The following is a 57,671-nucleotide window of genomic DNA, read 5'->3' as shown; positions in this document are numbered from 1 at the left end:
GTTGCTGAAATTTTTTCTTAGAGAAGTGTTGACCAATAGTGGCTAGAAAATAGCGCCCACAGCGTCTACCAACATGATAATCATGATTTAATGCACTTAAACGGCTTCCTAATGCACTAGATTGTAGTGTTGTTGGTGGATATATTTCAATGATAACGGCATCTTCAGGTGGAGATTGGATAAATCTTAGTGTGTCAGTATAAGTTTCAATATGGACTTGAGCCATATTGAGAAAGCGTTGAAAACGGCCATTCTCAAACCATTTTCCCATTTTATCCACCCACTCGGTGGTATATTGATATTCAGACGGTACGGTTCGTATAACGACAATTGTACGACAACCACGACGATAAGCCTCTTTTACCGGGATCGCATCACTAATACCGCCATCATGGTAAACAACATCTTGAAATAAAACACCATTGCGATAAAACGCGGGGATCGCACTGGAGGCTTTCACAATATCAAGCCATGTGCTTTTTTCTGGTTGAAAATAATTTGCCTTAAAATTGTCGGAGCGACTTGCCACCATATAAAACTCGCGACCACTATCGAAACGACGTAATGCTTTAGGCATATTTAAAGGCATTTCTTTCGAAGTGGTTTCTATATACCAATCAAGATCGAGTAAATTTCCCCCACGAACAAAACGAATCGGATTAAAGAATTGGTTATTGGTGGTATAACGGTTAATGACTCTGCGGGCGTACCCCCTTTGTCCACAAGCAAAAGCAGATAAGTTTTGCGCCCCCGCGGATACCCCTAGGAGTAGATCAAAAGGATCAAATTGAGAGCGCATAAATTCATCAAGAACACCGGCAGTAAAGATGCCTCGCTGTCCACCGCCTTCGCAAACTAATGCAACTTTGCCTTGTGGTAAGGATGATTGAAATTCAAGTGCAGTAATATTATTTAATGTAACCGGTATATACTTCCCCATAGAGTCTCCTTAATACAACCTTATAAGGATACTCGCACCTGTTTTCAAGGTCATTCTTTTTAATCACTAATTAAAATAAATTAAGTCGCTATTAAGTTAGCCTTGAATATTCACTGATGATTCAACGCTTTTTACACCATCAATTTTTTCAATGATCTGAATGATTTGTTTTTCCTGCTCTGCATTTTTAACAAAGCCGGCAACTGTAACATGACCAAATTCAGTACGAATTGAAAGTGATCCACTGTCAATGGAGGGGTTAGGTAATAGTGTTTCTTCGATTTTTTTCGATATTGCCGTATCACTTAATTCATTGTTAACATTACTGGTAGTTTTATCAATTTCGTTATACCACGATGTCTCCGCAATAGTTGCTGTACTTATCATTGTCACTGTCATACCCGTGACTAGCGCTAATACTAATTTTATTTTTTGTTGATTCATTGCTTCCCCCTGCTCATAAATTAATCATGACAGGAAATGTGTGTATTTTTTATCAAATTATTAACAAGTACTTCAGTTACACTACTAAGTTATGAGTAGCAAATAAAGTAATAAATAGTAAATAAAGATAACTTTTTGTAATTTTAATCTGAAAAATAGCCTTTTATATGTAAAAAGTTTTTATTTTATTTATACAATGAGTATAAAAATATCATTATTAGGATAGCAGAGAATAGAAAGAGTAATAGCTGATTAAAGGGTAGTTTTTATTAGAATATCGACGGAATATAAATAGTATAGATAAGATTATTGAGTAAACCTAAACAGATACTGGAGTTGATTTTACAATACATCATTGTGAAAAAAGCCATAAAAAATATGGCTTTTTATATGATTTATAACAGAAAATTAGTGTTCACGCGTTTGATGGAACTCAATATCAGGATAGCGTTCACGGGTTAAATTTAAGTTAACCATCGTTGGTGCAATATAAGTTAAGTTATCACCACCATCTAATGCCAGATGTTGCTCATTTTTACGCTTAAATTCTTCGAGTTTCTTTTCGTTACTACATTCAACCCAACGAGCCGTCGATACATTCACTGATTCATAAATGGCTTCAACGTTATACTCACCTTTTAAGCGTGCAACCACGACATCAAACTGTAGCACCCCAACTGCGCCAACAATTAAATCATTATTAGCTAGGGGTCTAAACACCTGTACCGCACCTTCTTCAGATAATTGCACCAGACCTTTTAACAATTGTTTTTGTTTTAGCGGATCACGCAGACGAATACGGCGGAATAATTCCGGAGCGAAGTTAGGAATACCGGTGAATTTTAACATTTCACCTTGAGTAAAAGTATCACCAATTTGAATGGTACCGTGATTATGCAGGCCAATAATATCACCAGGATAAGCATGCTCAACATGAGAACGATCCCCTGCCATAAAGGTCAATGCATCTGAAATCACCACATCTTTTTTCGTGCGTACTTGGTGCAGTTTCATCCCTTTATCATACATGCCTGACACCACCCGTAAAAAAGCAACACGGTCGCGGTGTTTGGGATCCATATTAGCTTGAATTTTAAAGACAAAACCCGTGAATGTCTCTTCAGCCGCTGTCACTTCTCGCATATCAGTTTGACGAGGCATTGGCGCTGGCGCCCACTTCACCAAACCATCAAGCATGTGATTAACACCAAAGTTACCTAATGCGGTACCAAAGAAAACCGGAGTCAATTCACCCGCTAAGAAAGCTTCATGATCAAACTCATGTGATGCACCTAACACCAACTCTAGCTCATCACGTAATTGAACGGCTAAATCATCACCAATCGCTTCATCTAACTCAGGATTATCCAACCCTTTGATTACTCGTGAGTTTTGGATAGTATGACCTTGGCCTGTTTGATAAAGATAGGTTTCATCTCTTAAGATATGGTAAACCCCTTTAAACAGTTTTCCACAGCCAATCGGCCAAGTAACAGGACTACAGGCAATTTTTAGCTCAGTTTCAACTTCGTCCATTAATTCCATCGGATCACGAATATCACGATCCAATTTATTCATAAAGGTCAAAATTGGCGTATCACGTAATCGAGTCACTTCCATTAATTTACGGGTACGATCTTCGACCCCTTTTGAAGAGTCAATGACCATTAAACAACAGTCAACGGCAGTTAAAGTACGATAAGTATCTTCAGAGAAGTCTTCGTGCCCTGGGGTATCAAGTAAGTTAACTAGACAATCAGCGTAAGGAAACTGCATAACAGAAGTGGTAATGGAGATACCACGTTGTTTTTCCATTTCCATCCAGTCTGATTTAGCATGCTGATTTGAGCCACGCCCTTTTACTGTTCCTGCACGTTGGATAGCTTGTCCGAATAACAACACTTTTTCAGTGATGGTTGTTTTACCCGCATCGGGGTGGGAAATAATGGCAAAAGTTCTACGGCGAGCAACTTCTTGCTGAAAAATAGGATTAGACATCAATAGTGATCTTCTAGTTGATAAACAAGTGAATGCACTGCACTGAGATATTTCTATAACGACTTATTAAAGTGACTATAAAGCACATTCACCCGTAAGTTAATCTTAGTTGGCGCTTATTTTCGCCTATCTTGGCTTTATAAACAATCAATGGTTATCTATTTATTCTCAGCATTGTGCCAATGCTCTGTTGTCGTTGTTTGCAATCGTTGTTTTTTTAGCTGATGAACATCCTTTTAATCCTCCCCATAAATAAAGTAAACAAATTTGACCCTTTTTAGTGTCATTTTTGTTTACTTGATTCACACTAAAATTAAGTATACAGTTATGACATGTTTAAGTGTTATTTTTGATAACTAAAGGTGTGTTGTGAAAAAGATTGAGGCAATTAAAAAGCTCTTAGAATATGACAAGCGCGGTCGCTGCGTTTTTACTAATTCAGATCTGGCCAACATCTTTCATCAAGATAATGAACGGGCATTGCGTGCAGGAATTAAACGTTTGCAAGACGATGGCTTACTCACTAGGATCATTAATGGTGTGTACTTATACAATTTAGCGCAGTCAAAAGGCAGCGATACGTTGGAGCAAATTGCTAAAACTATTCGACGTGGGGAATATAACTACATTAGCTTGGAGTCTGCCCTTTCTGATTTTGGTGTTATTTCGCAAATTCCAGTAGATCGCTTAACTGTTATGACAACGGGACGTTCCGGTGAATTCAAAACGCCTTTGGGTACAATTGAATTTACACATACAAAACGAGCTCCAATCGACATTATAGAGAATACCACTTTAGTCGGCAGACCACTTAGATTAGCAACAAAACAAACTGCATACAGAGACTTAAAACGAGTCGGCCGAAATACACATTTAGTAAGCAAGGAGGAACTATATGAAAATTGATCAAGAAAATTTCGCGCTATTGGTGAATAAAGCAATGCAGGTCGGAAATGTATCTCACATGCGTTCCGTGATAGAGAAAGAACTCTTACACTACGATATTTTATTTGCGCTAGAAAAAGGTGGACTTCTAAACAAACTGACTTTTCAAGGTGGCACTTCATTACGTCTTTGTTATGGTGGTAATCGTTTCAGCGAAGATCTGGATTTTGCTGGCGGGAAGGATTTTAGCTCAGCAATGTTGGCAGATATGAAACATTGTATAGAAAAATACATTGGCGAACGATACGGGCTAGAAGTAACAGTAAAAGAACCAAAAGATCTAAAGCAAGATCCTAAATATTCTGAATTGAGCATTAATAAGTGGCAAATAGCAGTAGTGACTTCTCCTGAGAGAAAAGATCTACCAAAACAAAAAATCAAAGTAGAAGTGGCAAACATTCCAGCCTATACAAGAGAGCCCCAACCTCTGCAAATAAACTATGATTTTTTGCCTGATGGATACAGTGATATGCTAATTTTGACAGAAAGTTTGGATGAAATCATGGCGGATAAAATCATTTCTTTGCCAGCCACTACAAGGTATGTCCGCCACCGAGATATATGGGATTTAGCTTGGTTACAGCAACAAGGCGCGACACTCAATATGGACTTAGTTAAAAATAAGGTATCAGATTATAAACTTGAGCACTTCAACAAAATGTTGGAAAACTTTCTCGAACGACTTCCTAGTATTGTATCTAGTGAAGCATTCATTGCAGAAATGAAACGTTTCTTACCAACAGATGTATTTGATAGAACCCTCGCTCAGGATAAGTTTCAAGTTTACCTGCAAAATACTTTGGCGAAACTATTTAAAACTGTGAGTAACGAATTACTAGGCAAGGTCACTAATAGTGAATTTAGAATGTAAATTAATAAATGGCTCAACTTGATGGGATTCACTTCAGTATTTTCCTATCTTAATAGGCTTTTTATAAACTAACGATAAATTTAAGAACTAAAGTAAACATGCGTTTTACTTATTTTAACGCCCTTCATATTGTCTTTATTATTCTCACAATATGTTTTACTAAATACCCCTTGTAACTAAAGTAAAATTATTCACCAAAATATCCATTAGGTAAAATTTAAATAAAAGAATAAAAGTCTACTCACTTCACATAAAATAAAAAAAGACGCCTAATAGAAGACGTCTTTAATTTAACTTAAATAAGTATTTAATTAGAATTTAATTGGATAAGCCATGATTATCGCATCTTCTTTTCCCGTTGCTGTTGGATAATAATTCTTACGTACAGATACTGAATTAAATCCTATAGATTCATAGAGATTAGATGCTTTTTGATTGGATTCTCTTACCTCAAGCCATAATGTAGCAATATCTTTTCTTTCAATATTATCAATAAGTTCTAATAACAATGCTTTTCCATAGCCTTTACCTTGATAATCAGGATGTATCGCGATATTAAAAAGCGTTGCTTCATCTAATATTAATTGCGTAATAGCAAAACCTACCATAATATTATCAATGCAAATTTTTAGATTAAAATAATGATCACCTTGGTTACTATAGAATGTTTCTTCGCTCCAAGGGAATGAATGACTTAGTTTTTCAATTTCCCATGCTAAAGGTAAATCAGCAGGGTTTAATGGGGAAATGGTCTTCATGTTGATAGATTTGTTTCCAAAGATCGCGTTTTGCATTGGCATCAAAATATAATTGATGTAATGAAGGGCTTCTCAGAGAAGTATATTGAGCAGGTAGAGTGATATCAGTACCTAATAGCCAACAGGCTGGTGTAAATGATCCTGTGAGCAGGCTCACATCCTCTGAGGTAATACAATAGATTTCACTTTTATCTATTCCCATAGTGCTAAAAATATCAGAGAAAAGCCCGTTATTTAGATCAACAACATCATCAGTAATGATAAGTAAACGAGTGGTATCCGGAAATTGCACAGAATGTTCGCCTTTTAATACAGCAGGCTTACGAAGTACCCATTGACGAATTCCAAGTTGGGCTAACATTCTGTCTTTACGGCTCATGATATTTACCTATCAAGTGTAGAACAACGGTACATAGTATCAGAGGGCATAAACTACGCCAATAAATAGCGTCAGTTTCTTTATATCTGATATCATGCGTTTTATGTTTTTTAAGGAGTAATAATCATAATGTCCTCATTGTCCCCTGCCAGCGAAGTTATTCTTCGTCATCTAGATCATTTCGCAGACAGGCACGTACTCATAGCAGGTGATCTTCAAGACACGCTAGCATCACAAATTCAGGCCAAAAGTGTTAGAGCCTATACAAATCAATATCACCAGTGGCTACCGCTACTCAAATCCATGGGTGATAATGCATTTTTTGGTTTAGCGGCAGATCAATCATTCGTAAAATATTGCGACACTTTGATTTATTTTTGGCCTAAGAATAAGAATGAAGCAACTTTTCAGTTACGTAGCTTATGCGCAAGTTTATCTGTCGGGACTGAAATCTTCATCGTCGGCGAAAACCGTAGTGGTGTAAAAAGTGCTACGGAATTAATGAATGGTATAGCAAAGCTAAAAAAAATAGATTCAGCACGTCGTTGTAGCCTCTTTTTTGGTTCACTAACCTATCAAACACTCTTTGATCGAAATAACTGGTGGCAAACTTATCGTTATGACGATTTAACGGTGATGGCATTACCCGGTGTTTTTAGTCAAACCGCATTAGATGAAGGCAGCCGATTATTACTCTCTACATTTGATGATACAATGGTAGGTGATTTACTGGATATGGCCTGTGGTTGTGGGGTGATTGCCACTGTATTAGGCAAGAAAAACCCGATGTTAAAACTCACACTCTGTGACGTCAATGCAGCCGCTATTTCATCCAGTATTGCCACGTTAAACGTTAATGAATTAGAAGGACGGGTTATTGCAAGCAATGTCTATTCTGCGGTAGAAGAAACTTATGATTGGATAGTCTCTAATCCTCCTTTCCATGATGGCTTAGGTACCAGCTATCAAGCTGCAGAAGACATTATTCGTCTCGCGCCTAACTTTTTGAAAAAAGGCGGTAAACTGCGTATTGTTGCCAATGCTTTCTTACCTTATCAAGATATTCTTGATCACGTGTTTGGCTCTCATGAAGTGCTTGCATCAACAGGTAAATTCAAAGTTTACCAAGCAACCAAGAAATAGTAATCACTAGCACTATTATAAAAACCGCCAGTAATTGATTTTTCAACTACTGGCGGTCTTCTGTATTTACTTCCTTCCTTTTTATTATCAGCAGGTTATCGTGCCTTTATTTACGGTTATCTACCCATGATAGGTTAAAAAAAAGGTCATTAAGCTATAGGTGATCACAACGCCGGCGGGGATCATCACCCACATTTGTAATTTCTTATGAAATAACATAATGGTAGATAGCAACATAGAAATGACAAGAACCAATGTAAATGCTGCTGTTCCTGCAATAGAGTGGGTGATCACAGTAAATAACGAAGCAACGGCCAACATTTCCCATAAACTAATACGAGATGTCCAAGAAGAGACAGAGGAGATACGTGTTGATTTAGCCATGAGAGTCACCATTCGTTAATGATAATGATTTTCATTATTATATAACACATTGGTTAACTCAATGTCTATCAAGAAAAAAAGTAGCCATACCCTTAATTTTAAAGAGGTTAAACAAAAAACGCTTTACCGCTGCCAACGATAAAGCGTTTTAGAGTCATCAAATGATGATGTAAAATAAGTGATTAATCTTCTTTATTAAAATTAAGCACTAAATGAATATCTTCAGGCTCTCTTTCATAAAGCTCAGTATCAGGCACATCAATTAAACGACAGCCCATATGCTGATAAAAATTAACACTATTTTCAGAAGGCGTTGAGGATATATATAATCCGCTAGCCCCTTTTTGCTTCGCATATTCCACACAATAATCAAACAATATACGGGCTAATCCTTGCCCACGCTGCTGGTGGCTAATATGTAAGAAAGAGAGCTGTAACAAGGTGTTATCTTGGCCTCGCCACTGTGGATCAACACTAGCAGCAGCGACTAACTTGTCATCTTCAAAGACTCCCCAAAAAGGGGCACCGCGCTCAGCACTTTCAAGTAAAACAGGGGTATAATGTTCTGCCTCACCTTCAGGCCAGCCTTTCATATCAAAACGCTGTTCAGATAACACCAATTGCCCTTGTTGTAAAACATATAGCCTTTCAATCAGTTCTGTTCTATCAATTTCCCAAACGCGAGGGATTTCATTATGTGTTAATAGACGAATATTTTTTTTCATTGTTGAAGATTAACCTGTTCTGAAGAAGATCCGCTCCGCTCTAATGCGTGGTAAGCCACTGCACAGAATAAGGAGTTCAACCGTTTCATATCACCCAACAAACTGGTATGCAGCGAACTGGTTTCAATACTTTGCATATTATGCAAATGAAGACGTTCTACATGAGCAAACGAGTAACGTTGGTTGAGTAAACGGAATCGATGTTTTGCTCGGCGTAATTTACGCGCATGCTCCATATTGCCGGAAACAAACACCGACATCGCCAGATTCAGATTACTTTGCAGACGCTCAAGGAGTGTCTGTAATTCACGACGTCCTTCCTCCGATAAATTTAAGTGATGATCTAAACTTTTATTCACCACCTCACCAGACATACGCGCTATGATAGCGGAAGATTGTTGCAAATTCATCGCGGTATCAATAATTTCTGCCCAGCGACGAGAGTCTTCAGTACCAAGATCATGCTGCTGAATTTGTGCCATATACAATTTAATACTGCTATGGAGCAATTCCACTTCCTCTTCTAGCTGGCTAATCTCCCTTTTTTGCAGACGATCCCCTTCCATTAAGGCTTGAAAACGTTGCAACATCTGTTCAACCACATCCCCTAACCGTAATGTCTCTCTGACTGCATTAGCAATAGCTAAAGAGGGAGTATCAACGGCGGATGGATCTAAATAACGAGGTGCAACTTCTGTCCCAGTAACCGGTAATTCCGGCACTAATTTTTGACATAATTTCGCCATTGGCCCCACAAACGGCAACATCAACACACAGCGCACTAAGTTATAAATCACATGAAAATAGATAATCACTTCCGCAGGGGAAAAATCATATTGTTGGATTTTTGTCGCAATTAGGGTGATCCACGGCAATACCAGCAAAGCGCCAATTAATTTAAAAAACAGACTCCCTATGACGACTTGACGTGAACTAATACTTTGACCACGACTACTGATTAATGCCAACAATCCACTACCAATATTAGAACCAATAACAATACATAAACTAATATATAAAGGCATAAAGCCTGTTGCACTTAATGTTGCGGTAAGTAATACCGCCGCTAAGCTTGAATAACTGACCATCGCAAAAATAGCGCCGACCAGTAGTGCTAAAATCGTATCCCCGCTCAAAGAGGTAAAAATAGCTTGTACTGCACTGGCATGGGTTATCGGCTCAGCAGAAGCCACAATCAGTTGTAATGCTAAGATAATTAAACCAAGGCCTATTCCCACTCTACCCAGTTGCCCGATACGCTCTTTTTTACGACTTAAAAAAGTCATGACACCCAGTAAAATCAGTAACGGTGATAACCACGAAAGATCGAATGTCAGCACTCGCGCCATTAGCGCTGTACCTACATCAGCCCCTAACATAATCACCAAAGCGGGTGTAATAGAAATAAGACCTTGAGTGACGAACGAAATCACTAGCAATGCCGTAGCATTACTACTTTGTACTAAGGCAGTAACACCGACACCTGCAAGAAAAGCATTCGATTTTTTATTAATACTTTTACCTAAAATTCGGCGTAAATCAGAGCCGAACACACGCATAATACCGGTGCGAACAATATGTGTTCCCCAGACTAAAAGTGCCACGGATGAAAGTAAATGAAGCAGTGTTAGCATAGAAATTAGTCACCTTATTTTTTATCGTTGTTTATTGGCTCATTTCTCCTTCAATGCCATAAAAAAGAGAGAGATCCTACGCAGATAACCATATCTGAAAAATGATTTTTATAGATAACGCCCTAATCAAAACGACGTTATTAGGCAAAAAGATATTGCGACTTAAGTGCAATAATCAATGGAGAAGTTAAGAATAGTATAAGAATATCATTGTAAATTCTGTTAATTATAGCAAACAAAAAGTAACTTTCAAAATCAGACTGTAAATAACGTCTTGATTTATTATCGTTTTCTTATTTTTTGTAAAGAAATCATAGAAAAAAACGCGACTTGAGGGTATCTCTCTAAGTCGCGTGAAAATACAACAATTTTAGTAAGACAATTCAACTACATTTCAGACAGACTACGATTCGGTGACCTTATTAGATTATTTCAATCCCATTGCATCACGCATAGTAAAGAAAAGATCTGTTTGGTCTGTTAACCCCACGACATTAGCAGCATGTGGACCATAAGCAGCAACGCGTAATTGCGCGCCAGTATGCTCTTGTGAATCCGTTTCTGAGTTACCATAATTCACCACCATGACAGCGCCATCTTTGGTAATCAATGCTTGTGTTAAGCCACTTGATTTCACATCAGCTTCAATAATTTGACTAGAGTGAGCGTGATCTGCGGTCACTATAATAAGCGTATCACCATTTTGTTTAGCGAAATCTAAACCAATTTGTACCGCTTCATCTAATGCCACCGTTTCACCAATTTGACCACAAGGATTAGCATTATGATCTTGTTTATCAATTGAGGCGCTTTCGACTTGTAAGAAGAAACCATTTTCATTCGTTTTCAGCAAATCAATCGCTTTTTTGGTCATTTGCGCTAATGTTGGTGCATTCGGGTCTAATTTTGAATTCGGTTTACACTCTAAAGGAGGATTCTTTAAATTACCTTGATAAGTGGCTTTTGGCCCTTCCCAAGCGACGGCCATATTACCGTCATGAAATAGACCTAACACAGGTTTGTCTTGATTTGCTAGCGTAATCGCCTCTAACGATTTAGCATCTTTCACAATTTGATAGCCACGCTCTATCGCTTGTTGCTCGAGCGTTTTCCCTTTATATTCACCGGCCGTTGCTGTTTGAGCAAAACTTTTCGCGCCTCCTCCCAGTGTAATATCGGCACGAGTCACTAACAATTGCTCAGAGATTGAACCTCTACCGCCATTTTCTAGCGCATTCGTTGAGCATTTTGCTAACGTTTCTACAGGCCCATAACACTTACGCCCAGTAACATGTGAAAATAGCGCAGCCGGTGTTGCATCTTGGATTTCAGAGGTAGTGACATTCCCCGTCGCTTTACCATTCGCTTTTGCTAATTCCAAAATCGTTTGGTGATCTTTACCAAATACATCAATCCCTAATGCCCCATTATAGGTTTTAACCCCTGAAGCCCATGCTGTTGCTGATGCGGCCGAATCTGTTACATAATTAGGTTTTTGTGTTTTTCTATCTAAAGAATAATGAGTATATTGGCCGGTCATCGGTAACGCATCAATTCCTTTAAAGAAGCCACCAGCCCCTTCGGCATAGTTACGTGCTACCGTTATCTCAGAATCCCCCATCCCATCACCGATAAATAGGATCACATTTTTAGCTTGATGATTATTAAGTGCTGCTTTTAATGCTTCAGTTTGATCTGAGGTTATACGACGAGCACCACCAAATTCCGTAATATTACCTTTTGCTGCGCGATCTTGCGCCAAAATAGTATCGGCAGTGACGGGGGCTGCAAAAGAAGAGAAACTCACGCTTGTAAAGAGTGTTACGACGACTACAGATAACGCAGAACGTTGATAACGTAGAGACATAGCTTTTTCCTTGCACGCAAAAAAATAAAGAATTTTGGGGTTTATGTTTTAAGTCACAAAGAGCTTACGAGAGTAAAATGACAAACAGATGAAAGAAAAAAGCGATTTAGATGACAGCTTTATGGCAAATAAATGACAAATTAGCCTAAAGAAAAAGGATGTGTAGTTCACCACCACTCACATCCCTTTAAGATAAAAAAGATGAATAATTAATCGTTAGTTAACGCTTTTGTGCCAATATAAAGCGCCTCACACCAAGAGATATAATCATGCCCGCTCGCCATCTCTAGCGATTGCACAGGATAGCCCCTTTGCTGTAAAACCTGCTTTAATTGGCGATTATTATTTAATATTCCTCCAGTGCCTTCACGAGACTCAAATAACCCAGCCTCTAAGAAAAACTGTAATGGTTTTTTATCCGCCTGTTGATATTGGCGAATTAACCATTCTGGGGCTTCGTTTTCTGGCGCCCACCAATAAGAGCCGGACATACTAAGCACTTTCCCAAAGCGATCAGGACGGTTAAATGCCACCCATGCAGAGGCTAACCCCCCATAGCTTGAGCCTGAGACTATAGTTTCCTTAGCGGCTACTTGCAGGCCTTTCTCTTGCTCTAACCAAACCAAAAGTTCATCCGCTAAAAAGCGGTGAAAATCAGGATTAGGTGGTAATTCAACACTACGACGATCACTATCGATACTATCGACAAATAAGATAGCAATAGGAGGTAATTTCCCCTCTTCAATCAACTTATCAAAAAACCGGTCTATGCCATATTGTTGGCGATAAATTTGTCCATCAAATAGCACCAATAGCCGCGGTGTCGTCATTTTCTGTGCGGGTAAATAAAGCGCAATCTCTCGATCATTATTTAAAATTTCACTATGAAAACGACTGATTGATGTATTGCCATTCATTGCCCTATCTAAGATATCTGGCAACTGGCATTCACGGGGATAATCAAGTGACAGCAATGAAAAGTAATTATAGCGATCGTCCGCTTTACTTGGTGAAGGGTGAAGATTAAAAGGATCGGCCTGTGCCGTCGTTAAAATAGCACGGCGCTGCTGTGCAGCTGTTGCATTTTCAATGACTGGCACATCTGGTGCTAATTTATATTGCATTAATGTATCGTTAGGCACGATATAACTACGATACCAAATATCACTATTGGCTAAACGCGTTAACGGATCATGATCACCTGCAGGCGATCCCAATAGATATACATTAGATTGCGCACCTTGCCATAAAAAAGTCACGCGCTTGTTATGATTATCGTAAGGTTCAACAAGGGGAGTTCCCTCTTGCTGTATCTGTTGCCAGAATAACTGTATATTGCTGGCGGTGAGATCTTGTGCCAGCATTTGCAATCTAGGGCTAGTTAATGCTATACCCGCATCTTTATCTAAAGGCTGATAAGGGTATGTTTTCAGTGTGATATGCCACTGTACCCCAACTTCTCTTTGGGCAATAAACTGATAATTTGCCGTTTCAGGTAATAGGAAGCGTATCTTTTGTTGTTGTCCATCAACGGGCACATCTTTTAATAAGCGACGAATATGAGTGCCATCTTGGTTTGCTAATTGCAGATTTTGTATACCTTTAACATCTAACTCAGCATAACGCTGGCTCTGTAAATGTGTAGAAAAACAGAGTGCCTTATCGTGATTAAACTGGCCTGTTATTTCTTTATTTTCTGTTATTGATAAGCAATTGGCGAAACTAGAAAAAGAGGCCATCAATGCGCAGATCATTAGAGGAGTTCTCACTGTATGTTCTCATTATAATTTAGGTAAGAACTTATAGTAATGATAATTGTTATCAATTCAATAAGGATTTATTGGTGTATGAATTTGATCACTTAGAATAATAAAAAAACTCCACAATCTTTTGGTTTTCTTGTGGAGTTTTAGTAGCAAAATAATATTCAAAGGGTCTATCAACGCTCTTCTAATGGATAACTACGGAAGCTCCATAATCCTAATGCTTTTAAGCCATCGCGATAAATACCTTGTAAATCAGATTTTGATGTTTTTTGTAATTCGGCTAATGGCTTATCGGGGGCTACTACCGTTAAATAGGTGATATCACTGGGGCCACTTTGCCAACTCGCAACCGTAAAAATAACATCAGCACGACGAACATGACTACCAGAGCTAATAATCACCGCTGTTTTAATTCGGTGTTTAGTTAATGCATAACGGCTAAATAACGCATTCTCCACCGTTGAGCGTGCATAATTGTCTTGGAAAATTCGCTCTGCGGGAATACCTTGTTTAACTAGCCAATCCGCCATTAATTTACCTTCGGTTTGATGTGCTTTCGGCACACCACCTGTCACAACAATCATTGCATCAGGTAACTGTTTTGCGACTTCAAGGGTTTTATTTAAACGATCAATCAAGATCTGATTCATCGTACCATCTGGATTAAGTGCATAACCCAATGTCACAATGGCATTATTTCCTTTGGTTTTATTTAGCGTTGCCAAATCTGCTGGCGTTAACTTATCACTTAATGGCATTTTGCTTACACGATCAATTTGAGCAAAAAAGCGGCTTAGCTCTTCAGCTTTTGCCGGATTAAGGGATTTTAACTTGTTAAAATAGGCTTCACTTTCTTTATCTTTACCTTCAAAACGCGTCCAAGAAGTCACATAAATTAATGCATCAATATCATCCGGTGCAGCTTCTAAAATTTGTTTATAAATCGTTACCGCACGCTCAATTTGATTGTTATAGACATAAGCACTGGCGGCACTAAATAGTAAATCTAAGCGATAAGGCTCTAATTTATAAGCTTGTTGTAGCTTTTGTGCTACGACTTCCATATTAGAAGGTAGTTTTCCCGTAAATCCAGCGTCAGAAACACGCGCTGGCGATTTAAATGCCTCTAATGCATCTTGGATCAACATATCCACCGTTTGGCGCTGAGAAATATATTGCTGATAGCTATTATCGGGTTGATGGACTTTTTGATAAGCCAATGCAGAAGAGGAAGCCGTAAAGCCTAAAGCAGCAATGGCTAATGAAATAACTGTTTTTTTGATCTGAAGTGAAATACGGGAAGGTTGCGCCATTATCTTGTCCTTTTGCGAAAATAAATCTGTTTCTTCAATTGGTTAAGCTTATGAAGACAAAGTGTGTGACTCCTCACACTTAAGAGAAAAAGAAATACACACCGATATATCTATACCTAACTTTTATCATAGAGATCTACCATTAATTTGCAGTAATCATTTTCACTAATTTGAAAAAAATAGCATTATTATGCTAATCGCTTAATGAACAGCCGTTTTTATCCATACTTTAGGTTTAAACAAAAATTTCATTCTTATTGTGATTATATAGCTAGCAATAAATAAAAAACGCCAATTAATGGCGTTTTTAAAAATACTTATTCGATATGCTTTGATTGCATCATCAGCAATTCCCTGACTAATTCGACACAACGAAGAAAACGCTCATCATAATCAGGAGGATCTACTTTGACATATTCAATATTGTTTTTATCTAACATCTCTATCAACAGTGTTTGAAAACGACGGCGCTCTTTATCACTCCCTAAACTGCGTAAACCATCGGCAACCCATGGCGTATTGTTCTCTAGCAGAATAACTAAATCAAAACGATATTCATCAATCAATGCCTGTACAAAAGGATGTTCTTTTCCTTCATAGCGTAAACAAAAAGCCTGTGTTGTTACAAAATCAGTATCGATAAATGCGACTTTATTAGCATATTTAACTGCAAAATCAATATATTGGGCATGACCTAAAGCTATTTTATCATAATCAGAATACTGCAATGCCATTTCGTCTCCTCCTAAATGAGAGAAGACATAATCACGGCCATATTCCCACGCACTGGTTGTATTAAAAATATTGGCAAGCTTATTTACTAAGGTCGATTTTCCACTCGATTCACCACCTAATATAGCCACTGTACGCACGAAAAAAGGTTTTACTTCGGTAGGAATATATTCCCAATATTTAAATGGCGCTTGACGGATTTGACTACCGCTAATATTCATAAACGAGCGCTCAGGATCGACCAGTACCGTTTCAATACCTAAAAATGCTTCATATTGACTGGCGTCCTCTCGTTCACTGGTATAGATAAAATCCGGCGCGATTTGTTTTTCTTGTAGAAAGGCTTTGATACCCTCACTCCACATTTCCCAACCATGAGGTTGAGGCTCTATACCATGTTCATTAAACTCATGAATACGAATATTTTTCTGATACTTAAAAGTTTGTAATAACCAGCGCAACCTATCACTTACCGTCGGCTGTTGTGACATCGCACTATTGATAAATAGCTCTTTATCACGAGGTTCGTCATGACATAAAATGACATGCAATTCATCCACTTGACTACAAGCTCGTTGAATTAAATAAATATGCCCAGTATGAAGAGGATAGAATTTACCAAAAATCACCCCAATGGTTTTCTGTTGTAATGGATATTCTAATCCCAAAAATTGGTGTAATGCGGACATTTTTTGTGCACTGGGGCTTTTGATTTTGTTATTAATAAGCTGGCTAAGATAGCCCTTTGTCATCTGACTTTCATCGGCAACTTGCTGTAAGGTATAGCCATTCTTTTTTATTGCCTGTTTGATATAATCAAAAGATCCCATGATTTACTCCTTTAGAAGTCGTCCAAATCATCAAGTACAGATAACGCATCTGATAGTTTCTTCACACCATACACTTTCATATCAGGTGGATTTTTCTTTGGCATATTCGCATTAGGCACAATAGCACGTTTAAAACCGTGTTTTGCTGCTTCTGCAATTCGCTCTTGTCCACTTGGTACAGGACGAATTTCTCCCGCGAGTCCTACCTCACCAAAAATAACTAAATCACGCGGTAAAGGACGATTACGAAAACTCGATACTAATGATAGTAATAAAGCTAAATCTGCACTGGTTTCGGTTACTTTGACACCGCCAACGACATTAACAAAGACATCTTGATCAGACATCTGTAAACCACCATGACGATGCAAAACCGCTAATAATATTGCTAAGCGATTTTGCTCTAATCCCACCGCAACACGGCGAGGATTTGATAACATAGAGTGGTCGACCAATGCTTGGATCTCCACCAGTAATGGCCGTGTTCCTTCCCACACCACCATAACAGAACTGCCTGAAGTCACCTCATCACCACGACTTAAAAAGATAGCCGATGGATTACTCACTTCGCGTAAACCTTGTTCGGTCATGGCAAAAACACCTAACTCATTCACCGCACCAAAGCGGTTTTTATGACTACGCAATGTTCTAAAACGTGAGTCCGTTTCACCATCAAGCATCACTGAGCAGTCAATACAGTGTTCTAATACTTTAGGTCCCGCTAATGTGCCATCTTTGGTGACATGACCCACCATAATAATGGCAATATCATTCGTTTTAGCAAAACGAGTCAGATAAGCGGCTGTCTCTCGTACCTGTGCCACACTGCCCGGGGAAGATTGAATATCGGCCATATGCATTACTTGGATCGAGTCAATGACCATTAATTTAGGTTGCTCTTGAGCGGCAATTAAACAAATTTGTTCAATACTGGTTTCTGACAACATATTCAATTCGGTTGTCGGTAAACCTAAGCGGTGCGCCCGCATGGCAACCTGCTGTAATGACTCTTCTCCCGTGACATACAAGGTTTTCATTTCAGTGGCTAAACGACACATGGTCTGCAGTAATAGTGTACTTTTACCCGCCCCCGGATTTCCGCCAATTAAAATGGCACTTCCCGGCACAACCCCTCCGCCTAACACACGATCAAATTCTTTAAATCCTGTCGAAAAGCGAGGTAATGCTTCAAGGCTAATTTCAGAGAGCTTTTGAACACGACTTATTCCTTTCGCATCTCCGGCAAAACCGCTAAAACGATCGTTACGGGCAGAAGGTGTCGCCGCAAGGCGCACTTCCGTAATGGTATTCCACGCATGACACGCAGAACATTGTCCTTGCCAACGCGGGTAATCGGCACCACATTCATTACATACAAAGGCTCTTTTGGCTGCTTTTGCCACACTGCTCTCCCCGTTATTTTCTTGACTGAAAGCTTATCGTTCTTCGTGCTTTAATCCTGCACTTAAAATACACATCACACCCATTAAATCAGCATGACGAATAGCTACTTTGGCTTGTGCATATACTTTAGGTTTGGCATGGTAGGCAATACCTAAACCCGCCTTTCTAAGCATTTTAAGATCGTTTGCGCCATCACCTATCGCAATGGTTTGTTCCAGCGGTATATCTAAATCTTTAGCTAAGCGTGTAAGCACTTGCGCTTTATATTTAGCATCAACAATAGGGCCTTTGACTTTGCCCGTTAATTTACCATCTTTAATTTCTAGCTGATTAGCAACCGCTGCAACTAAACGTAATCGCTGTTTTAGGTTATCAGCAAAATAAGTAAATCCCCCTGATGCAATCGCAATTTGCCAATCCATTGCCTGAAGCTTACGCACTAAACTTGTTAACCCGGGCATCAGAGGTAAATTATCCATTACTTTTTGTAAAATATTCGCATCAGCTCCCGCTAATTGTGCAACACGCAATTTTAGGCTTTCACTAAAATCCATTTCACCTTGCATCGCTTGCTCCGTTATCTCGGCCACTTTATCACCGACACCGGCCAGTTTAGCGATTTCATCAATACACTCAATTTGAATAGCCGTGGAATCCATATCCATCACTAAAAGTCCCGGAGAGCGTAAACGTGGGATCTGCCCAAAGGGTACAACATCTAAACCACATTCATCAGATAACCGACGAATACGACGGGTTAAACTTCCCGCAATACGTACCACTTGGTAATCATCAATACGCCATGAAGAAACCACCACAATAGCCACACCTAATTTATGCTGGAACTCACTTATTCTTTTTTTATCAAGTTCTCGTCCATAAAGTAACCATCCGCTATCGCCTGCACGATAATCCAGTGGCATCACTTCTTCACCACTGAGTGATAGCGGTAGACCTGGCCATTTACGGATCTCATCCGGTAAATAGCAATAGGTCAGACTATTTGACATACTTATTCTCCTGTTTTCCCCTGTCTGAACAAAATAATTGTTATTCAGCCTATTCTATCTGTGACTCATCTGGCAACATGCACATACTTGCTTACGCAAAAGGTTGAACATGCTTAAAGATAAACTAAAATTCAAACTACAAAAAACCGCGATTATACTGATTTGTATCGCATTATTGGCTTTTTTGATGCAAGGTGCCTCTTATTTTAGCCGTGCAAATCAGCACGCCCGTATCACCCAGTTTGAAGAGCTTGCCAAAACACTGGCAGAACAAGTTGCCTTCTCATTATCCAATTATATGGATGACAGTAGCAAAGATAACGTAAATCCACACATTATAGCTAATTTAAATCATCTAACTCACGATAGTCGGGTACTGGATGCAAGTCTTTATTGGCAAGATGGCACACAAATAGCGCATAGTGGTGAAAATGTGACGGTAAAAGAGCGATTGGCCTTAGAAGGACAAAAAAGTGGCGGTTCTTTTAATCATCAGCTGGTGGTGCCTATCCCTGGTCAAGATCAGCCAAAGGGTTTTCTAAGATTGACGTTAGATACACACCAACTTGTCACAGAATCTGGCCAAGTCGATAACACCACTAATTTATTGCGTGTGATGCTATTGGTTGCTCTGGCGATTGGTTTTTTACTGTCCCACAGCTTATTGCAATTAACACCAGTGCATTGGCAGCAATCGCCCTATTTATTAACCGCAAGTTTACCCACTCGTCATGAAAAAGAAGATGATGAACAAAAAAGTGATCAGCAAGAAGAAACAGAAAATAGATCTGAAGTTAAATAACACTGCCACAAATTAACATAATAAGGTGAGTCATTAGTACTCACCTTCATGTCTATGTTTCTATCTAAAATAGGTTAAATTATTTTAGATATATCTAATTTATACGTATTTTCGTGCTATTCCCTTAAACTTTGAATGGGCTTTGTTTAAAATCACAGTAAATCTCAGTCAATTTATTAACCTAATGCGATAAATAAATCTTACATCTTTCTTTTGCTCTTGAGTTGCTGAGGTGGTTATGACTGAACAATCTGTTATCCAACGTTGTCAACAAATCGTAGAAAATCCAACCCTTTCCCCCGAACAAAAACGTCATTTTCTAGCATTAGAAGCGGAAAATATGTTGCCATACCCGACATTATCTAACGAGGCGAGCCTTGCGCTAAATGAACGGGTTATCTGCGATATGTATGAAGGTCATGCCCCTTATAAACCACGTTATGTATTACCTGATTACGCGAAATTCTTAGCACAAGGCTCGCGCTATTTAGAGCTTGAACCTGCCCAAGATTTTGATGATGCGCTAAATATGCTGACTATCCTTTATCATCATGTTCCTTCAGTCACTTCAATGCCGGTTTATTTAGGTCGTATTGATAAAATCTTACTACCTTATGTGGGGAATTTGACGCAAGAGCAACTCTATCCAAAATTAAAGCGTTTCTGGCGCTATCTTGATAGAACCCTTCCTGATGCCTTTATGCACGCTAATATTGGCCCTGAAGACTCTATCATTACACGTTTAATTCTTAAGGTAGATGTTGAACTTCAACAAGTAGCCCCGAATCTCACCTTTATTTATGACGCGGCGCTAACACCTTCTGATTTATTGCACCAAGCAATCACCAATATTTGTCATAGTAGTAAACCCCATATTGCTAACGGTACATTGCAAGATGCTGTATTTGGTAAAGATGAATACGGTATTGTTAGTTGTTATAACTCTCTACCGCAAAGTGGTGGCGGTAGCACTTTAGTTCGTATCAATCTCAAAGAAGTAGCAAAGCGCAGCCAAAATAGTGCCGACTTTCTAGAGAATGTATTGCCGTTTTATATGCAAAAACAAATCGAGATCATCAATGCTCGTTGCGAATTCCTCTATGAAAAATCAAACTTTTTTCAACAAAGCTTTTTAGTAGAAGAAGGTTTGATCTCACCCGATCGTTTTGCCCCGATGTTTGGCATTTATGGTATGGCTGAAGCAGTTTCTCTATTACTTGAAAAAGAAGGTCATACAGCAAACTATGGTCATAGCGAAGCAGCCAATAAACTTAGCTATATTATTAGTGAAAAACTAGCCCAGTTTGTTGCTCAGACCCCTGTAAAATATGGTTGGAAACAGCGTGCCATGTTACATGCTCAATCAGGCATAAGTTCTGATATTGGTACTACACCGGCTACCCGTATTCCTTATGGAACAGAGCCTGATCCTGTTACTCATTTAATGACCGTTGCCCCCCACCATCAATTTTATACCTCAGGTATTAGTGATATTTTAACCGTGGATGAAACTATCAAACAAAATCCTGATGCTTTAATGCAACTGTGCTTAGGGGCGTTTTCTTGCGGATTACGCGAATTTACCGCTAATGTGGGTGGTAATGATTTAGTCCGTGTCACTGGGTATATGGTGCGGTTATCGGATTTAAAAAAATATAAAGAAGAAGGCTCTCGCCTAAATACAACTTGGTTAGGAGATGAAGCGACAACCAATTGCCATATTGCTGAACGAAAACCACGAGTGATTAGCCATGAACAGCAGATGCGCTTCGATAAATAAAATACTGCCTTTTTCTTGTGTTGATGGCCCAGGCAATCGCCTCGCCATCTTCCTACAAGGATGTAATTTACGCTGTAAGAACTGTCACAATCCCTACACTATGGGGATTTGTGATAACTGCGGGGATTGCATTGCCACTTGCCCTCAGCAAGCTCTCTCGTTGCAAAACGGAGTAGTAAGTTGGAACTCTCACCGTTGTGAGCAATGTGATACTTGTATTCAGCAATGTCCTCGCCAATCAAGCCCTATGACATTGACCTATACGGTTGATGAACTAATTGCAATTACGCGTAAATATGCAGCCTTTATCAATGGGGTAACCGTAAGTGGCGGGGAATCTACGTTACAACTTCCATTTTTAATTGATTATTTTAAAGCAATCAAAGAAGCCCCTGATCTTCGACATCTTACCTGTTTAATTGACAGTAATGGCACTCTTTCACTTAATGGTTGGCAAAAAATCGCCCCCTTTATGGATGGAGCGATGATTGATTTAAAAAGTTGGAGTGAAGAAACACATATTTATTTAACCGGACGTAGTAATCAACGTATTAAAAAATCAATCAAATGGTTAAGTGAGCATAATTTACTTGCAGAATTACGCCTTTTATATATTCCAGAAAAAACCGATTATTTAGAGAATATAGAACCGCTTTCTCATTTTATTAATTCACTTGGTGAATCAATTATAATTCGTATTAATGCGTTTCATCAGCATGGCGTATATGGTGAAGCGAAGAATTGGCGTTCCGCAAATAAAGAACAAATCATAAATCTACAAAATGAATTAACACTTAGAAAAGTAAATTTAATTAAAACACCAAATATATATACATAATAATAATTTCTTACTCATTATTATATATTAAATTCATTTCATTTTATCCAATTGACTTTAATTAATACAGAGGTTAACCTCCAGTTAAAATCTTATTTTTGGTAAATAAAATGAAAATGAAAAATAAATCAATATTATATATATTGTGTCCTCTCTATATATGGCCTATTAATTGCTACAGCAATTATAATATAAATGATATGGGAGACTCAATTTATAACCCTTTTAGTATTGCAAATAATGCAAGTCAATTTTATGAATTTACTCATAATAGATATGAATACATTAAACATCTCCACGGCCGTGTCTTAGATAAGCATAGTTACAACCAACAGTTAATGACGCCGTTTGGAAGCACTTACATATATGCAACAATAAATGATGATACACTTTCATTATATAATCGTATAGCTGATGAAGGTGAACGTAATATTCAAAAAAAGATACCTGATTATAATGTTAGAGAAACCGTTTATTTCTCAGAAAAACTCTTACCAAATGAATTATTTATTAGTATAGATGGCGGAAAAACCATAAAAAAAATAAATAAAGAAAATAATTCGCAATTAGATGTTCTTTACCTTTCCCATATTTCAAAAAATAGTAAAACTGTTGTTGGGTATGCCTTTGCAGGTGCTAGAGCCAGATTAGAGCAGATGGTTAAAAATAATAGTATTTTTGAAGATACTATCGGTTGTGGTACATACAATGGATGTTATGTATTTGCCTATAACGTATATAACAATACATTTTCTATTTTAGATAGAAACATGGAGATTAGATATTTAACGAAAGATGGTAATTTTATTTTATATGAATACAAAGGTGATGAGAGAAAGAAGCTATATATTTATGATATCTATAAAAAAGAAGACTTCGAATTAACATTCGATAACGTTAATAAGTATTTAGCTAATCATCCAGAAAAAGCAATTTTACTTTCACCAATTACTGAATATCCTTTCTTAAAGGGAATAAAAAGAAGAGGTGTTGATATTCAAAAAATCAGTGATAATGGTCAAGTCTTTATTGGCCAGCTAAACCGAGATTTACCTAAAAAGAAATTACTGGATAGAGAATATCCTAAAGTTGCCTTTATCACAACAGCATCAGGCCCTATACGAGAACTTAGTCTCTCTGAATTTGGATCGACAAAACTTGCAGATACCTCAGCAGATGGGAACTATAGTGTTGGCTGGGGAGATGTTTGGCATAATAATTATGCAATTAGGTTACCTACTAGAACAAAAACTTCTTCAGCAATTTTTAGTCAAGCACTACTCTATGACTTCTCTAATGATAAACTCATCAATATTGGTAATCTTTCTAAAAAAGAAGAAGAAGCAAGATTTAGAAATGCCAGAGCACTTGATATTACTGCTGATGGTAAATATGTTGTAGGATGGTCTGAAACTGATGAGTATAACTTAAATACCATTCCAAAAGATCTAACAGGCACTGGTCCTCATGCCTTTATCATGTTTCATCGTCATGGTTTTATTTATTTCAATAATCATATGTATGACTTAGGAACACTTGACGGGGGAAAAGATTCAGAAGCACATGCCATCTCAGATGATGGAAGAATCATTTATGGTGTAGCCACTAATGAACGTAATAACTGGCGTCAAGTTATTTGGAGAAATGATGAAATCGATGATAAATATTTCAATACTGAACAACAAGGAATTGCAGATGAAAAAGATAAGCAAGCTGAGCAGGAAAAAACGGAGCAAGAGCGCCTAGCCAAACTGCAAGCGGAGCAAGAAAAAGCGGAGCAAGAGCGCCTAGCCAGACTGCAAGCTGAGCAAGAAAAAGCGGAGCAAGAGCGCCTAGCCAGACTGCAAGCTGAGCAAAAAAAGGCGGAGCAAGAGCGCCTAGCCAAACTGCAAGCTGAGCAAAAAAAGGCGGAGCAAGAGCGCCTAGCCAGACTGCAAACTGAGCAAGAAAAGGCGGAGCAAGAGCGCCTATCCAGACTGCAAGCTGAGCAAGAAAAGGCGGAGCAAGAGCGCCTAGCCAGACTGCAAGCTGAGCAGGAAAAGGCGGAGCAAGAGCGCCTAGCCAAACTGCAAGCTGAGCAAAAAAAGGCGGAGCAAGAGCGCCTAGCCAAACTGCAAGCTGAGCAAGAAAAGGCGAAGCAAGAGCGCCTAGCCAGACTGCAAGCTGAGCAGGAAAAGGCGGAGCAAGAGCGCCTAGCCAGACTGCAAGCTGAGCAGGAAAAGGCGGAGCAAGAGCGCCTAGCCAGACTACAAGCTGATAAAGAACTTCCCCCTGTAGAAGATGAACAAGTACAACAGGCTAAAACAAAGGTAAAAGAGAAAGAAACAGCAAAATCATCGACAGCTATCAGTAAACCAATCGATGTAGAAAACAGCTATAAATCAATGCAATTAATGGCTGAAAACGGCTATAAACTTATCGATATGCAACAAGGGCAATTGCGCTATCTCTCTTCTGCCACCTGTTCTGTCGGTACTGAAAAAGCATGTCTTAGTGGCTTCACACACTATCAAAATATTGATAAAGCCAACGCTATACAAACGGGCATTAGTGGAGCTTATCGTTTTGATATCAATCAAACACCATTAGTGGTTGGTCTTGCTATTGATAGCGATAGCTACTCTTCTTTACCGACAGGCTATGAATATCAAGGATACCCTTTACCGTTAATTGGTTTTAGCGTTGATTTAATCCCGTCACTAAACCCAACCTCGAATGGCAATGCATTACATCTTTCATTAAAAGGGGCATATGTAAACCGCAAAGTCACGATTAAAAGACCAATATTAGATAATACCGAAGCGGGTAAAGGCCACGCAAAGATCTCCGGTTATTATATTGATTTACAAGGATATTATCCTTACACACTCAATAACCTTATCACTGTAACGCCTTTTGCAGGACTTACTTTTAATCAAACATCACGCTCTGCTTATAGCGAAACACAAGGGACTAAACTTGCAGTCCATTATCAAGAACTTAATGCACATTCATTGCTTGCAAAAATAGGATTAGGAATAGAGTATACAGTCAATGCCAAACTCAAACTGGACAGCAAAGCGGGTTTATTATGGCATTTATCACATCACCAAGGTGACTTCCAAAGTCATATTGATTATCTAGGTCAGCAAAAAATTAACTATAACGACAACAAAAAACAGTTAGCACAGCGTCCATTTGCTAGTGTAGGGCTAACTTACCAACTAGATAAACAGTCATCTGTTAATACGACAACAAATTGGCAAATGACCCCTTATCGTAATCAAGATATTCATATGGGTATTGGTTATACATATCGTTTTTAATTCCTTATTATTATTATAATTAGTAGTAATAGTTTGCTTCCTATATTTCAAAATACAGGAAGCTTTTTTTTATTAAAATCGCTCCAGTATCCTTTTTACTATCAACATGTTTTTTCCTTATCTACCCACCATATTCTGGTAGATACTTTTTCTAGTAAGGCTTTATTGTGACTAAAGATAATTAAACTTAAAGGACGTTTTTGACTTTCATCGATTAATACTTGCCAAATTTTGGCTTGGATCTGTGCATCTAATTGTGCAGTCACTTCATCTGCAATTAATAATTGTGTTCGAGGATCAAGTGCTCGTAGTAATGCAATACGTGCCAATTCTCCTCCTGATAACTCATTAGGCCTACGGGTTAACCACTCTGGCTCTATCATCAATTTTTCAAGCCACAGGCTATCAGGCACCCATGCATCACGTACACTCTCTCCGGTTGTTCTAAATGGATTAAAACATTTATCAGGATGTTGCGGAACCAGTTGAATGGGACAATAACCTTTCTTAGGCAGAGGTTGCTGATTAAAAAGAATTTGCCCACTAGTCGGCATTTGCCATTGTGCTAATACACGACCTAACGTTGTTTTTCCTCTACCACTTGGCGCAGAAATGCCTAAGCGCTCTCCCGCCTCTAATGAAAAAGAGAGATCATGCCATAACATCTTACCGGCTTGTTGCACAGAGAGTTGCTGTAGCGCTAAAAGTGGCATAAAAATAACCTCAAAAATAGGGTTCTCTAAGAGAAAAAGGTATATAAAGAAGATAATCTATCACTACTCAATATGGGTATGGGTTGCAAGCCCCCTCTTGTAGATCTAAAAACTGCTGTTCAGGTAGTGCATTCCACAATGTTTTTAGCCACTCACTCCCACCATGATGATAAAGCGCTTTAGCAGCGACTATCTCATTTAGCTCCCTTTGCCTCAACACAGCAATGGTATCGGCATAACGAGCAGCCAAAGCTAAATCATGGGTGACCCATAGGACTGATTTACCTTGGTGACATAACTCTTTTAAATGCTCTAGCAATAAACAAGCGTGTTCATCATCAAGCCATGATGTTATCTCATCAGCCAGTATATATTGTGCATTAGATAATGTTGCATTGCAGGCGAGTACTCGTTTAGCCATTCCCCCCGATAATTTTGCGGGGTAAGTTTTCACTAACGAGCTAGAGAGGTGATATAAACCAAATTGGTGTTTAATATCTTCATAGGTGATATCAGCACCACTTAACCGCGCTGAACGGCCCAGTTGTTCACCAATGCTAATTAACGGATTAAGCGCTGTTACACCTTGAGGAATATAGCAAAAAGTATTACCACGATAAGCAATAAGCTCTCGCTCGGTTAACGGATGCCCATTAAGTTTAATTGTGCCTCGGGTTCGCATATTAGCAGGTAGTAGTCCCAATGCACTTTGCAGGAGTAAACTTTTACCTTCACCGCTCCCCCCCACTAAAGCCAGCATTTTGCCAGGTTTAATATCAAGAGAAATAGATTTTAATAAAGGCTGCCAAGTGCGCTTTCCTAACCAACGAAACTGCGCAATATCAATGGAAAGCTGTTCAAAACTTAACATCCTGCCCCTCTTAACCATAGTTGCTGCATGGCTTTAGCAAATTGATCAAATATCAATACCAAGCACATTAAAATTAATCCGGGAAAAAACACCATCCACCAAGCACCGGTACTTAAATAACGTAAGGCATCCGCTAATAGCAATCCAAGAGAAGGCTCATGCGCTGCTTGCCCAAAACCTAAAAAGCTCAACGCAGCACTATGTAATACCGCATGCGGAAACATAAGCAACGTTCCTACAATCCATTGCGGTAATAACATTGGGATATAGTGTTTTTTCACACACTCAAAAGGTGTATTGCCAATACGGCGAGATAGCATCACATAATCTGCTTCACGAATACGTTGAATTTCACCACGTAAAATTAGGGCTAATTTGGGCCAATGGGTTAATGCAACAGCCCAGATAACACCTTGCTGTCCCCCACCTAAAGTAAAACAGATCAAGATCAATAACAGTAAATGAGGTAATGCTAACAAGGCATCAACCACCCCTCTGACCAATAAATCACAATGGCGATTAATGGAGGAGATCCCAGCGAATATCAAAGCAATAGCACCACTGACAACGGCACTAGTTACACCGATATTTAAGCTACTTAACATACCTTGAAAACAGCGTAACCACAGTGAACGGCCTAAATTATCCGTGCCAAACCAGTACTGAGTAGATGGCGCTTGGTTTCTAGCTAAAAAATCCATCACAATATCAGTATGAGAAACAGATAAGCCATAAATAACCAGCCCCACTAATACGATTGAGACAAATAGCAGTCTAAATAAAGGCTTATTGGGATCGTAAATCATAAGTCGCGCAAAATTCCTTTATTAATTCGTCGTAACAAGTAGTTAGAGATACTGTTTCCAAAGAAAATGAGAATTGTGCTAAATACAACAATCCCCATTAATAGGGGGATATCCCCACGCAATCCGGCATCTACTGTCGCTTGCCCTAATCCCGGATAAGCAAAAACCTTCTCCGCCAATAATGAACCACCTAACAATTCACCAATTGATGCAAACTGTAAGCAAAGTGCGGGAGTAATGGCATGACGTAGAACATGAAAAAGCATCATAGCCCAACCTTTATCACCTTGGGCTTTAGCAAAATGAATAAATTCACTGCCCATCACTTCAGCAACTTTTGCGCGAGTATGCAGTGCGATATTACCTGTACCTAATAATCCTAACGCTATCATAGGTAAAATAAGATGCGAAAAACGTTGGCTCAATGTGGCTGCTTCAGCACTACTGCCCATCGGCCATGCACAGCAAATAGGTGCCCAGTGTAACGTTACCGAAAACAGCGATAACAACAGCAATCCAACCCAAAAAGTCGGTAATGAGGCCAGCAAATAAGAGAGGGTTGAGATGATCCTATCAGGCCAACGATTAAGATATCGTCCTGCCACTAACCCCATTAACACCCCTATTACACCTGAAAATAGCCATGCAGAAAAAAGCAGGATAAACGAAGGCCCTGCCCGTTGGCGAATAACATCAATAACCGGCATGTTATAGAGCATGGAATAACCAAAATCACCTTGGATTATCTGGCTAAACCAGAGCCAAAAACGCATCCATAGTGGCTGATCCATCCCCCAGCGAGCCGCTATCAGCGGATACTGCTCAGGCGGAACGTTTAGCAAATCACTACCGATATAGGCCTTGATCGGATCAATCGGCGAAAAACTTAATAAAATAAAAACACCTGCTGTTGTTACCAGCAGCAGGCATAATAATCGCAGGAAAAATCCTACTGTTTGACGTATTACTGACAAGTCCACTTCCAAGTATCTACGCTATTTAATAATGACCATGAACCGTGAATTTCCGGAGCGCCAGTGCCTAAATCAACACAAGGATCGGTTAAGTAAGTATGCTGAATATTCATTAACCAAGCCCAAGCAGCATCACCTTTGATACCGACGCCATTTTTACCATCCCACTCTACCGCTTGCCAATGTGGGACCGCTTGTTGCCATGTCGGTGCATCTAATGCTGCTTGTAAATGTTTTTCAACGGCAGGATTTTTATAATACCCAGGATTATAGTAACCCACACCTGCGGCATTCATACTATAGTGATGATAGAGCTCCATCGGATCAAGACTTCCCCAACCAAACAAAGTCGGGTTTGAGTGCATATAACGCTCTACGGTATCCCAGCTTCCTGACTTAAGATCCATTTGAATGCCAAGAGGTTGCACTAACGCACGAATTGATTCGGCTAAATCACGACGAGTTGCATCACCACTGGTGTACCAGAGTGTCAATTTCGCTTCTAGACCGTCTTTTTCTCGAATGCCATTTTTATTGAGTTTCCAACCCGCATCATCAAGAATTTGTTTGGCTTTTTCAATATCACCATCTTTAAATGCGGCCTCGGTTTGATCCCAAGGTAATCCTTTTACGCCAGTATAAGCAGGAACTGCATATCCATCTAATACTTGCTCTGCCAGTAATTGGCGGTTAAGGGCATAGTTAATCGCTTTACGGATGGCGATATCTGCGGTGATATCATTACCGATATCATACCCTTGTGCATTTTTCTCACCTGATTTCACCATAGGAAAGACAATACCACGATTTTCAACACTGGCTCTTTCCCACAATTTTACATTAGGCAAATTTTTAGCAATGGCTGCGGTGGCAGGAGGAATACGAACAACCCCTAGTTGTCCACTTTGAGCGGCAGCAAAAGCGGCATCTTCATCAAGAAAAACAAAGATAAGCTTTTCGAAATCATTTTTCTTACCCGCATAATAAGGGTTTGCCTCAACGATGAGTTGCTGACCCGGTTGAAAACTGACCATACGATAAGGACCGGCACCAATCGGCTTTTGTGCATAGGTTTTTTCATCATATTTATCAGCCGAAACAATGCCTAGCGAGCCTAATACATTAACAAAAGTACTTTGAGGCGCTTTTAAAGCAATAGTGACATGTAAATCATCATCTGCCGTTGCAGAAAGAAAGTTTCCCATATCCACTTTACCGCCACTTGCCGCGGCATTGTTATAGGTAAAGGCAACATCTTTTGCGGTTAAAGGGGAACCATCAGAAAATTTCAAATCTGGTTTTAACGTCAGCTTCCATGTTGTGCCCTCTGCACTAGGCTGATAATCACTGAGCATATTGCTATACCAACTCAGATCCGCATTTTGCTTTAATAATGGGCTGTGTAGCAGTAAGTAGCTACCATGGCTCCACCCTAACATGGGATCAAAACCTTCTGTCGGCTCTTCACCAATGGCTAATTTTAAGGTTTGTGCTGAAGTAGTAACAGGAACACTAAGTGCGGCTAAGCAGGATAAAGCAATAAACGATTTTCGCCAACTAAACCGAATAGACATAAATATTCTCCGATTTTTTAGATACGACTTATCATCAGTCTCAATCTGTTTGAAAGAGGCAGAAAAGAAATAAGTTAACTGTTGTTATTATGATGTTCTGCACATTGATGCAGACAAAAGGATTAATTGCTTGGCATCATAAAAGCTTTTCTTGAATTACTCGAATAATATCCAACATTTTATTGATTTTACATAAACTTTCATCAAGCAATAGCGTTCAATATGACAAATTTTTAAATAGAGCACAGTTTTTTCTAATAAATCAGTTATATAGGTTATGCTCATTCTTAATAGTGAGCATATAACAAAATAAATTGCTATTTTTACGAAATAACCTAATTTTACGATAAGTATATTAATGAAAAAATAAAGGGTGCAAATTATTACACCCACTTATATTTATTCTGCTAATATTTTTTTCAGTCGAAAATAACGCCGCCCTAAACGCCATTTTAATCTAAAATCTTTCGCATTTTTCCAAATTAATGCCCAAATTCCCCGCTCAAAAAATACCTTAACTATCTGTTTTTTGGTTTCTGGTGAACTAATCGCATCAATAGAATGAATAATACCTAAACCTTCTTTGGCTATTTGCCAATAACAAGCATTGATCGTTTTTGCTATCTCAGCATGGCGCTGATTAATAGCATCCAGCATCTCAAGTATTTTCATATAGTTATAAATTGTTCTTACATGAATACGATCATCGGGTGTCGTATGCGACACGGAGCCAGAATGAATAAAATAGTCGTAATAACGCTCATCGATATATTTTACCCGTTTCGCCGTTAATAACACTTCTGTCGTCCAAGGAATATCTTGGTGATGCAAACCCGGCTCAAAGTAATAACCATGCTCCAGTAAAAACTGACGTCGATAAATATTTAACCATGTAACATGTAAGAATTTTTTCGACTCAAGAGCACGTTCAAGCCATTGAGGCCCGGTTAATACCTCTGTGGTTGTTAAACGCGTTGAAGGAAAGATAGGGCGTGTTGGTCGGTTTTTATCATCATAAACATAATTCCCATTACAGGTTGCCACATCCAAATTATCGGCTTGGGCAATTTCAAGTAATCGGGGATACATGCGTTTATCTATCACATCATCAATATCAGGAAAAGCAACGTATTCCCCCTTTGCAACAGCAAATCCTGTATTACGCGCAACGGAAACACCTTGGTTTTCTTGTGTTAAAATAGTGACATTGGGAAAGTGTTTTTCCCATTTATCTAAGATCTGACGAGAGTTATCAGTAGAGCCATCATCAACTAAAATAAGTTCCCAGTTTTCCAGTTGTTGTGCATGTAAACAATTAAAAAACTGTGGTAAAAATTTTTCACCATTAAAAACCGCCACCACAATACTTAATTGGGGAAAAGAAGAGGACATACCGAACCTTTTATTTTTTTAATAAGACAGAAATATTTTGTCGTGAACATTTTTGCTTAAGGGCATTAAGGGTAGCAAAGATAGTTAGCTTAATATGAAGCTAATCTTGCTATGTTACACTTAACATTAATCAAAAAGTGCGCTTTTTGAGCCAATTAGGCCTCTAAAATTCACTAGTTAGGCTAAGTATAAGTAATTTTGTCTTGATACTGATGAAGAAAGGGTTAAGGATGTGCGTTTTTTAAAAAAGATAGGCTCAAGATGACTGTTTACCAATGAGTGATATAAGTTACAAAACTGTCTTTTTTTAGCGGTTATGACACTTATATCACTCATTAATATAAAACATCCGCAGAACGGATGTTTTTTACTTATGGATACTTATTTATACTTTATGTTTTTTGTACTTTAATTTTTCTATTCTTCGATATCGTCTTCATCACAGACTTCAAGCTCAGGAAAGTAATCAACTCGCCAAGACTTAATGCCTTGATAAACTTTATCAACAGCGTTTCTTACCGCTTCGGTCATTGGGTAATAGAATCCCACCAGATCGGGCTGGATCCCCAAGAAAGTAATATCGGGGATATCGTCCTTTAATTGATCTATCAGAAAATTTAACGGCATGTTATGGGTGCTCATAATAAACATTTCTGCAATATAATCAGGATCTATTACCCTTATTTCACCAGGTTTTAAACCAATATCAGCCGCATCAACAATGACAACACATTGCGGTTGTAATGCTCTTATTTGATAAGAAACATTCTCTGGCGCACTTCCCCCATTGATAACCATCCAACCATCAATCGGGTTTGCTTCCATTAAATCCGCTAACAGAGGACCGGCTCCATCATCCCCCATCATGCTATTTCCTACCGTTAATACGACCTTAGGTGCTGTCATTGTTTCACTCATGGTTTTCTCTTTACTATCAAATAAATCGCTGGCTCTATAACAATTTCACCTAATAAATTAATCAGCGTTTGGCTCCACTCACTAAAAAGTGGATCATCACTTTTGGCAATAGGATCGAAAGCTAAAGCTAACATGTGAGTATGTTCAGAATTGATATTGATCTCACCGAAAGTCAGCAATCCTTGCATTTTTCGTTTTGCTTCCCCCTCAGGTAATAAATCAATCCATGCTTGATATTTTTCTAAAGGACAAACCAACTCCGTTTTTAAGCAGTCAATCATGCCGACGTGATGACCAATCGCCAACGAGTAGTACATCACTTGTTGCGCCTGCTCAGGTATATCATCATCGCTATCAACAAACTTTTGTCTTAATGACCAAAAGTAAACTTTAGCGTCATCAGACATGAACGCCTCCTTGGTTTAATGAATGCACCAGTCGTTTTACAATTTCCGCTAAACGAGGATCATTCGCTTGGCGTAACCATTCATCAACACGCCCACTGACTTCTTGTACTGTGGCACCATCAAGTAAAGTGAGGAAATGATCACTAATTTGTCGCCCTTGATAATAACCAGCAAGACGACGAGCTTCACGCTCTATCATTACCCGAGTATCAAGAGGGATCGACGGCAGTAACAGTGACGCTTGTTCATTATCTACTTCAGTGTGATTTTGACCTTTTAGTTTTTGATCTAATAAGCCTAATGCCACAGCAAAACCATAAATAGTTGCTGCAGGTGTCGGAGGACAACCAGGGATCCACACATCAATAGGAACGATGGTTTCACTCCCACCCCATACACAATAGAGATCGTGGAATATCCCACCACCACAACCACAAGCGCCATAAGAGATACAAATTTTGGGATCTGGTGCTGATTCATAAGCACGTAATGCCGGTACACGCATTTGGCGTGTTACGGCACCAGTAAATAACAAAATATCAGCATGGCGAGGTGAAGCAACCACCTTGATACCAAATCGCTCGGCATCAAAAACAGGTGTAATTGCAGAGAAAATTTCAATCTCACAACCATTACAACCACCACAGTCAACACGATAAACATACGCGGAACGTTGAATATCTTTCAATAACGTTTTTTTCAGCTTTTTCACCTGATCACTTAATGTGATAGGTTGGCTGACATGATGATTGATGGGAATTTCTGGTAGACTCATTTTTTCACACTCCCGACATTGCCCATACTAATATTTTCTTGACCATCAGAGAGTAGGTTATGTTTACGTTTACACTCTGGGCAAGTTTCAAATTGTGGACGCATTGCCTCAACAGTTTGTGCATCCCAACCCGATTGCACCAGCAGTGCCATAGCGTAATCAACAGATTTTCTAGGTGTAAAGGGTTGATGACACTCACGGCAGCTTAATAATTTAAATGTACCTTTAATATAAAGATCTGATTTTTGTGTGACTGCCGTTTCAAACATATCTGATAATACAATTGCCCGAGTTGGGCAGACTTCTTCACAGCGGCCGCAATAAATACAACGACCAATAAATAACTGCCAGTGACGTTCACCCGTTTCGAGGTTGGTTTCCATGGTCAGTGCATTCGCAGGACATGCAGAAGTACAAGCCCCACAAACAATACATTGCTCAGGTGAGTACTCAGGTTTTCCTCTAAAACCATCAGGGAGTTCTAATGGTTTAAAAGGATATTTTGTTGTTGCATCGCCTGTTTTGATAATGGTTTTAAACAATTTTAACATCGTTCAGTCCCTCACTTGAGCGGCGAATTTTTACGTTCGATGCTATAACGTTCAATTTCTTTATAAGAAACTGTTTTCGATTTACGTTTTTTCACATCGACAAGCGTTACCCTGTCAGTACAGGAGTAACAAGGATCGAGGCTACCGATAATTAATGGTGCATCAGAAACCGTATTTCCTTGTAACATATAACGTAGTACTGGCCAGTTAGCGTAAGTGGCCGCACGACAACGCCAACGGAATAATTTTTGATTATCACCCAACATACTCCAGTGAATATCTTCACCTCGTGGAGCTTCGGTAAAACCAAGTGCAAATTTATAAGGTTGGTAGGTAAAGCCTTCTGTTAATAACGGTCCTTCCGGCAGATTATCTAAGGCATATTCAATCATTGCCATAGAATCAAGCACTTCCTTAATACGCACCATCACACGTGAGAAAACATCCCCACCTTCATAACTAAATAGAGTTAATGGTAAGTTGCCATAATCTGCAAATGGGTGATCAAAGCGTACATCACGTTTAAAACCACTGGCTCTGATCATCGGGCCTACCGGGCTGAAATCACGCGCGACTTTCTTATCTAAAATCCCGACCCCAACAGTACGCTGTTCCATATTTGGCGCAGAAAGTAAGATGTCGACTAATTCAGTGACTTCTTTGCGCATTTCTCTGACTAATTGGATAGTTTTAATACGTTGATCTTTTAAAATATCGCGGCGAATACCACCAATTAAGTTTAAGCCGTAGGTTTTACGTGCTCCCGTCAGCATTTCAGCAATCTGCATGGATTTTTCACGAATACGGAAAAATTGCATGAAACCGGTATCAAATCCGGTAAAGTGACTTGCTAAACCGATATTTAATAAATGACTATGTAGACGTTCAACTTCTAATAAAATAGAACGGATAGTATGAGCGCGACGAGGCACTTCAATACCTAACGCATTTTCAACAGAAGTGGTATATGCCACGCTATGTGTAAAGCCACAAATCCCACAGACACGGTCTGATAGGAAAGTGACTTCATTATAGCCCATACGGGTTTCTGCCAATTTTTCCATACCACGGTGTACATAGAACATGCGATAGTCAGCATCAACAATATTTTCACCGTCAACAAATAAACGGAAATGTCCCGGTTCATCAGACGTAATATGCATAGGGCCGATAGGAACGACACGCGCATCTTGTTTGCCTTCGTTCACAAACGGATAAGTTTCTGTTTCTGTGGTTGGCGTTGGACGTTGGCGATAATCCATGGCATCTTTACGTAACGGATACATATCTTCAGGCCAATCATCTGGAAGCACTAAACGACGCTCATCCGGTAATCCCACAGGAATAAGACCATACATATCACGAATTTCACGCTCTCCCCATACTGCCGCAGGAACTCGCGGGGTAACAGAAGGAAATTCAAGTGTAATAGGACTAACGTGTGCTTTAACGACTATCCAGCACTTTTCACCCTCTTCCATCGATAAGGCGTAATAGACGGCATAATCACCATTTAAACTACGTTCATCGTTACCAAATAAAACAGGTAACCAGCCTCCTAAACCGTAATATAGATACTCCACCACTTCAGGCAGTGATCCCGTTTTAACTGTTATCGTCAATTGATCAGCGGTTTGTCGCTCTTCATCAAGAATAGCTGATGGGAATTTTTCTCGAACTTTAGCAACATAACCCGCACCGAGTTCGTTTCCCTCTTTTCTACTGACATAATTTTGATAGCTCACGTTACTTCTCCTGAACCGATATTGATGGATTGCTGATTAACGTTGTTGGCCATGTATAATTTGGTGATCCACTCTCATCGATATTCATCACGATATTGGCTGCGTTCTCTAATAACTCACTGACTGGCTTAGGAATATGTGTTCCCATTAACAACATAAGCGCAATCAAAATGATCATCGGTAGTGTGGTTAACAGACCTAATTCACCTTTGGCAACCACATCCGGTTTTGGACCAAATACCGTTTTAGCTACCATACGAACTAATCCACCTAATACTACGGTTAATAACAATAATAATAGAATTGTTAATCCCATATGCTTAGCTGCTAAGCCTGCAACAACAATCATAAATTCACTGATAAAGACATTAAATGGTGGCATGCCCCCTAATGCCAAAGCACCGCCAGCAAATAATGCAGCACTTAATGGCATTACTTTAAACATGCCTTTCACGACATTTAGATCCCGTGTACCGTATTTCAGTAACACGTTACCAGAGCCGCAGAACAGCAATGCTTTTGCTAAGCTGTGGTTTAACGTGTGGAATAAAGCCGCCAAAATCCCAATCGGGCCACCAATACCCAGAGCCACTGCAATTAACCCCATGTTTTCCACACTGGAGTACGCTAATAAGCGTTTCATATCGCGCTGGATCAGAATAAAGAACGCGGCGATAGCAACAGAGAGGAAGCCAAAGATTAACAATAGGTTACGAGTGAATTCAGTGCCTATTGCTGCATCAATAATAATGTAGTAACGAATAATGATTAACAGCGCACAGTTTAATAACACCGCAGATAACAGCGCACTAACAGGGCTTGGCGCTTCACTGTGAGCATCTGGTAACCATGCATGCATTGGGAATAACCCGGTTTTGGTACCGAAACCGATCAAAATAAATACAAAAGCTAAATGCATCAGTGTTGGATCTAACTGATGTGTATATTTCAACACTTCTGTCCAGAAGATGGCCTGATCAGGATCAGGCATAAAGCTTGCTGCATTGGCATAAACTAAAATTGTGCCAAAAAGACCAAATGCGACACCGACACTACAGATAATAATGTACTTCCATGCAGCTTCTAATGAAGAGCGTTGACCATAAATCCCTACTAAGAAAGCAGAGCTTAATGTTGTGGCTTCAATCGCGGCCCACATCAAGATCAAGTTATTACTGGTGATCGCTAATAACATGGTGAAAAGGAAGAGGTGGAAGAAACCATAGTAGTTACATAAAGTACGAACAGAAATTTCGCCCTCATCCACTTCATGATTCATATAACCAATAGAATACAGGCCGGTTAAAAAACCAATGATGCCTAAAATGGCTAGAAATAGTGCCCCTAAACTATCAACATGAACCCATTTCGCTGCTGCCAGTATTTCGCCATGGGACATCACATCAGCAACAGTGCCTAACGCGGCAATGACTAAGACAAAAATACCTATAGTATGAATGCCTGTAACGATAGGTCGTGCCGCTGCTTTCAATAATGGGCTTAAAAATGCCAATATCGAAAATACCAGCGGTGCAAACATTAAGATTGTTAACATGGTTGTTTGATTCATCTCCTCACCCCTTCAGCGCGGTCAGTTGATCCACGTTCAGTGTGTTGAGCGTGCGGTAAATCTTACGCGCCAATACTGCCATGACAATCACAGCAAAAATGGCATCCGTTGCTATACCAATTTCTACCAACTCTGGTGCCCTCCACGCTAATAAAGCGAGTGTTAAGTGAGAGCCGTTTTCCATTAAGCAGTAACCAAATGCTTGTTTTAGAATATTTCGTTGAGTCACAATACACAGTAGACCTAGCATAAAATGGCCTAAAGAGACCGCTAATGCAGGTTTCAATTCCGCCACCATAGGTATTTGAATTGGCTCAACCACAAACCAGCATAAAATCACAATCACGGCGGCTAATAACATCAATAATGCCGGTTTAATGACACTGATATTGGCGCTCGGATCGGATAATTTGCGGAAGGCAAATCCTAAGATAAGTGGAACGAGTAGAACTTTGGTAAAGAAGGCGGTTATCGCCCAAAGTGTCAGTTGATGTGCATCTAGCGTATTTGCTAAAGTGACAAAAATCATCACCAAAACAAAGGATTGCAGAGCATAAAACCAACAGGAAGCAATAGGCTTTCTTGCGCCTATCACCAGTAGCGAGGTGATCATCATTAACCCCGCTAAATTATTAACAATAAGTGCTCCAGTCATGATTTATCCCCTTATCCTAGCCAAGTCACAGCAATAACACTGGATGCGAAAGACATAATAATCAGGATTCCAATCACAATTTGCATTGCCATAGGAACCGGTTGTCCTTGCGCAACTTCTTTACTTGGTTCTCCTGGCACCACACGGCCAAACCAGTAGATAAACCAAGTGAAACTTGCAACAGATTCAATCAGTACCAGAACCATAATAGGTGTCATTACCCAGAACACACTCGATAATTCAAAGCCTGCTGCAAAGATAGGGAATTTACTAAAGAAACCATTGAGTGGTGGTACACCTGCAATCGCTAACGCAGCAACACAAAAGCCCACACCCAGCAATGGATATTTATTAATTAACCCTTTTAAGCGCGGTAACATACGAGTACCACAGCTATAACTTAAAGCACCTGCGACTAAGAAGAACAAACTTTTAGCAAAAGCGTGGTTAAAGATATAAGCCACACCACCATTAAAGGCTTCACGAGGTCCAAAGATTGAGATAGATAACGCGAGGAAGATATAAGAAAGCTGTGTAATGGTTGACCATGCTAACAGACGTTTCATATCTTTTTGTGGCAGATACATCATAAAGCCATAAATCAGAGTGATAACCGCCATGGCGATCCCCACCCAACCAATGATATGAGGGACATCACCGGCAGAAATAATGGCACGAGCAAAGATATACACGCCCACTTTAACCATTGACGCAGCGTGTAAGTAAGCACTTACAGGTGTTGGTGCTTCCATTGCATCAGGTAACCAAGCTTGTAAAGGAAGCTGTGCTGATTTACCCCAAGCAGCAAACAGAATACCGCCAAAGACAATCAGTTTTGTTGGCTCATCTAATGTTGCTATCGCGGTTAATTCAAACGAACCCGTACTTACAAACAAGGTTGCTGCTGCAAGATACAGACCGATTGACGCAACATGAGTAATTAACAATGCCTTCATTGCCGAACGCAATGACTTCTCTGATTGGTAATAACCAATTAATGCCCAAGAACAACCACCGGTAATTTCGAAAAACAGCAGTTGCCCTAAAATGGTAGATGACAGTACTAAACCTGCCATAGCACCAATAAAGATCAACAGGAAAGCATAATAACGACGAGTCCCATCATGGGGGTGCTCACGGTTACCGTTAGTGAGATAACCCGTTGAATAAAAACTAACGAGTAATCCTAAGAACACAACGGCAAAAGCAATTAAGGTACTGACGCGATCAATGGTAAAACCAAATAGCGCAACATCACCATATTGTACTAGCGTAATTGTGGTATCGACTTTACCTTCAGCGAGGAACTGCCAACCTAAAACAACAGTACCTAATGTGGCTAATAAAGCGAACAGTGTACATAACCACTTCGCCATCCGATTTGGCAGTATGGACGTAATTAACGCCCCTGCAAATGGGATGAGTAAGGTCGCAAGAGCTATATTTTCCATTGCAATCATCGCTCCTTATAGACCAGTTAAATAGAAAACAAAAGCCAGTGCCGCAACACCGAACCCTAACCATGTCACATGCTGAGTCAGTAAGAAGCGACCACGCGCTAAACTGTTTTCAACTAATGACGCTAATACAAACACGACCAGCAATTTCACGGCCATTAACACTAAGGCGACAAGAAGCGCGACAAAGGTAAATTCAGTCGCTTTGCCAAAAGGAATAAATACGGCAAGGAACAGCTCAGCAATCACTACTTGTTTTAAACCAATACCCAGTTTAACCATGGCAAAACCAGAGCCAGAGTACTCGGTTAGTGGTCCTTCTTGTAATTCTTGCTCTGCTTCCGCGACGTCAAAAGGCATTTTGCCCATTTCAATAAATGCCGCAAAAGCACAAGCCAATAAGGCTAAAAGTGTAGCTGTGGGTGATACCCAACCTTGGGCGAGCGTCGCACTGATAGTACCGACATTGGTTGAACCCACAATCAATGCCACCACAATCAACGAAAGCACTAAAATAGGCTCAACTAATACACCCAATGTCAGTTCACGGCTGGCCCCAATACCCGCAAATGGACTACCTGAATCCAAACCGGATAAAGAGAAAAAGAAACGAAATAGTGCAAACAGATAAATTAATGCAATTAAGTCAGCCGCACCACCAAACAAAGAGGTTGCCGTAAAGACAGGCAATGCCATTGCCACTAATAACATGCTGCCTAATAACACATAAGGCATCACTTGGAAGATCACGCCGGATTGCTCAGGGGCTACGGATTGACGTTTAAGTAATTTAAAAATATCTCGGTAATCCTGCCAAATACCAGGACCTTGACGCGAATGCATCTTGGCACGAATTTGGCGAGAAATACCTGTACATAATGGGGTTATCGCCAGCAGAAAGAGTGCTTGAATAACCGCGAATATTCCCATCATAAACGAAGGTGTTTCTTGGAAAGTCATCATTCCCTCTCCTTACGCTGCGATAACTAAAAGCAAGATGACCAGCGCTGCCACCACGTACAGACAATAGAGTCTGAAATCGCCGCCTTGTAGGCATTGGATACGTTTAGCAAAACGTTGGATACCACGAACCAATGGATAAATAATGCTTTCATCCCAGAATGGTTCGACCTTTTCAGCACCGCGCTGTGTTTTATTAAAGCCACGTGAAAGCCAAGGTGATGGATCAAGCTGTTTACGCATGCGATAAAGTGGTGCAAACATACTACGTAGTGCTTGAGTAAAGCCCCCAGCAGACACCGCCATGTCTTTTTCCCAGACATAACCACAGGCCCATGGATTACCTTTACGGCGAAATGCAGGTTGACCACCTTTTAAGCCGAGATAAATTAAGAATGGAATTAGTGGTAAGGCGATTAATAAAATAAATGTTAAGGCAGGAGAGAACATCGCTTGTGATGCACTATCAGGGACTAATATCGCACCTTGAGTCACTGTTAATGCACTGGTTTCGCTAAGTGACATTGCAATATTGGCAATAATTGGCGCAACAAAAGCCGCACCCACACCTAATACAACACAGAAAAGTGCTAATAACCCCATAGCAATGGTCATTGGCAACGGTACTTCTTTAGCTTTAGTCGCTTGCTCACTACGTGGGCCACCGCAAAAACTGACGCCATAAACTTTGACGAAACACATGGCCGCTAATGCCCCGGTAATTGCCAACATAATAATGGCAATAGGACCACTTAAGCGCATGACAAAGTTACCATCGTAACTCATCGTAAATAGTGATTGATAAGTATACCACTCACTCACAAAACCATTTAATGGCGGTAATGCTGAAATTGCCATACAACCAATTAAGAATGCCGTTGCAGTGTAAGGCATTAGTTTGGCTAATCCACCCATCTTATCCATATCACGAGTGTGAATTTGATTAATAATGGCTCCGGCACCTAAGAACAATAATCCTTTAAATACCGCGTGGTTTAATAAGTGGTATAACGCACCAAGCAGACCGAGAGCGGCAATCACTGGATGATCGGTTGCCATACCTACCATGCCAACTCCCACGCCCATCAAGATGATGCCGATATTTTCAACGGTGTGCCATGCAAGGAGACGTTTTAAATCGTGCTCTGCTAATGCGTACATAACCCCTAATACAGAAGAGACAGCACCGAATGCGAGAACGACAATTCCCCACCACATTTGTGAAGCACCTAATAAATCAATGCCTACTTTGATGATGCCAAAAATACCAATTTTCACCATCACCCCAGACATTAATGCTGAAGCGTGAGAGGGTGCTGCGGGGTGCGCTTTTGGCAACCAACTGTGTAATGGCAACATACCGGCTTTGGCACCAAATCCGAAGAAGCCCAGTAAGAACACCACAGAAGCCATTGCAGGGGAAAGAGAAAGTTGACGGAATGAATCAAAATCAAGGCTACCGCTTTCACGCCACATTAAGAAGAAGGCTATCATGATTAGCACAGAGCCTGCGTGAGCGATAAAGAAGTAGAGTAAACCGGCGTGGATAGATTCGTCATCTTGGTCAGCGATGACTAAGAACCAAGATGCTAACGACATCATTTCAAATAGGATAATAAAGTAAAACGCATTATCCATAACAATCAGTCCTACCATGGAAGCAATAAAGAGATTCATAAAAAATCCCATACTCCATGCGCCGCGACCTTTGTATTCTTGAACATAAGAGAGTGAATACAACGCACAAACAGTGACGAGTAAAGAAATGACAAACACCATAAAGGCGCCAAGCATATCCATACGCACCACAAAAGCGGCGAAATCAAATGGCCCAGCCATAGCAAAACTGATTGTTTCACCATTTAAAATAACCGGTAATGCGCTTAAAACACCTAATACACCACCGATGATTGCGCTGATCCCCGATATTAGGATTGCCAATCCTTCCTGTTTCTTTAAAAACAGTGCAATAACGCCACCAACAACATACAGGATGATTGACCACATCAGTAACTGAAGAGGTTCCATATTACTTGCGCTCCTGTGTCAACGTAGATAGATCATCAAGACTTGTCATAGGTTCCATCACAGAGTCTAAACGACGCGCTTTCATCTGCTCTTCAAGGCTATCTTCTTCAACTAGATGTAAGGCATCTGTCGGACAGACTTTTACGCAAGCAGGCCCCTCATCTGAGAAAGCACACAAGTCACATTTCACTGCTATTGCGCGAATACCCGCATTCCATGCAAGGAATGGATTGGTAGTAGGAAGACTTGCGGGCACATCTGCCAGCATCTCTTCAGGCACAAAATGGTCAAACACAGCCGGTAAGTTAACGGGTTTACTGCCTGATGGTGTAATCGCACCAAAAGGACATACCAAACCGCATAACTTACAGCCAATACACAAGCTCTCATTAAGAAAGATCATATTATCTTCATGAGTAATGGCATTGACTGGGCACACACTAGCACAAGGAGCATCCTCACAATGCCGACAAAGCATCGGGGCGGTCTGATCCTCCACTTTTACCACTGTAAGACGCGGATGCGCCTGTAATCCCACAGCTTGGTGTACTTCCGAACAAGCTGCCATACAGGTATTACACCCTATGCATCGTTGTGGCTCTGCAATAACAAAGCGATTCATTCGCCACATCCTCCGAGAAAAACGTTTAACAGCTCACGGCTGTCGTTAATTTTTCTCTAGATGAAGCATATTTCATGCCAAGAGCAGTAATATTTTATTTTTGTTAAAAATCAATGCATTATAAATAAAAATTAATTTACTTGATGACGTGTCGACAATTATGACGTTGACACTTAAGTGGTGGGAAAGAGTGATATGATTGAAAAAGCCTGCAAAAGCAGGCTTACAAAAAAGGGATTAGTCAGTATAAATGCGCTTTTCAACTTCTTTCATGGTCTGTAAGCCACATTGTAAATCATCTGGGGTCGCTTCAGAAAACCCTTGTGTAAAGGTTGCAGATAAATAAGCATCTACCATCATATTGGCTTTAAAGGGAGTAATCAGTAAACCCCCCATGGCTAGCATATTGCAATTATTAATCACTTTACAAAAACGCGCAGTGGTAACACTCTCACAAACCCCGCAATAAACATTTTTATGTTTATTAGCACTAATACTTACTCCCATCCCTGTGCCACAAAAAACAAAACCAATATATTCAGGATGTTCTGAAATAATAGCGCCTACTTTATCACCAACATCACAATAACCAATAGGCCCTGATTCGGTAATATCTTTTATTGTGTAATTTTTTGCTTGTAGATGAGATTTGACGGCATTTTTAAGCTCATAACCTGAAGGATCTGCCCCCATAACAATTATTTTCTGTTCCATATCGCCTCCTAAATAAATTGAGAGTCATGGTCAAAGAAAAGATATCTGATTGATAATCATTAAAACCAAATAAAAATATCTCACTCAATGAGTTGTTACTTATTAAAGTATAGACGATAAATATTTTATTTATATTCAAAAATTTTAAATTTCTCTGTAATCAATTTAGAGAATTTTAAATAACCATCATAATCATAAGGTTTTATTTTTGATGAAAATCAAAAAAAATTAATGACAATAAAATTGTGTTTATAGGATAGGAAAAAATTTTTTTAAAATAATATACTAATCTGATTATGAATTTACACTTAAGAGAATTTACGTATAGAAAAAAGACCAAAAAGCATCAATCTAGTATAAAAAGTGCTAATTATCAGATAAATAAGAACGAAACATAAGAAAAGAAAAAATAAAAGAGATATTTTAGATATAGTATTATATTGGAAATAGTTTCCCTAGTACAAAAAAATAAAAATAAATATCAATAATATTACAGGATTACAGTTTTTATCTATATTCTTCAATATCTCTAAAAGGAAAGGTCAAAATAAATTAAATAAATATTGCTGTGGATTATCTTTACCAAAATAATCAACAACTACATTGTAAAAAAATGGCTATTTTTTACCAATTCCAATCTGGCATTGCTCATGCTGTTTTGGCATAAATAAAGAATGAAATAATATATTGATTTTATATTATATCACTTATCTATATAACGATTTTATAAAACACCGTATTAAAGTAAATTAATCAATTTTTTTAAAGATAATTTGTTATATTTATCAAATTTTTTGCGTATAAAATAAAAATACCACAATCAAGAGAGCATATGTGGTATTTTATATTGGTATAAACGTTCGGGAAAATAATCGCGATGATTATTTTACGCGTGATACATATTCACCAGAACGCGTATCCACTTTAATCACTTCACCGATTTGTACGAACAGAGGTACTTTAACCACAGCGCCAGTGCTTAATGTTGCTGGTTTACCGCCTGTACCCGCAGTATCCCCTTTCAGACCCGGATCGGTATCAACGATTTCTAACTCAACAAAGTTTGGTGGAACAACAGCAATAGGACGATTATCCCACAGTGTAACGATACACTCTGCTTGGTCAATCAACCATTTAGCATTTTCGCCAACCGCTTTTTCGTCTGCAGCTAATTGTTCAAAGGTTTCGTTGTTCATGAAATGCCAGAACTCACCATCGTTGTACAGGTAAGTTAAGTTGATATCCATGACATCTGCACCCTCAGCAGAATCAGTAGATTTGAAGGTTTTTTCCAGTAATTTGTTAGAAATCAGTTTACGCAGACGCACACGAGCAAATGCCTGACCTTTACCTGGTTTCACAAATTCACATTCAGTAATGACGGCTGGCTCGCCATCTAACATGATTTTAAGACCTGAACGAAAATCGTTGGTATTATAAGAAGCCATGAATATCCTCTAACTTTTTTAATTTAAAATGGCATAGCCAAAAATGGCACACATTGTAACTCATAATCACACCACCAGAGAAGTCTGGTTAACACAACTCGCGCAGGCAATCAGTGATCCTGTTGAATTACTCCAACTTTTAGCGCTGGAACATCACGCTGAACTACAACGGGGTGCTCAGGCGAGACGACTTTTTCCTTTACGGGTTCCCCGTGAATTCGTTGCGCGCATGAAAAAAGGCGATCCTAACGATCCATTACTTTTACAAGTATTAACTGCACATGCTGAATTTACCCTAACGCCGGGATTCTCTACGGATCCATTAGATGAGCAACAAAATGCGGTGCCGGGTTTATTACATAAATATCAGAATCGTGCATTGCTTTTGGTCAAAGGTGGTTGCGCTGTCAATTGCCGTTACTGTTTCCGACGCCATTTTCCTTACGAAGATAACAAGGGAAACAAAGCTAACTGGCAAAAGGCAATAGAGTATATCAAAAATAACCCAAAACTCGATGAAATCATCTTTTCGGGTGGCGATCCGCTAATGGCCAAAGATGACGAGCTAGATTGGTTAATTACTCAGCTAGAAGCCATCCCCCACATTAAACGTTTACGTATTCACTCTCGTTTACCTGTGGTGCTCCCTGCGCGTATTACTCATAGGTTATGTCAGCGCTTACAGCAGTCACGTTTACAAAATATTATGGTATTGCATATCAATCATGCAAATGAAATTGATGATGCGTTAATAGAAGCTTGCTTAAAACTAAAAAATGCCCATGTTACGCTATTAAACCAAGGGGTATTACTGCGAGGGGTTAACGACAATGCCCAAACCCTTGCTGATTTAAGTCGTGCACTATTTGACGCAGGCATTATGCCTTATTACCTTCATGTGCTAGATAAAGTACAGGGAGCGGCTCATTTTATGGTACCAGACAGTGAAGCGCGCGAAATAATGAAATCATTAATGAGTCTTGTCTCTGGCTATATGGTTCCTAAACTCACGCGTGAAATTGGAGGAGAGCCAAGCAAAACCTTGCTTGATTTAGGCTTACGACAAGTATAGTGGATAGGAACTTATAAAATAACATTGAATACCGTTATTTGGCCTAGACAATAGGCCTATCCGGTAAAAATAGTAGTACCTCATAAAAAGCAAATAAGAATGATCGCGTTCTTATTTGCCCAATATTACGTTAATGCATATTACTCGACTAAAATCGCTACATCGACACTGCCCGAGTATCTATCTGCGGGAATATTACTATTTGCACAAAGATTAAAATATAACGTTTGATTAAAAACTTTGGGCATAGCATTAACTAATTTATTACTACCGACATAACTTAACGCATCACTGGAATTAGGTTCACAAATAGTATTTTGTTGTTGGCTAGTTAGCGAAGTCACCACATAACCGCTTTCCTGCGCTTTAGTGCCGGTTAATTCCATTCCCGTATTACTCTGCCTTTGACTAAGGTATTAAACGGCCTTAATGTGATATGTACATTCCCAGCATAGGGACAATCAACATTTATACTGGCAATATTCTCATCGAGTTTAGTCGGTGTAGCAAAATTTTGTGCTATTTGACTACGGTAATTAATCGATGTTGCTGTTTGTGGCGTCACATCGCAGGCTTTTAATGTATGGACTGTTATCTTTGTACTAGAATCTAAAAAATAAGGCCTAGCATCAATTGTAAATCCAGAACTAATAGCTACATTAAATTGCAAAGAATGATCTCTGGCTAGACTATAATTTCCCGGCTCTAACGCACCAATAGCGTAAACTGAATATCCACTGATAGTGCCAATAGAAAGTAACCATACATTTTTTTATTTGCGGGAACGTCATTACTCTTTGCCTTTACATAACAGCATTGCTGGTTATCACCTTGTTTAACTTAATAATTATAAAAATTATTGACAATTAACGGTCACCATTCTTATTGGGTTTTGTTGTGATACTTCAATCTTTTCAAGCTCTGAATAACTAAATTGACATGAATGTTTGCCCGTATTGTTATTCCAAGTCACCACGACATTCCCATCATTGGGTAACCCACTCATATAAAGAGATTGATAGGCATCAATAATACCGGTATTTACCTGTTTATCTTTTTCATCTGTCAAAGAAGCCATTGCACCAAAAGGTATCGCTATATTTTCCGCTGTTTTTATATCAAAAATAACCTGATAACCCACTTTAGTTTGAAATTGTCTTGCTAAAATAGCCCCTTCGGTTGGATAGACTTTCATTGACGTTTCATTAAGTGTCACATCATCAGGTAATGTGCTGACATTTACGCTAATACTGTTTGTATCATAAGGACTTAATTGAGGGACAATGGCATTACCAAATGTATCTATTTTCACATTTCCATTGATTTCTGCGCCCTTTGCTTTATCTGCGCTCACTATGGCAATACTGTCACCTAACATCCTTGATAATGTCACTCCTTTTGAGTGCAGAACAACACCACCAATAAGGCTACCATTAAAGCTATTTCTATTTTTCCCATAGCTATAACCCCCAGAAAGCGTTCCTTTACTTCCTGAATAACTCATATTCATATTGCCACTATAACTATCTGCCTTGTTATCTGTATTCTGGTAGATACCATAAGAGAGTTGATTATCAAATGCAGAGCCATTTAAACCGGCTTGTTGCGAAGTTCTTCCATCATTGCTATGTGTCAGAAGATAGCTTGCATTCATATTTTGCAAGCCACTTGCATTTGAGAACACACTCAGTGGCATATTCATATTAAAATTAATTTGTCTATTTTCTGGCCATGTATTGTCATCACTTTTTAGGCGAGAAATAGAATAATCTATATTAAATGCAATACCTTTCAGAACAGTGTTATAGCCTAATGTGACACTATTATTAACACGGCTATTCCCCCAATAACGGCTGGTTTCACCACGAAGATACATGGAACCGTATTTTCCTAATGATTGTGAAATTGAGGTTTGAAAACTAGATTTCTGACGTTGGCTTAACCAAGGTGCAATACCTTCTCGCAATTCATAACCTGAGTTATTGTAATCACTAAAGTCATAGTAATCTTTAGTTGAATAACGTAATGCGGTTAAATCAAACGAAGTCCCTGTAGATAATAAACTCTTAGAATAACGAACCCGATATGATTGACCGTGATAAGTTTTATCCAAATTAGCTCTGGCGAGAGTGACGTCCGCAGATAAGGCACCTAATAACCCAAGAGAAACACCAGAACCGATAACACCAGAGGTATAACCATTGGCAATTAATAAACCACCGTATGCAGTAATTGAGTTATTGATACCATAACTAAACGTTCCTAAAGCAAATTTACTTTTTTTGGAATCTGTCGTGATACCACCATCATATTGCCCCGCACTAAACTCATACTCAAATTGCCCTTCACGCAACATGATAGGCAGCGATGAATAGGCTTGTGTATATACACGCTTAGAGCCATCTTCTTCTTCAATGGTTATTTCAAGGTCCCCACCAATACCGCCGGCGGAAATATCATTAATAATAAAATTCCCAGGAGCAACAAAAGATTTATAGATAATTTGACCATTTTGACGAATGGTAACGGTTGCATTGCTGTTGGCAAAACCTCTTACCACAGGAGCATATCCACGCATACTACTTGGTAACATTTGTTGGTTAGTGGCTAAAGAAATCCCCTTTATCGGAATACTTGAAAAAATATTCCCTCCAGTGGTAATTTCACCAATTTTCAGCATTGATTTTAAATAAGCGATATTTCGCATTACATAGGTATTACTAAATTCAGAATCACTTGAAGAACGCTGATCTGAACCACTCGAATTATTATAAGAATAATTTGTTCTTAAACGCCAAGGGCCTATATTTACACCACCATTAAGATTCAAGAAAAAGTTGTTATTATGGCTTGAATAATCACCTGTCGTTCTATTTTTAATAAAGTTAGCCATATAATTAAGGATAACAGCACTCACGCCATCATCTAATAATTCTGCGGGAATTTCACCTTGAAAGCTCTTATCCATATTAACTTGGGGAAAAGATGCATTTAATGTTAATTTATTAATATTAAAGGTTAGCCTTGAATTAGGAATATACGCTTCTATATTATCAATTTCTGTATCTTCGGGTAGATCACTTAACTTACTTATCGCTGAAACATTAACCCCAAATAGCTTCAAATCTTTGATTGTAACAACTGGGACAACTTTACCTTCTTTGTTTGCTTTAAATAAAATTGTCTTTTCACCTAATGGCTCAGTATTAACAAAAACGCTTAAACTATAGTCTCCTGGTGCAATGTAGTCTTCTTTGCTGAAATTACTTAAATCAATATTGTCGTTATTATTTAGTAAAAGATTCGGATCAAAGTAATTATCAGACAATGCGATTTTCGGCATTGCCACAGATAAAACACAAAGATTGATACAAAGAATTTTATGCAACATAGGTTTCATAAACCACCCCAAAGACCACCCATAAATAAGAATTATTGTTAAGTTAATATTCTTTATCTTTTATTATAAAGAAATTTTCATCATTGAATCTCCAACTCAGCTTTCCTTGAACATTTTTAGGTGCTTCAACTGATACTGTAGAGAATGGTTTTACCGTTATTGCTCTACCATCATTTTTTATTTCAACATCGCCCACTTTTAAATATTCAAAAGTCATATAAAGTGGTGATTTATTATTTATAACTATGTTCTCATTTACCTTTTCAACAATAACATCATCAATAACATCTTTATTTTCCAATGCCATTATTGACTCAGGTCTATAAATTAATTTGAAGAAGAAAGTAGGTGTTATCGTTAGTGACACAGATTTCTTTTCCTCAATTTTACTATCCTTAAGAGGAACTGCTCTAAATGCAATCCAAAATAAGCTTTCTCTGTCTTTTGGTAACGCCATATCATTAGAACCTTCACTAATACGACGAATATTCCAGCTATATTCACTAGAGGGTTCTAAACGATACAAAGGTGGTAAAATCATAAAAGGTGTTCTTTCACGATCTTTATTCACTATAGGTACATTTTTATCATCATCATTAAATAAAATAGAGCTATTAATTAAATAAGCACTATTGTTATTATTTTTTAAAGAGATAGAGATACCTTTTATGTCACTTTCCAGATAGATATATCTTTTTACTACAAAAGAAAAACCATTTTTCCCGAAATCTGTTAGATCCACAGTATCGTTTTCTATTTTTTCAACTGCTTTCGATGTGACTGAATAAGATAGAAAAAATAGGCAGAATATGACTATCTGGATAATATTTTTTTTTCTACCTCTTAAAAAAGATAACATTTAGTCACTCCACAATTATTTTATTTTCAAATGTATTTGATAATCCACCAAAATCATCAATATATTGCCAACTAACCTGTTTAATTGATTTATCTATAGCTAAATTGAGTGACGAAAATGGCGCAACCATAGGTGCATTTGCTGATTGATAACTTTTGCCATCGAATTTTAAATTTGATACCGTAAAATAATAAGGTGTTGGGTTATTGACTTGCACATTATTACCTACTTTTTTAAAGGTTATCTTCTTAGCATGACTATCTAGTGATGTTATGGCTAATTCATTTGGTCGATAAAATCCTTTTATGATAATTTTTGTTACCATATTAATTTTTAGTGATAAATCACCACTATTATTTTGTTGCCCTCTTTTTGTTTCAGGTATCAAATATGCAGTGAAAAAAAAGAGTGATTCCCGATCACTTGGCAATGTATCTAAAGAGCGTGGTAAAATTTTTATAGAAACCGATGACTGAGGCTCTAATCGTTTTAACGGTGGCAATACAATAAAATGCTCATCTTTTTTGCCATCTAAATCAGCCGTTATCATATTTTGAGATAAATAAAGATTATCTGTATCATTATTTATTTGTACACTTTGACTTTTATCTCCCTCAGAAAATATAATGCGACTTTGTGACAAAGATAGCCCTGCATAACTATATGATGCAGAAAAAATAAAACAGCTAAAAAGTAATGAAATCGTTTTTAATATATTCATATTTTAATCAATCAGAAAAAAAGCTAAGCACTACTGTTGCCGTAAAAGGGCCAACCTCTGGAGTACATCCCTCTTTTTGACAACGCAACTTTGCTGTTAATGATTTAGTCGAGCTTTCTGAGGTTATATTATCCCACACAACAGAATCATCAGAAGGTTTAAAAACAGAGCTATTATTTACTTTATATGTTTTACTACCACTGTCGTCTGTAAGTTGAACACCAAATGACCCAGAAACATTGTTATTAAAAAAATCTCGAGTTCCGGTTAAAGTAACACCTTGAGATATATAAACGCTCGTTCCACTTAAAGAACTTGTTGAGCAATTAGTTAACGAGATAGGGATCTGTTGACTAATTTTATTATTTTTTATGTCATTAGCACTAACAGAACTAGCCCCTTCACCACTAGTGAAAGTAATATTATCTGGAACAACAATTTCACACGTTTTAGCGAGAAAAACGACTGAAAAATTATATTTCACTGATTGCGCTGCAACTGAAGCCCAACTCGTCAATAATAAACAAAGACTAACTATTAATATTGACACTTTTTTTGTCTGCATAATTAATCCTGAATATATTCAAATAAAATAGTCGCCGTTGAATCACCAGGTGTCATTTTATTATTGTTGCGTCTAACAAAATCGACGATGTAGTTAATACTTATCGCTGAATTAGAGTGAGAAGAAAAAGATAACTTTTTATTGTTTTCTAGAATTTGGCAACTCGCATTTTCACCTTCAAGACAACCTTTTACTAAAAAACCTGTTTGAGTCGTATCGCCTTTTCCATAAAAAACCTGATCTGAATATTCAGTATTCGCGCCTGTTTTTACATTAATCGTGATTTTTTTCTCACTATCAGGTTCGTACTCTTTACAATCGATAAGATAAGTAAATTGCTTAGTGCCGAGACTACCTTTAATAGGCGCCTTTATTGGTGTGTCTTCTGCATCACCAATAGTAAAAAACTGTTCAAATGAGACATGTTTACTCAGCTCATTACTATCGCTAAATTCACAAGTGCCACGTGTTACATTAGCAGAAAAGTTGAGAGTACCATTATTTGCGGATTGACAGTTTACTGCATACACCATCATCGCTAACAATACTGTTCTTTTAAAGTTTTTTATTGTAGACACTTTCTCCGCCTAAATCGTTGATAATATGAATATTAACAGCACCTGTTTTATTACTTACCACATAGTTTTTAGAAGAAAATGGTTCTATCATATTATTAATTTTATTTAATTTTATCGTTTCATTTTTAACGGTAATCTTAAAAAGATTAATATAATAAGGCGTAGGGTTCTCAATACTGATCCCATTAGGCGTTGCTTTTACAACTAATTTATCACCGGCTTCTTTTGGGTTTATCGCTAAATTAATAGGGCGATAAAATACCTTGATAATATTTTCCATCGCTATTTTTATCCCATCTTCATTTTTATTTGTTGATGGAATATTTCGCGAGTGGAAGTAATAAAGTGATTCTCTATCTTTAGGAAGATTTGTTGGTATTATTTGAATTTTTATTGTATTTTCACTTTCCGGAGCTAACCTGAAAATGTTTGGAGTAATAACAAACATACCACTCAAAGGTGGTGATGAGGTATCCAGTTTTTCGGTTATAAAGTTAGAGACTAAATAAGGTTGTGCATTATTATTTCTAGCGCTAATAGAGGCTGTATTAGTATCCCCATTAATAATAATACGAGTCTGGCTTAAACCGACACCGGCTTGAACCTGAAATGATAAAAATAATACTCCTAAAACACACAACGAAATATATTGAAAAAAGCGTATTTTGTTTACCATCTGCCTATCACCTTATTGCACTGCAACTTTACTATTGGTAGTAAAACAAAATTATGGAAAAGGAATAAATTCCTTTCCCATAACATACTAATATTAGTTATAAGCAACACTAAAGGTTACTGGAACATTAATATCTTGTGCTTTCAGTGAGTCACCAGTTTCTGTAGCAAATAAACCTGCTTTCATAGGAATAATCAGGTTACCTTCACCTTCTGCTTTTAAGTTTTGCAGTTCTGTTGACTCATTTGGTTTCAGTACTACAGAGTTCATTGCAGTTAACTTGATACCAGCTTGAGTTGCACCAGCGCTAGCAAATAATTGCTCATTACCAACTAGGCCATTACCGCTTGCTAATAATTCAATATTAGATACAGTTACAGCAGGATCTTCACCTTCAGCTGGTTTACCAATCTTAGTACAGTTGTTTAACACTAAGTTGAAATCTTTTTCAGATACAGCTTGGTTAATATTTTGAATATCAGTAGTTGCATAAGTACCTAAATCAACACGATCTTGGCTTGCGCTGATATCACAAGTTGCTGCAACTAAACGTGCAGAAAATGTAACGTCTGCGTTTTTAGCGGCCATAACTTGAGTTGATAAAGAACCCATAAGAAGTGCACCAGCAACCATTACGCCTAATTTATTGAATTTCATATTAACTTCTCTTATAAAATAATCTAAAAATTATCAATATCGTAATAATTTAGACCCAACGTATTGTACTAAGCCAACATGTGATCCTTACTATATAAATGATATTGATCCTTACAACGATTGTTTATAACCCATTAATAAAACTAACTTTACATCAAAAATAACATCATATAATGTTGCATTTCTCAGTATTTATTTTTAGCTCATCAAAAAAATGACAAAAATAAACATTGAAATCACAGAAACATCAAATATATATATACTCACTCACTGTATAAAGTAAGCATAATATATTTTTTGAAAAAACAGCGGAGTTATTTAAATCACATAATTAAATCTCACCGTATTAAAATATTATTTTAAGCCAAGTTAAAAATTTAATGAGAAATATTAATTCTTAAATCAGTATATTCTCTGAGTTGGGGAAAGTAAAGCAACCACAATAGAAAAAATTACATTTACTTATATATAAATTTACATTATATACATACGATAAAATAAAAAATAACCTTTAAAAACAAATAGTTATTATTTTAATTTTGTTTTTTTATTAAAATAACCTCCTAATAAATATTAATTAGATTATCTTTTATTGATTATAAATAAATAATAAAAACCAAACCACTCTAATTTAAATAGTCATATTTTGTTATTTCTTATAATTTATTAATTTACTTTTATGACGCTTATATAAAATATCTTATATAGATAATCTAATTATGATATATTTTTAATTTTATCCATTAAAATTACAATAAAAAAATAATCAGCATCTATACACATTGATATATAAGTATTTTTATTATAGTAAATATGATAGAACATCATGATAGTATCAGTATGAAAATATTAATATGTGCTTCTCATTTAATATAAATTAAATACTATCACTTATTAAAACTATCTATTAGTCATATAATTATCTATCCTAGTAGAATTGGATATTTTATTTTTTAATTTATTGTATTATTTGCATTTGGCTCTAAAAAAATCCTACTACGCTTATAGTAATAATCATTAAATGATAGTTTTTACGGTACATAATTTACCTGATTAAAAAATAAGTTTTAAAATTAAGTTCAGTGTAAAGAGGAGCTTCAAACACGAAATTGAGATTTTAATGGAGGAAATATGAATATTCTCGTCATTGGCGCTAAAGGTCGAGTAGGTCAGCGTTTAATCGAAATATTACTTGCTAAAGGTCATCATGTCATAGGTACAACCCGAAAATTATCCGACACATCAGTACATCATCCCTCACAGTACCATGAAATTGAATTGGACATAACAAAACCGTTATCATCCATCACCGATTTATTGCCAGACAATTTAGAGGCTATCTATTTTACGACAGGCTCCCGAGGAAAGGATTTATTACAAGTTGATTTACATGGTGCTGTTAAAACGATGCAAGCAGCAGAAAAAAAAGGAATAAAAAGATATATTATGCTCAGTGCGATTAATTCATTATCACCTGATAAATGGACTGAATTAATTGATTATTTTACTGCTAAATATTTTGCCGACCTCTACTTACGGGATCGTACCCAGTTAGATTTCACCCTTGTTCAAGCAGGCTATTTAACTGAAAAACAAGGCACATATAAAATTACGACCAAATTGGAAGATAATGCTACAAAAGGTGAAATCACTATTGATAATGTCGCGGCAACATTAGCAGAGATATTAGATAAGCCGAATACATTTAAAAAATGCATTCCTATATTAGATGGTGACGAGGCGATTAAAACAGCCCTCAGTCGAATTTAGAAACGATTAGTTTACTGATTTTGATAAAAAACAATCTGACCCTGATAAACATTAGGGCCAGATGTGTTAGTCACGAGCTAGCTTATCAATGTACACAACCATTGTTTGTTACTGACATTTATAAACTTGTCCACTCATTTTGCTATCTAGTGGCGCAAAGCTATCGACAATGCTACCTGCACCTGTACCAACATTAAAAATAACATTACCACCCATAGCGGCTGCTTTGTTGCGTAAATCATTAGCAGCACCACGTAGTGATTGGCTTTCAGTACGAGAGCCTGATAACCAATTATTCTGAACGCCGGTTACTGTGCCTAATAACTGGCACTCGCTGCCTGGTTGCGTATCAGTAATTTGTACCTGTGAACCTGCACTGGTCAATGTATTTGTTGCAGAACAGCCTGCTAACAACAACGCTGCAGTGGCTCCCAATAACAATTTAATTCGCATGATCCCCTCATTTCTTTGAGTGTCCGTTTAGTCATGACAACAATATACCCTGTCACTCCTCTTAAGCGCAAAAATAAATCATCACTATCTTACATTAGCCTATAGTCTTAAGAGGTTATTTCCACTTGTTACTTATTTTGACTTAATGATTTAGCTTTAAGATAGACAAAGCAATATCTATTTATTTTACACCGCTTTGCAGCTTTTAAAACATATTGTGTGCTTTTCAGACACCACAGTGCGAGACTGGGCACATTATTTGGTCGTCGTTCTTAGCCTAGTCCTCTGCTTTAATGGCATAATCAGGCAATAGGCCATTGATAGAAATTATTTTTTGATACTTAAATAATAGGGAACATTAAATCATTATGTACTGGCTCAATATTGACATCCTCCACGCCCTAAAGGACGTGGATCCCTACTGCGTTCAGACTGATCTCTGAATCACCTCGGCGGGTTCCTGCTTCGACGGGCGGTCTGACTGCACCCTCCCTCCACAGGCTAGCACGGCATGTCCTGCCGCTAAAATGTTACGTGCCCCGTTGATATCAGCATTCGCTGTATATCCACATTCAAGGCACTCGAATTGACTTTGTGACTGGCGGTTTTCCTTTGCTGTATGACCACAGCAAGCGCACTTCTGACTGGTGTAGGCCGGTGGTATTGCCAGTACCTGACCACCTCACCAGAGCTGCTTGTACTCAAGCTGTCGGCGCATTTCATACCAGCCCTGCTCCAGTATTGCGCGGTTTAAACCAGATTTAGCTTTTACGTTCCGTCCATGCCGTTCTGTCGTACCTTTTGCCGATTTAGACATGTTACTGACCTTTAAGTCCTCAATGACAATCATTGCGTGGTTTTTGCTGATTTCG

At 38.4% G+C, this 57,671-nt stretch carries 52 protein-coding genes and 1 pseudogene (1 of these 53 running past the window's edge); 9 read left to right on the top strand and 44 right to left on the bottom strand.

Annotation, left to right across the window (positions count from 1 at the left end; all coding sequences use genetic code 11):
* The 3 genes from AACV00_RS02385 to prfC all read right to left on the bottom strand — a co-directional run.
* Positions 1 to 940 carry the 5' portion of a patatin-like phospholipase family protein gene (locus tag AACV00_RS02385; RefSeq protein WP_004245643.1) on the bottom strand. It extends 122 nt beyond the left edge of the window, so 940 of the gene's 1,062 nt are visible here — the first part of the coding sequence; the start codon lies at positions 938 to 940; the stop codon falls past the left edge of the window.
* A gap of 96 nt (positions 941 to 1,036) precedes the next feature.
* Positions 1,037 to 1,384 carry a BON domain-containing protein gene (locus AACV00_RS02380; protein ID WP_004245644.1) on the bottom strand — a complete coding sequence of 116 codons (348 nt, stop codon included), beginning with the start codon at positions 1,382 to 1,384 and terminating at the stop codon, positions 1,037 to 1,039.
* A 408-nt stretch (positions 1,385 to 1,792) separates the two neighbouring features.
* Positions 1,793 to 3,382 (bottom strand): peptide chain release factor 3, encoded by a 1,590-nt coding sequence (gene prfC, locus AACV00_RS02375; protein WP_004245645.1) that lies wholly within the window; start codon positions 3,380 to 3,382, stop codon positions 1,793 to 1,795.
* A 369-nt stretch (positions 3,383 to 3,751) separates the two neighbouring features.
* On the opposite strand from prfC, the gene abiEi reads away from it, so the two are divergent.
* Positions 3,752 to 4,288 carry a type IV toxin-antitoxin system AbiEi family antitoxin gene (gene abiEi / locus AACV00_RS02370; RefSeq protein ID WP_004249304.1) on the top strand — a complete coding sequence of 179 codons (537 nt, stop codon included), beginning with the start codon at positions 3,752 to 3,754 and terminating at the stop codon, positions 4,286 to 4,288.
* A complete protein-coding gene (locus tag AACV00_RS02365) occupies positions 4,278 to 5,198 on the top strand; it encodes a nucleotidyl transferase AbiEii/AbiGii toxin family protein (RefSeq protein WP_161680206.1) in 921 nt (306 codons plus the stop codon). The genes abiEi and AACV00_RS02365 overlap by 11 nt, the downstream gene beginning before the upstream one ends.
* Before the next feature lie 311 nt (positions 5,199 to 5,509).
* On the opposite strand, the gene rimI is transcribed toward AACV00_RS02365, so the two are convergent.
* Positions 5,510 to 5,956 carry a ribosomal protein S18-alanine N-acetyltransferase gene (rimI, locus tag AACV00_RS02360; protein ID WP_004245652.1) on the bottom strand — a complete coding sequence of 149 codons (447 nt, stop codon included), beginning with the start codon at positions 5,954 to 5,956 and terminating at the stop codon, positions 5,510 to 5,512.
* Complete coding sequence (locus AACV00_RS02355) at positions 5,925 to 6,335, bottom strand: DNA polymerase III subunit psi (RefSeq protein ID WP_004245653.1); 411 nt, start codon at positions 6,333 to 6,335, stop codon at positions 5,925 to 5,927. The genes rimI and AACV00_RS02355 overlap by 32 nt, the downstream gene beginning before the upstream one ends.
* A gap of 129 nt (positions 6,336 to 6,464) precedes the next feature.
* On the opposite strand from AACV00_RS02355, the gene rsmC reads away from it, so the two are divergent.
* Positions 6,465 to 7,478: a 16S rRNA (guanine(1207)-N(2))-methyltransferase RsmC gene (gene rsmC / locus AACV00_RS02350; protein WP_017628533.1), complete on the top strand. Its 1,014-nt coding sequence runs from the start codon at positions 6,465 to 6,467 to the stop codon at positions 7,476 to 7,478.
* A 120-nt stretch (positions 7,479 to 7,598) separates the two neighbouring features.
* Here rsmC and AACV00_RS02345 read toward each other — a convergent pair whose 3' ends face one another.
* From AACV00_RS02345 to serB, 9 genes are all read right to left on the bottom strand, one after another.
* On the bottom strand, positions 7,599 to 7,862 hold the full coding sequence (locus AACV00_RS02345) for a DUF1435 family protein (RefSeq protein ID WP_004245657.1): 264 nt from the start codon (positions 7,860 to 7,862) through the stop codon (positions 7,599 to 7,601).
* A 182-nt stretch (positions 7,863 to 8,044) separates the two neighbouring features.
* Positions 8,045 to 8,587 carry a GNAT family N-acetyltransferase gene (locus AACV00_RS02340; protein ID WP_004245658.1) on the bottom strand — a complete coding sequence of 181 codons (543 nt, stop codon included), beginning with the start codon at positions 8,585 to 8,587 and terminating at the stop codon, positions 8,045 to 8,047.
* Positions 8,584 to 10,221 carry a Na/Pi cotransporter family protein gene (locus AACV00_RS02335; RefSeq protein ID WP_161680208.1) on the bottom strand — a complete coding sequence of 546 codons (1,638 nt, stop codon included), beginning with the start codon at positions 10,219 to 10,221 and terminating at the stop codon, positions 8,584 to 8,586. Before AACV00_RS02335 ends, AACV00_RS02340 begins: the two co-directional genes overlap by 4 nt.
* A gap of 427 nt (positions 10,222 to 10,648) precedes the next feature.
* On the bottom strand, positions 10,649 to 12,088 hold the full coding sequence (phoA, locus tag AACV00_RS02330; protein ID WP_161680210.1) for an alkaline phosphatase: 1,440 nt from the start codon (positions 12,086 to 12,088) through the stop codon (positions 10,649 to 10,651).
* A gap of 209 nt (positions 12,089 to 12,297) precedes the next feature.
* On the bottom strand, positions 12,298 to 13,857 hold the full coding sequence (locus tag AACV00_RS02325; RefSeq protein ID WP_337247489.1) for an alpha/beta hydrolase-fold protein: 1,560 nt from the start codon (positions 13,855 to 13,857) through the stop codon (positions 12,298 to 12,300).
* A gap of 170 nt (positions 13,858 to 14,027) precedes the next feature.
* A complete protein-coding gene (locus AACV00_RS02320) occupies positions 14,028 to 15,167 on the bottom strand; it encodes a YdcF family protein (RefSeq protein WP_004249297.1) in 1,140 nt (379 codons plus the stop codon).
* A gap of 317 nt (positions 15,168 to 15,484) precedes the next feature.
* On the bottom strand, positions 15,485 to 16,729 hold the full coding sequence (nadR, locus tag AACV00_RS02315) for a multifunctional transcriptional regulator/nicotinamide-nucleotide adenylyltransferase/ribosylnicotinamide kinase NadR (protein ID WP_004249296.1): 1,245 nt from the start codon (positions 16,727 to 16,729) through the stop codon (positions 15,485 to 15,487).
* 11 nt (positions 16,730 to 16,740) lie between these two features.
* Positions 16,741 to 18,132, bottom strand: a complete 1,392-nt coding sequence (gene radA / locus AACV00_RS02310) for a DNA repair protein RadA (protein ID WP_017628527.1) — start codon at positions 18,130 to 18,132, stop codon at positions 16,741 to 16,743.
* A 33-nt stretch (positions 18,133 to 18,165) separates the two neighbouring features.
* Positions 18,166 to 19,143 (bottom strand): phosphoserine phosphatase, encoded by a 978-nt coding sequence (serB, locus tag AACV00_RS02305; protein ID WP_004245668.1) that lies wholly within the window; start codon positions 19,141 to 19,143, stop codon positions 18,166 to 18,168.
* 109 nt (positions 19,144 to 19,252) lie between these two features.
* Between serB and AACV00_RS02300 the strand changes: the two genes are divergently transcribed.
* The 4 genes from AACV00_RS02300 (at position 19,253) to AACV00_RS02285 (ending at position 25,868) form a co-directional block, all read left to right on the top strand.
* Complete coding sequence (locus AACV00_RS02300) at positions 19,253 to 19,945, top strand: YtjB family periplasmic protein (RefSeq protein ID WP_004245669.1); 693 nt, start codon at positions 19,253 to 19,255, stop codon at positions 19,943 to 19,945.
* 238 nt (positions 19,946 to 20,183) lie between these two features.
* The gene (locus AACV00_RS02295; RefSeq protein ID WP_004245670.1) at positions 20,184 to 21,725 is read left to right on the top strand and encodes a YjjI family glycine radical enzyme; all 1,542 of its coding nucleotides are present in this window, start codon (positions 20,184 to 20,186) and stop codon (positions 21,723 to 21,725) included.
* The gene (locus tag AACV00_RS02290) at positions 21,697 to 22,563 is read left to right on the top strand and encodes a YjjW family glycine radical enzyme activase (RefSeq protein ID WP_161680212.1); all 867 of its coding nucleotides are present in this window, start codon (positions 21,697 to 21,699) and stop codon (positions 22,561 to 22,563) included. Before AACV00_RS02295 ends, AACV00_RS02290 begins: the two co-directional genes overlap by 29 nt.
* Positions 22,564 to 22,763: 200 nt before the next feature.
* Complete coding sequence (locus AACV00_RS02285; protein WP_237612833.1) at positions 22,764 to 25,868, top strand: autotransporter domain-containing protein; 3,105 nt, start codon at positions 22,764 to 22,766, stop codon at positions 25,866 to 25,868.
* 101 nt (positions 25,869 to 25,969) lie between these two features.
* Here the strand turns inward: AACV00_RS02285 and AACV00_RS02280 are convergent, their stop codons facing one another.
* The 19 genes from AACV00_RS02280 to efp all read right to left on the bottom strand — a co-directional run bounded on the left by AACV00_RS02280 (position 25,970) and on the right by efp (position 46,048).
* On the bottom strand, positions 25,970 to 26,581 hold the full coding sequence (locus AACV00_RS02280; RefSeq protein WP_004250173.1) for an ATP-binding cassette domain-containing protein: 612 nt from the start codon (positions 26,579 to 26,581) through the stop codon (positions 25,970 to 25,972).
* Positions 26,582 to 26,648: 67 nt separating this feature from the next.
* Entirely contained in the window at positions 26,649 to 27,452 is an 804-nt protein-coding gene (locus tag AACV00_RS02275) for an ATP-binding cassette domain-containing protein (RefSeq protein ID WP_161679856.1), read from the bottom strand.
* Positions 27,446 to 28,258 carry an ABC transporter permease gene (locus AACV00_RS02270; protein WP_004245680.1) on the bottom strand — a complete coding sequence of 271 codons (813 nt, stop codon included), beginning with the start codon at positions 28,256 to 28,258 and terminating at the stop codon, positions 27,446 to 27,448. Before AACV00_RS02270 ends, AACV00_RS02275 begins: the two co-directional genes overlap by 7 nt.
* The gene (locus AACV00_RS02265; protein ID WP_036973664.1) at positions 28,255 to 29,238 is read right to left on the bottom strand and encodes an ABC transporter permease; all 984 of its coding nucleotides are present in this window, start codon (positions 29,236 to 29,238) and stop codon (positions 28,255 to 28,257) included. Before AACV00_RS02265 ends, AACV00_RS02270 begins: the two co-directional genes overlap by 4 nt.
* Positions 29,223 to 30,806: an ABC transporter substrate-binding protein gene (locus AACV00_RS02260; RefSeq protein ID WP_012368417.1), complete on the bottom strand. Its 1,584-nt coding sequence runs from the start codon at positions 30,804 to 30,806 to the stop codon at positions 29,223 to 29,225. The genes AACV00_RS02265 and AACV00_RS02260 overlap by 16 nt, the downstream gene beginning before the upstream one ends.
* A 399-nt stretch (positions 30,807 to 31,205) precedes the next feature.
* A complete protein-coding gene (locus tag AACV00_RS02255; protein ID WP_012368418.1) occupies positions 31,206 to 32,198 on the bottom strand; it encodes a glycosyltransferase in 993 nt (330 codons plus the stop codon).
* A gap of 417 nt (positions 32,199 to 32,615) precedes the next feature.
* Positions 32,616 to 33,116 carry a hydrogenase maturation peptidase HycI gene (hycI, locus tag AACV00_RS02250; RefSeq protein ID WP_004245684.1) on the bottom strand — a complete coding sequence of 167 codons (501 nt, stop codon included), beginning with the start codon at positions 33,114 to 33,116 and terminating at the stop codon, positions 32,616 to 32,618.
* Entirely contained in the window at positions 33,113 to 33,523 is a 411-nt protein-coding gene (locus AACV00_RS02245) for a formate hydrogenlyase maturation HycH family protein (protein WP_004245685.1), read from the bottom strand. The genes hycI and AACV00_RS02245 overlap by 4 nt, the downstream gene beginning before the upstream one ends.
* The gene (locus tag AACV00_RS02240) at positions 33,516 to 34,298 is read right to left on the bottom strand and encodes an NADH-quinone oxidoreductase subunit B family protein (protein WP_004245686.1); all 783 of its coding nucleotides are present in this window, start codon (positions 34,296 to 34,298) and stop codon (positions 33,516 to 33,518) included. Before AACV00_RS02240 ends, AACV00_RS02245 begins: the two co-directional genes overlap by 8 nt.
* Positions 34,295 to 34,849, bottom strand: a complete 555-nt coding sequence (gene hyfH / locus AACV00_RS02235) for a hydrogenase 4 subunit H (RefSeq protein ID WP_004245688.1) — start codon at positions 34,847 to 34,849, stop codon at positions 34,295 to 34,297. Before hyfH ends, AACV00_RS02240 begins: the two co-directional genes overlap by 4 nt.
* Positions 34,850 to 34,860: 11 nt before the next feature.
* Positions 34,861 to 36,594, bottom strand: a complete 1,734-nt coding sequence (locus tag AACV00_RS02230; protein ID WP_004245689.1) for a hydrogenase large subunit — start codon at positions 36,592 to 36,594, stop codon at positions 34,861 to 34,863.
* 1 nt (position 36,595) lies between these two features.
* Positions 36,596 to 38,164, bottom strand: coding sequence for a hydrogenase 4 subunit F (locus AACV00_RS02225; RefSeq protein WP_004245690.1), 1,569 nt, complete (start codon positions 38,162 to 38,164; stop codon positions 36,596 to 36,598).
* Positions 38,165 to 38,168: 4 nt separating this feature from the next.
* A complete protein-coding gene (hyfE, locus tag AACV00_RS02220; protein ID WP_004245691.1) occupies positions 38,169 to 38,819 on the bottom strand; it encodes a hydrogenase 4 membrane subunit in 651 nt (216 codons plus the stop codon).
* An 11-nt stretch (positions 38,820 to 38,830) separates the two neighbouring features.
* Positions 38,831 to 40,279: a hydrogenase 4 subunit D gene (locus tag AACV00_RS02215; protein ID WP_012368420.1), complete on the bottom strand. Its 1,449-nt coding sequence runs from the start codon at positions 40,277 to 40,279 to the stop codon at positions 38,831 to 38,833.
* 6 nt (positions 40,280 to 40,285) lie between these two features.
* Positions 40,286 to 41,236 (bottom strand): respiratory chain complex I subunit 1 family protein, encoded by a 951-nt coding sequence (locus AACV00_RS02210; RefSeq protein ID WP_012368421.1) that lies wholly within the window; start codon positions 41,234 to 41,236, stop codon positions 40,286 to 40,288.
* Positions 41,237 to 41,248: 12 nt separating this feature from the next.
* Entirely contained in the window at positions 41,249 to 43,264 is a 2,016-nt protein-coding gene (gene hyfB, locus AACV00_RS02205; protein WP_004250169.1) for a hydrogenase 4 subunit B, read from the bottom strand.
* 1 nt (position 43,265) lies between these two features.
* Positions 43,266 to 43,886 (bottom strand): 4Fe-4S dicluster domain-containing protein, encoded by a 621-nt coding sequence (locus AACV00_RS02200; protein ID WP_004245695.1) that lies wholly within the window; start codon positions 43,884 to 43,886, stop codon positions 43,266 to 43,268.
* A 237-nt stretch (positions 43,887 to 44,123) separates the two neighbouring features.
* Positions 44,124 to 44,600, bottom strand: coding sequence for an RpiB/LacA/LacB family sugar-phosphate isomerase (locus tag AACV00_RS02195; protein ID WP_004249279.1), 477 nt, complete (start codon positions 44,598 to 44,600; stop codon positions 44,124 to 44,126).
* An 881-nt stretch (positions 44,601 to 45,481) separates the two neighbouring features.
* A complete protein-coding gene (gene efp / locus AACV00_RS02190; protein WP_004245698.1) occupies positions 45,482 to 46,048 on the bottom strand; it encodes an elongation factor P in 567 nt (188 codons plus the stop codon).
* Between the two features lie 43 nt (positions 46,049 to 46,091).
* Here efp and epmB point away from each other — a divergent pair, with 43 nt between their 5' ends.
* Positions 46,092 to 47,120 carry an EF-P beta-lysylation protein EpmB gene (epmB, locus tag AACV00_RS02185; RefSeq protein ID WP_104459470.1) on the top strand — a complete coding sequence of 343 codons (1,029 nt, stop codon included), beginning with the start codon at positions 46,092 to 46,094 and terminating at the stop codon, positions 47,118 to 47,120.
* 140 nt (positions 47,121 to 47,260) lie between these two features.
* On the opposite strand, the gene AACV00_RS02180 is transcribed toward epmB, so the two are convergent.
* The 9 genes from AACV00_RS02180 to AACV00_RS02140 form a co-directional block, all read right to left on the bottom strand.
* Complete coding sequence (locus AACV00_RS02180; RefSeq protein WP_004245702.1) at positions 47,261 to 47,506, bottom strand: hypothetical protein; 246 nt, start codon at positions 47,504 to 47,506, stop codon at positions 47,261 to 47,263.
* Positions 47,497 to 47,685, bottom strand: coding sequence for a hypothetical protein (locus AACV00_RS02175; RefSeq protein ID WP_148041804.1), 189 nt, complete (start codon positions 47,683 to 47,685; stop codon positions 47,497 to 47,499). The genes AACV00_RS02180 and AACV00_RS02175 overlap by 10 nt, the downstream gene beginning before the upstream one ends.
* A 291-nt stretch (positions 47,686 to 47,976) precedes the next feature.
* Entirely contained in the window at positions 47,977 to 50,520 is a 2,544-nt protein-coding gene (locus tag AACV00_RS02170; protein ID WP_004245704.1) for a fimbria/pilus outer membrane usher protein, read from the bottom strand.
* A 43-nt stretch (positions 50,521 to 50,563) separates the two neighbouring features.
* Positions 50,564 to 51,379, bottom strand: a complete 816-nt coding sequence (locus tag AACV00_RS02165) for a fimbrial biogenesis chaperone (protein WP_104459471.1) — start codon at positions 51,377 to 51,379, stop codon at positions 50,564 to 50,566.
* A gap of 4 nt (positions 51,380 to 51,383) precedes the next feature.
* Complete coding sequence (locus AACV00_RS02160; protein ID WP_012368423.1) at positions 51,384 to 52,100, bottom strand: fimbrial biogenesis chaperone; 717 nt, start codon at positions 52,098 to 52,100, stop codon at positions 51,384 to 51,386.
* Between the two features lie 7 nt (positions 52,101 to 52,107).
* The gene (locus AACV00_RS02155; RefSeq protein WP_004245710.1) at positions 52,108 to 52,665 is read right to left on the bottom strand and encodes a fimbrial protein; all 558 of its coding nucleotides are present in this window, start codon (positions 52,663 to 52,665) and stop codon (positions 52,108 to 52,110) included.
* A 2-nt stretch (positions 52,666 to 52,667) separates the two neighbouring features.
* Complete coding sequence (locus AACV00_RS02150) at positions 52,668 to 53,243, bottom strand: fimbrial protein (RefSeq protein WP_004245711.1); 576 nt, start codon at positions 53,241 to 53,243, stop codon at positions 52,668 to 52,670.
* Complete coding sequence (locus AACV00_RS02145) at positions 53,221 to 53,919, bottom strand: fimbrial biogenesis chaperone (RefSeq protein WP_004249271.1); 699 nt, start codon at positions 53,917 to 53,919, stop codon at positions 53,221 to 53,223. Before AACV00_RS02145 ends, AACV00_RS02150 begins: the two co-directional genes overlap by 23 nt.
* Before the next feature lie 93 nt (positions 53,920 to 54,012).
* On the bottom strand, positions 54,013 to 54,576 hold the full coding sequence (locus AACV00_RS02140; RefSeq protein WP_004245713.1) for a fimbrial protein: 564 nt from the start codon (positions 54,574 to 54,576) through the stop codon (positions 54,013 to 54,015).
* A gap of 1,131 nt (positions 54,577 to 55,707) precedes the next feature.
* Between AACV00_RS02140 and AACV00_RS02135 the strand changes: the two genes are divergently transcribed.
* Positions 55,708 to 56,346 carry an NAD(P)H-binding protein gene (locus AACV00_RS02135; protein ID WP_004245714.1) on the top strand — a complete coding sequence of 213 codons (639 nt, stop codon included), beginning with the start codon at positions 55,708 to 55,710 and terminating at the stop codon, positions 56,344 to 56,346.
* A 108-nt stretch (positions 56,347 to 56,454) separates the two neighbouring features.
* Here the strand turns inward: AACV00_RS02135 and AACV00_RS02130 are convergent, their stop codons facing one another.
* Together AACV00_RS02130 and AACV00_RS02125 are read right to left on the bottom strand one after the other, a co-directional pair.
* On the bottom strand, positions 56,455 to 56,799 hold the full coding sequence (locus tag AACV00_RS02130; RefSeq protein WP_004245715.1) for a DUF4156 domain-containing protein: 345 nt from the start codon (positions 56,797 to 56,799) through the stop codon (positions 56,455 to 56,457).
* A gap of 427 nt (positions 56,800 to 57,226) precedes the next feature.
* Positions 57,227 to 57,671 (bottom strand): annotated as a pseudogene (locus AACV00_RS02125) (RNA-guided endonuclease InsQ/TnpB family protein); the annotation flags it as partial.

The organism is Proteus sp. G3927 (assembly GCF_963894685.1).
Classification (GTDB): domain Bacteria; phylum Pseudomonadota; class Gammaproteobacteria; order Enterobacterales; family Enterobacteriaceae; genus Proteus; species Proteus mirabilis.
The sequence above is the reverse complement of the archived record's forward strand: the minus strand, read 5'-3'. Positions and strand labels throughout refer to the sequence as shown.

Bases quoted from the DNA above. Each gene is read 5' to 3' on its own strand.
- AACV00_RS02380 (WP_004245644.1), bottom strand. From the start codon at position 1,384: ATGAATCAACAAAAAATAAAATTAGTATTAGCGCTAGTCACGGGTATG.
- prfC (WP_004245645.1), bottom strand. From the start codon at position 3,382: ATGTCTAATCCTATTTTTCAGCAAGAAGTTGCTCGCCGTAGAACTTTT.
- AACV00_RS02365 (WP_161680206.1), top strand. From the start codon at position 4,278: ATGAAAATTGATCAAGAAAATTTCGCGCTATTGGTGAATAAAGCAATG.
- rimI (WP_004245652.1), bottom strand. From the start codon at position 5,956: ATGAAGACCATTTCCCCATTAAACCCTGCTGATTTACCTTTAGCATGG.
- AACV00_RS02355 (WP_004245653.1), bottom strand. From the start codon at position 6,335: ATGAGCCGTAAAGACAGAATGTTAGCCCAACTTGGAATTCGTCAATGG.
- rsmC (WP_017628533.1), top strand. From the start codon at position 6,465: ATGTCCTCATTGTCCCCTGCCAGCGAAGTTATTCTTCGTCATCTAGAT.
- AACV00_RS02345 (WP_004245657.1), bottom strand. From the start codon at position 7,862: ATGGCTAAATCAACACGTATCTCCTCTGTCTCTTCTTGGACATCTCGT.
- AACV00_RS02340 (WP_004245658.1), bottom strand. From the start codon at position 8,587: ATGAAAAAAAATATTCGTCTATTAACACATAATGAAATCCCTCGCGTT.
- AACV00_RS02335 (WP_161680208.1), bottom strand. From the start codon at position 10,221: ATGCTAACACTGCTTCATTTACTTTCATCCGTGGCACTTTTAGTCTGG.
- phoA (WP_161680210.1), bottom strand. From the start codon at position 12,088: ATGTCTCTACGTTATCAACGTTCTGCGTTATCTGTAGTCGTCGTAACA.
- AACV00_RS02320 (WP_004249297.1), bottom strand. From the start codon at position 15,167: ATGGCGCAACCTTCCCGTATTTCACTTCAGATCAAAAAAACAGTTATT.
- nadR (WP_004249296.1), bottom strand. From the start codon at position 16,729: ATGGGATCTTTTGATTATATCAAACAGGCAATAAAAAAGAATGGCTAT.
- serB (WP_004245668.1), bottom strand. From the start codon at position 19,143: ATGTCAAATAGTCTGACCTATTGCTATTTACCGGATGAGATCCGTAAA.
- AACV00_RS02300 (WP_004245669.1), top strand. From the start codon at position 19,253: ATGCTTAAAGATAAACTAAAATTCAAACTACAAAAAACCGCGATTATA.
- AACV00_RS02295 (WP_004245670.1), top strand. From the start codon at position 20,184: ATGACTGAACAATCTGTTATCCAACGTTGTCAACAAATCGTAGAAAAT.
- AACV00_RS02290 (WP_161680212.1), top strand. From the start codon at position 21,697: ATGAACAGCAGATGCGCTTCGATAAATAAAATACTGCCTTTTTCTTGT.
- AACV00_RS02285 (WP_237612833.1), top strand. From the start codon at position 22,764: ATGGGAGACTCAATTTATAACCCTTTTAGTATTGCAAATAATGCAAGT.
- AACV00_RS02280 (WP_004250173.1), bottom strand. From the start codon at position 26,581: ATGCCACTTTTAGCGCTACAGCAACTCTCTGTGCAACAAGCCGGTAAG.
- AACV00_RS02275 (WP_161679856.1), bottom strand. From the start codon at position 27,452: ATGTTAAGTTTTGAACAGCTTTCCATTGATATTGCGCAGTTTCGTTGG.
- AACV00_RS02270 (WP_004245680.1), bottom strand. From the start codon at position 28,258: ATGATTTACGATCCCAATAAGCCTTTATTTAGACTGCTATTTGTCTCA.
- AACV00_RS02260 (WP_012368417.1), bottom strand. From the start codon at position 30,806: ATGTCTATTCGGTTTAGTTGGCGAAAATCGTTTATTGCTTTATCCTGC.
- AACV00_RS02255 (WP_012368418.1), bottom strand. From the start codon at position 32,198: ATGTCCTCTTCTTTTCCCCAATTAAGTATTGTGGTGGCGGTTTTTAAT.
- hycI (WP_004245684.1), bottom strand. From the start codon at position 33,116: ATGAGTGAAACAATGACAGCACCTAAGGTCGTATTAACGGTAGGAAAT.
- AACV00_RS02245 (WP_004245685.1), bottom strand. From the start codon at position 33,523: ATGTCTGATGACGCTAAAGTTTACTTTTGGTCATTAAGACAAAAGTTT.
- AACV00_RS02240 (WP_004245686.1), bottom strand. From the start codon at position 34,298: ATGAGTCTACCAGAAATTCCCATCAATCATCATGTCAGCCAACCTATC.
- hyfH (WP_004245688.1), bottom strand. From the start codon at position 34,849: ATGTTAAAATTGTTTAAAACCATTATCAAAACAGGCGATGCAACAACA.
- AACV00_RS02225 (WP_004245690.1), bottom strand. From the start codon at position 38,164: ATGAATCAAACAACCATGTTAACAATCTTAATGTTTGCACCGCTGGTA.
- hyfE (WP_004245691.1), bottom strand. From the start codon at position 38,819: ATGACTGGAGCACTTATTGTTAATAATTTAGCGGGGTTAATGATGATC.
- AACV00_RS02215 (WP_012368420.1), bottom strand. From the start codon at position 40,279: ATGATTGCAATGGAAAATATAGCTCTTGCGACCTTACTCATCCCATTT.
- AACV00_RS02210 (WP_012368421.1), bottom strand. From the start codon at position 41,236: ATGACTTTCCAAGAAACACCTTCGTTTATGATGGGAATATTCGCGGTT.
- hyfB (WP_004250169.1), bottom strand. From the start codon at position 43,264: ATGGAACCTCTTCAGTTACTGATGTGGTCAATCATCCTGTATGTTGTT.
- AACV00_RS02200 (WP_004245695.1), bottom strand. From the start codon at position 43,886: ATGAATCGCTTTGTTATTGCAGAGCCACAACGATGCATAGGGTGTAAT.
- AACV00_RS02195 (WP_004249279.1), bottom strand. From the start codon at position 44,600: ATGGAACAGAAAATAATTGTTATGGGGGCAGATCCTTCAGGTTATGAG.
- efp (WP_004245698.1), bottom strand. From the start codon at position 46,048: ATGGCTTCTTATAATACCAACGATTTTCGTTCAGGTCTTAAAATCATG.
- epmB (WP_104459470.1), top strand. From the start codon at position 46,092: ATGGCACACATTGTAACTCATAATCACACCACCAGAGAAGTCTGGTTA.
- AACV00_RS02180 (WP_004245702.1), bottom strand. From the start codon at position 47,506: ATGGAATTAACCGGCACTAAAGCGCAGGAAAGCGGTTATGTGGTGACT.
- AACV00_RS02170 (WP_004245704.1), bottom strand. From the start codon at position 50,520: ATGAAACCTATGTTGCATAAAATTCTTTGTATCAATCTTTGTGTTTTA.
- AACV00_RS02165 (WP_104459471.1), bottom strand. From the start codon at position 51,379: ATGTTATCTTTTTTAAGAGGTAGAAAAAAAAATATTATCCAGATAGTC.
- AACV00_RS02160 (WP_012368423.1), bottom strand. From the start codon at position 52,100: ATGAATATATTAAAAACGATTTCATTACTTTTTAGCTGTTTTATTTTT.
- AACV00_RS02155 (WP_004245710.1), bottom strand. From the start codon at position 52,665: ATGCAGACAAAAAAAGTGTCAATATTAATAGTTAGTCTTTGTTTATTA.
- AACV00_RS02145 (WP_004249271.1), bottom strand. From the start codon at position 53,919: ATGGTAAACAAAATACGCTTTTTTCAATATATTTCGTTGTGTGTTTTA.
- AACV00_RS02140 (WP_004245713.1), bottom strand. From the start codon at position 54,576: ATGAAATTCAATAAATTAGGCGTAATGGTTGCTGGTGCACTTCTTATG.
- AACV00_RS02135 (WP_004245714.1), top strand. From the start codon at position 55,708: ATGAATATTCTCGTCATTGGCGCTAAAGGTCGAGTAGGTCAGCGTTTA.
- AACV00_RS02130 (WP_004245715.1), bottom strand. From the start codon at position 56,799: ATGCGAATTAAATTGTTATTGGGAGCCACTGCAGCGTTGTTGTTAGCA.